Below are 57497 nucleotides of genomic sequence, written 5' to 3'. Positions count from 1 at the left end.
ACCCCAGAGGCCGGATGGATTGGATCTGCAGGGGAATGAAACCCTGGCTGCTGCCTTAGAGGCATTCCTGGGGGGAAGGGATGCCGGGTAGCATAAAGGGCAGCTTCCTGCAGCGGATCCCATGGCCAGCAGCTCGACAGAATCTCTGCGGCAACTGTACGAAGAATTGCCCTACCCCAATGTGGCGATTGAGGCCTCGGGCCGCAACGCCATTGACGGGTTGTACCGCCTAAGTTTGACCACCGCCCAATACGCCCGCACCCGCGCCATTGTGCCCAGCGAGGGTGCTCTGATTTTGAATGCCGGCTGCGGCTCTGGCTGGGAAACGTTGATCCTGGCGGAGGCCAATCCAGGGGCGCGGCTGGTGGTGTGCGACCTGTCAGCAGAATCGGTACGGGTGACGGAGCGACGCTTGCGCTACCACGGCTTCGGGGAGGTGGAGCTCCATGTTCTCAACCTATTGGACATCGAACAGTTGGGGTTGGAATTTGACTTCATCAGCCTTAACGATGTGCTCTATCTGCTGGACGATCCGGTGGCGGGGCTAAAAGCCCTCAAGCGGGTTCTCAAACCTGACGGGATCCTGCGGGCCAACCTACATCACGCCTACCAGCGGGAGGTCATCTTCCGCATGCAAGAGGCGTTTCGGCTGCTGGGGCTGTTTGATCTACCCACTCCTGAGGCCTGTCAGCGGGTACGGGAATTCATGGCCAGTTTGGCCTCGGACGAAATGCGGGCAGCCCTGCGCTGGAACCCTGAGATCTACAAAGACGACACCAACATCCGGGCCAACTACCTCTTGCCAGGAGACAAGGGCTTCCTGATCCCCGACCTGATGCGCATGCTCGAGGAAGCTGAGCTGGGCCTGGTTTGTCTGGTGGACTATGCCGACTGGGATCCGGCGCTTTTGTTCAAGGAGAGGGCCATGCCCCCCTGGTTGCAAGCTGAGCTGGACAAACTCTCGCCTGCCGACCAGAATCACTTTTATGAGCTGATCTACCCCAACCATCGCCTCATTGACTTTTGGGCAGAACACCCTGGCTCTTCCTTGGTCTTGCCCTGGAGCGACGCCGATTGGCTGGGGGGCAGAGTGCAGCTCAACCCCATCCTGGCCGACAACGTCGAATTTCGCCAAAGCTTCGCCAAAGCCTACGAGAAGAAGCTGGAGTTTGCCATGAATTGGCCGGGGGCTAGCTATGGACGCCTAACCATTCCAGCTCCTCAGATGGCCTGGCTGGGATCCCTGTTGCAGGGGCCAACCTCGGTGAAAGCCTTGTTCGCGTCAGCGGTGCGGAGCACTATTGAGCAGGCAGCTCAGGTCAACACGTTAGAGCCGGAAGCGGCCCAGGAGGAGGTGCTCACCTACCTGGCAGGGCTGGAGTCGTTTTTGTTTGTGATGTTGGATCCTGCACCCGTTCCAGGAGAAGGAGTTTTTCCAATCGCTTGAGATCCCCGAGCCTTTCTCCCAAGGGTAGAGGGAAGCCAATGGGCCGGTTCACGGCAACTTGGAACGACTATTGAGGGATTGAGGCTCTGCCGGGCTGCAAGAACGGTCTTGGGCAGATGTCAGATGGGAAGAGATCCCTCTCTAGCGATCCACCAGGCGCAGCTCGAAGGTGAGGATGTTGGCGGCCAAAATCTCCAAAGCCCCGCCCTCGATAAGGTCGCGAGTGAGGGCAGCTCCGGAGCCACTTTGTTGGATCAATTCGCGGCTGCGGCGCACCGTCTCTTGTCGCTGGGGATCATCCACAACCACCTGCCGCTGATTGGACAGGCTGAGGCGATAGAAGTTGGGCAAATCTCCCCGGGTGGCATCAATGGCCAGATTGGTCTCTTCGGGGGCCACACGGAAGGGGGCACGGGCGGTGAGCAGAGCCACCTGAATATCTTGATCCCGCCCATCGAGACCCTGCAGCTCGGAGATATCGATCTGGAAGTTGAGGGTATCGCGGTCGCGGGTGAGGCGATTGACCCGTACCTGGTTAAAGCCGACCGCAAACTCTCGTTCCGGCTCTCCAAACCGCTGGATGGTGGCCTGCAAGACCGACTCTTCGTTGAGGGGGGTAACCCGAATGAGGTAGTCCCAGTCCCGCACAAAGGTGTACTCGTTGGGCCCCACACGGACGTTGGGATCCACCAAGTTGGCGGTAGGGCCAGGGCTGCCGGCCCGGCTGAGAGCTACCATGTACCAGTAGTTGGGGCTGATGGGCAAACCCAGGGTCATGCGTACTTCCAGCACTGGCCGCGCCCAAGCGGCAACAGCCGTGAGGGCCGTTATGGCCATGGCTCCCAAGCAACTCCACAGCCAGCGCTGAGGAGGAAAATTAAGCCGCGGCGGGCAAGAGCAAGTGATGGCTGGGGTTCTCATTCAAGCCTTTTCAACTCTCCGGCAGGTGGCGGCAGCCTGAACTCCTTTCCTGCTCACTCTGGAACAGTCTAGCCAGGAATGGCGTGCCCTCAACAGGGGATCCCAAGGGTCGGCGGCGGAGCGCCAGCAGAAGTTTTCGTTAAGCAGTGATGATTCGGTGTGGAGGATGGCTATGCGCATTGCTCAGATTGCCCCTTTGCATGAGAGTGTGCCCCCCAAGCTCTACGGCGGCACCGAGCGAGTTGTGTCTTGGCTCACCGAAGAGCTGGTGCGGCGGGGGCATGAGGTGACGTTGTTTGCCAGCGGCGACTCCCAAACCCAGGCTCGCCTCATCCCCTTTCGGGAGCGGGCTTTGCGTTTGGATCCCACGGCCATCGACACAGTGGCTCCTCATGTTTTGATGGTCGAGAAAGCCTTTCAGATGGCCGACGAGTTTGACATTATCCACGGCCACATCGACTACTATCCCTATGCCCTGGCCCGTCGCCACCCGCAGGTTTCTTTTTTGGCCACCCTACACGGGCGACTGGACATTCCGGAGCTGCAGCCCCTCTACACCGAGTTTCAGGACATTCCGGTGGTCTCCATCTCCAACGCCCAGCGGCTGCCGCTGCCCCAGGCCCGCTGGGTGGGGACGGTCTACCACGGCTTGCCCCTGGATCTCCACCGTTTCTATCCAGAAAAGGGGGACTACCTGGCCTTTTTGGGCCGGGTCTCCCCGGAAAAAGGGCTGGACACGGCTATTGAAATTGCGGCGCGGGCAGGGATGCCGCTGAAGGCTGCTATCAAGATCGATGCGGTGGATCGCCAGTACTACGAGTTAGAAATTAAGCCTTTGGCCAGTCGCCACCCCAATGTGGAGATCATAGGGGAAATCACCGACCAAGAGAAAAGCGAGTTTTTGGGCAAGGCCTATGCGGTGCTGTTTCCCATCCGCTGGCCGGAGCCCTTTGGGCTGGTGATGATTGAAGCGATGGCCTGTGGCACGCCGGTAATTGCCACCCGTTTTGGCTCAGTACCCGAGGTAATGGCCGACAGGCGCTCCGGCTTTATTGTCGACTCGGTGGAGGAAGCAGTGGAGGCTGTGGAGAAGGTGGGATCCCTGAGCCGAGCCGGGGTGCGGCAGGTGTTTGAGGAGCGGTTCAGCGTGGAAAGAATGGTGTCGGACTACGAGGCTCTCTACCGCCAACTGGTGAACGGGCGGCAGGAGATGTCGCGAAGAAGGCAGCTTAATAAGGCTTAGATGGGCCAAGTAGCAGCTAGGGCTGCTGGGCTGCATCGGGGGGCCCCTGCTTCTTTGCCTTCTTTGAGTGGACCGATAGCAGTAAGCTGTTCGCGTAGGAGACCGGCTGGATAGGGATCGAGAAGACCGAGATGGCAGAAGACATCATCCAAATTCAAGATCAGTACTACATCCGGGCCAGCGCCTCTTGGGTGGAGGCACGCTCTCATGTTCTCAAGCATGACAACTGCTTTGCCATCTTTGACCGGCGAGGGAACATGCGCCCCCTCGGCATCCGGGATCATGGCCTCTTCCGGGACGACACCCGCTTTTTGTCCCGCTGGGTGTTGGACTTGCAGGGAAAGCAGTTCCTGCTGCTCAGCTCAGAGGTGCGGGAAGACAAAGATATTTTGGCGGTGGATCTGACCAACCCGGAGTTCACCACCTCAGAGGGGCAGTTTATCGGTCAAGATACTCTGCATGTTTTACGGACTACTTTTTTGTGGAACAACGTTGCCTACGAGCGCATTCGCATTCACAACTACGGCTCGGCCTCGTTTCGCGTGCCGATTACCCTGCGCTTTGAGGCAGACTTTGCCGATATTTTTGAGATCCGGGGCATCCGACGGGCCCAGCGGGGTCAAGTGCTGCCGGCCCAGGTGAACCCTGAGGGAGTGGTTCTCCGCTACCGCGGCTTAGATGGAGTGGAGCGGCAAACCCAGTTGCAATTTTTGCCGGCGCCGGAGCTAGTGTCGGAGAAGCTGGCGCAGTGGTGGGTGCCTTTGGCCCCGCAGGAGGAACGGGATTTGGAGCTGAGGGTGATCTGCGGCTATGGCGGGGAGGAGATTGCCCCTTTGACCTACCAGGAGGCTCTGCAGGCGGAGCGGGAGCAAAGGGCTTCCTTGCGGGCGCAAGCCCACCGGATCGACACCGGCAATGCTCAGTTTAACGATTGGCTCAACGCCTCACGGGATGATCTGCTGATGATGCTCACCCGCACTCCCTACGGGCTTTATCCCTATGCGGGGGTGCCTTGGTTTGCCACGGTCTTCGGGCGCGACGCCCTGATCACCGCCCTGGCCACTCTCTGGTGGTTTCCAGACTTGGCGCGGGGAGTGCTGCTGTATCTGGCGGCCCACCAGGCCCAGGAGGTGGATCCCAGCCGCGATGCCGAGCCTGGCAAGATCCTGCACGAGCAGCGGCGCAGCGAGATGGCCAAAACCCGCGAGATCCCCTTTGGCAATTATTTCGGCAGCATTGACTCCACCCCTCTGTTTGTGGTGTTGGCAGGACGCTATGTGCAGCGCAGCGGCGATCTAGAGCTGTTGCGGCAGCTCTGGCCAAACATCGAAGCAGCCCTGCACTGGATGGACACTTACGGGGATGCGGACGGGGACGGCTTTTTGGAGTATGCCGGCAAGGCGCGGCGGGGCCTGCGCAACCAGGGCTGGAAAGATTCTGAAGATGCCATCTTCTACCCGGACGGATCCCTGGCAGAACCCCCCTTGGCCCTGTGCGAGGTGCAGGGCTATGCCTACGAAGCTAAGCAGTTGGCAGCAGAGATGGCCGAGCTGCTGGGGCGGCAAGAGCAAGCAGCCCAGTTGCGACAACAAGCGGAAAAGCTGCAGCAGCAGTTTTGGGATCACTTCTGGTGCGAAGAGTTGGGGGGCTATGCCCTGGCTTTGGATGGCCAGAAGCAACCTTGCCGGGTGCGCAGCTCCAACATGGGCCACTGTCTGTTTTCGGGGATTGCCCATCCCGAGCATGCTGCCTGCATTGCCCGGCAACTGCTGGAGCCAGCTTTCTTCAGCGGCTGGGGGATCCGCACGGTGCCGGAGGGAGAGGGGCGCTACAACCCCATGTCCTACCACAATGGCTCCATCTGGCCCCACGACAATGCCTTGATTGCCGCAGGCTTATCTCGCTATGGCTTCAAGGGCGAAGCGGTGCGGGTCTTGACAGCGCTGTTCGATGCCAGCCAGTTTCTGGAGCTGAAGCGGCTGCCTGAGCTGTTTTGTGGCTTTCGGCGGCGACAGCGGGAGGGCCCCACCCTCTATCCAGTGGCCTGTCTGCCCCAGTCTTGGGCGGCGGCCAGTGTGTTTTTGCTGTTGCAGGCTTGTCTGGGGCTGGAGATCGACGGGCTGGCCCAACGGGTGCATTTGACCAAGCCCACTCTGCCCCTGTGGCTGCCCCACGTCATCCTTGAGAATGTGCAGGTGGGCCAGGGATCCCTGGACATCGGTCTCTATCTGCAGTCAGGAGGGGTGGGGATCACCGTCCTCAGGAGTGTGGGGGACGTGGAATTGACGGTGAAATAATTGCAAAATCCAAGACGTCCACAACACAACCTACAACTAAGTTTCACCTGCCAAATGTGGCGATAGGGACACAACTCAACAGTTCAGACAGCCTCTCCCTATCCCACATCACCCACATCATCAGAAGTTCTACTCTTGAATGTAGAGCTGATCCAAATTCCACAATGGCCCCAGAATGGGTCGGGGATCCACCCCTTGAATGCGGTTGCGCAGGGCTGAGAGAACCAGGGGGTTAAAAGTGCCAATTTGGGGCAGCTGTTCCTGGATGATGATTTGAAACCGGTCGTAGAGGGCCTTGCGCTTTTCAAAGTCTAGCTCCCGCACCCCTTCGATAAAGATGCGGTCGATCTCCCGTTCCCAATCGCTGACCTCAACCCCTTCTGCCGGGTTGCCGGGCAAATCTCCCAGATTAAAGAGGTGCAAACGGCCGTCGCTGCGCCAGATGTTGGAGCCGTTGTTGGGCTCGGTGCCGCCGCCACCAAAGCCCAGCAGCAGGGTTTCCCAGTCGCGGCTATCGGTGCGCTGCACCAGGGTGTTGAAGGCGATGGGGGTAAAATCAACGGTGATGCCGATCCGCTCCAGGTCGGCTTTGATCAACGCGCCGGTGGCCTCTCGCTGATTGTTGCCGGCGTTGGTGAGCAAGGTGAAACGGACGCGGTTGCCCTCGGAATCCCGCAGGTGGCCCTCCGCATCATAGGTGTATCCGGCATCGAGGAGCAGTTGCCGCGCTTTTTCAGGGTTGTAGTCGTAGGTGGGCAAGCCCTCTTCGGGGCTGAGGTAGAAAGGGCTGGCGGGGGAGAAGACCGAGTGCTGGATCTGGCCCAACCCTTGCAGGACGCTATCGACGTAAAACTGCCGGTTCATGGCGTGGGCCACCGCCCGGCGGAAGTTCAAATCGTTAAACCAGCGGCTTTTGACGGGATCCACAAAAGGCCGCCCGGTCTGGGGGTTACGGGCGCGGCTGAGGTTGAAGGCAAAGAAACTGTTGTTCAATGTCTGGCCGAGATTGTAGATGGTGAACTGATCCCGTTCTTCTTCCCGCTTCAAGAGCTGAAAATCTCTCCCCCGCACCGAAAACACGTCGGTCTCGCCGGAGCGAAACTGCAGCAGCGCGGTGTCCTCTGAGTCCACAATGCGCAGGATTACCCGTTCAATGCGCGGGATCCCTTCCCCCTTCCAGTAGTAGGGATTGGGCCGGTACACCAGCCGTTGGCCAGGGGTGTATTCCTGCAAGATATAGGGGCCGGCCCCCACCAATTGCTGCACCGGCGTGTCGATACCCCAGGTTTGCAAGAAAAGGGGGTTGCCCCGGCTGTCCAACTGCTCGACAGTGGGCTCGAGGATGTGCTTGGGCAAAATAGGGGATCCGGCCTGCAGCAGAAAGGGAGCGAAGGGCTCCGGCAAAACGAACTCAATCCGCCGCTCGTCCAGCGCCCGCACCTGAGGCAATGCTCCGGCTTCTCCAATTCGCTTCACATCCCGCGCAGAAGTCGGGATCCGCTCGTTGAAGATGATGCGGTTGAAGGTAAAGTCCACATCTGCTGCTGTCAGAGGCTCTCCATCCGACCAGCGCAGCCCCTCCCGCAAGGTAAAGACATACCGCAAGCCGTCCTCAGACACTTCCCAGCCTTCCGCCAGCTCCGGTTTGGGCAAGAGGGTATCCTCATCCAAGGTGACCAAGCCCGCCTCCAGGTAGGCGATGGCGTCGCGGCTGGAGCTTTCGGCGGCCAAATAGGTGTTGAAGGTTTTGGGATCCGAAGTCACTGTGGCGATCAAATGGGGCGGGCGGGCAGGGGCAGCACAGGCACCAAGCCAGAGCAGGAGGATCCCTAGTAGAGAGACAAAAAGGTTCCTCCTGAGTCGGTTTGCCGAGGTGTTGTTTTGGCCCGCCATTTCTTTTGCCAAGTCGTTGTTCCAAGCAAGTTTGGGACGGATCGCCCGCATCCCGCGCCCTGTGGCCCAAGCGCTCCGCGCTGCTGAGGCCCTCACCCCCAGCCCTTCTTCTAGAGGAGTAGCCCCCCTCCCGGCCCCTTTCCCAGAGGGAAAATTGGGGATCCAGGTAATGGGTGGTTTGACTGCGACTTGGGCAGATTCTGCGTTTTTGAGGGAGCGATTGCTTGCCAGTTTGGCAGCTCAGGCAGTGGGGTGACCAGGTTCTTTTCAGATTCTGATGGGAAGGTCAGAGGAAGCTTGTCCTCTCTGTTCCAGCAACAGGGCTACTGCGAAGGCAGCAATGGCCTCTCCCTGACCTATGGGGCCCAGTTTTTCGTTAGTAGTAGCCTTGACCCCCACTTGCTTGGGGGAGATCTGCATCGCCTCTGCCAGGCGGGCCTGCATGGCGGGGATGTGAGGTTTGAGCTTGGGCTGCTCCGCCACCACCACACTGTCTACATTGGCAACGCACCAGCCCTCTTGGCCCACCAGTTGCACCACTTGCTGTAGTAAAAGGATGCTATCTGCCCCTTTCCAACGCTCTTCTTCAGGGGGGAAGTAGTAGCCAATATCCCGCAGAGCGGCAGCCCCCAGGAGAGCATCCATGATGGCGTGGGTGAGGACATCGGCGTCGCTATGGCCCAATAGCCCCTTTTCGTAAGGGATCCGGATCCCGCCCAGGATCAGGGGGCGCCCCTCGACGAGGCGGTGGATGTCGTAGCCCTGGCCAATGCGCACTTTTCCGGCTCCCTTGGGAAAACCATCGAGACCCTTGTCGACCATCGCCCCCTCCGAGGAGCTAGGGGGATGGGAGTCGAGTAACCGACAAGCAGCTTTTGAGAACGCCTCTTTCTATTCTGCCGGCTCCAGAGGGGAATAGCAGATGGGACAAGACGAACCACTGTAGCAGTCGAAGCAGATGAGGTGAGACTTCCCGTAGGGATTGGCGCAGCGCTTGGCCCACTGATAATCGCTGTAGCTAAGATAAGATCTTTTCCGCAAACGTCACATCTGGCCATCCCGCTTTCTTCTCCTCAAGCTTCTGAATTAAAACACCACACTAGAGAGATGATCCTAATCGATCCCTGAGCCCCAGCTTGAGAGAAACTATCCCCCAGCCCTGTCCAGAAGGGGATCCTGCCGCCCACAGGGGATCCCGTCTTCGAGAGGCGTCCAGCCCGGCTGCCAAAGATCCCGGTTCTTCAGGGTGGCCGCGTTGACCCAGAGGCGCACCTGGGGATCGCAGACGGCTCTGAGCTCGGCAAACACCAGCCCTCCTTCCCCTTGTTGGCGAGCGGTGACCTGAAAATGTCGCCAACCCAGAACAGGCTGAACGGAAGTCCATTTGGAGCCGAGGAGGTGCGGGAAAGGCTGTTTCCGACGGGGTTTGTTGCGAGCCACGGGACGGAGGGTGCGAGCGGGTAAGGGATGAAAGGGACCCAGCTTTCCGGCCATTCCTGAGGACGGCAGCGGGGATCGAGGGGAGCGGCAAAGCCAGCCGAGATCCTGAGTTTCCCTCAGATCCGCCTGTGATCGGTATGTGTGATCGGTATGATCGAGGGGATCCCTTTCCACTCCAGCCTATCCAACCATGGAGCAGCACCGGCAACGGCTTCAGTTCTCTTTCTGGCAGGCAGTCTTGAAGGGGGGCCTTCTGTTTCTGATCCTGGCTGGCCTAATCTTGGGAACAGGCCTGCCCTTGGGAGCGGCAACCGGCCCCACTTTGTCCGGCAAACTTACGGGGCCAGAGTGGCGACAAGCAGACCCGGAGGCCAAGCAGGACTTTTGTCGCAAAGCCTTTCAAGCGTTTCGCGCCTCTCCTTCCCAAAGCTATATCATCAGCTCCAATGTGCAGGCTTTGACCCCAGAAGGTTTGTGTCGGCGCTTGGATCAGTTTTATCAGTATGCCGTCAACGACGAGATCCCCATCAACCAGGCGGCCAATATTGCCCCATTGCTGTTTTCAGACTTACCCCTGGAGCAGCCTTGATCCCTGTGGAGCGCTTGGTCTGCTGGGGACAAAGGCGGCGGGCGAGGATCTGGGCCCAGCTCTCAACAGTTTGGCCGGATCTAGACAGGCGTAGCCAGAGGTTCCGGGGGTGCAGGGAAAGGGAGCTGTTGGAGTTGGGGTTGATGGGGGCGGATCCCCATTGCTTGGCGCATCAAAGCAGGCTTGAGCAGCGGCAAAACCTCCAGTCCCCACAGGCCCAGGCGACGCAAGACCAGCAACGGCCAGCTTCGGTTGGAAAAGAGGCGATTGGCAGCATCGGTTGCAAAAAGAACCAGCGCATTTTCTGGGCGGCGACAGCGCTCGTAGGCTTGTAGCAAAGCCGGATCGCCGGGATCCCGGCCCGCCATTTTGGCTTCGATCAACAGGGCAGCCAAGGCCGCCACATCCCGCATGCCCAGATTCGCTCCCTGCCCCCCCAGCGGATGGGTGGTATGGGCAGCATCCCCCACCAAAGCCAGCCGGGATCCGATATAGGTTTGGGCATGGGCCCGCTGTGGCTCATAACAGGCTCTGGGAGAGGCCGCCAGCAACGCTCCCAACTGGGATCCAAAGCAGGGCCGGATGGCCTGCAAAAACTCAGCCTCAGACAAGCCCATCAGCCGATCTCGATCCGCTTGGCGCACTGTCCAGACGACACAACTGCGATGGGGATCGGGGGTGGGCAAAATGGCGAAGGGGCCGCTGGCCTGAAAGCGCTCGTAGGCCACCTGCTGGTGAGGATGCTCATGGGTGAGGGTGGAAACGATGCACACCTGCCCATAGCCCCAGCAGGATAACGGGATCCCAGCCTGTTCCCGCAGCCGCGAACGGGCCCCATCTGCAACCACCAGCAGAGCAGCCCGCAGGGTTTGCCGGGATCCCTCCTGGGCCAGCTCTACCCGAATGTGATCTGCTGCAGGGGAGAAACTTTGCACCTGGGCGGGGCTGAAAAGGGTTACCGAAGGGCACTCGCGAATGCGCTGCAACAGGGCCTTTTGGGTGATTTGATTTTCCACGACGTAGCCCAGCGCCGGCGCTTGGAGCGTTTCGCGGCACAACTGAGCCATCCAGGGGCTTTCCCCATCAGAGACCTGAATGCGGTGAATGGGAGAGACTCCCCAGGCCTCCATAAGGGGCCATACCCCAATCCGCTGCAGAATGCGGGCTGTCCCCAGAGCCAAAGCGCTGGCTCGGCCATCGGGCCCCACCCCCTGCGAGAGATCCCGCCCCTCGATCAGCCCGACGCGGATCCCGGCCTGGCCCAAAGCGGCTGCTAAGGTGGATCCCACCATCCCAGCTCCGGCAATCACCACTTCAAAATCCAGTCGCCTCGGCGGGACGGTGTCCTCGGCTGTTGTCGGGGCAACGGCGAGCGGGGCAGTGGAAGTGGGCAAAGGGCTCATGGACACTCACGGCAAGTGGGCTCAACCTCCATTCTAAGGTTCCTGCACCTGGCAGGCCGCTAAGGACAAGCGGCAAGTGGGGTCAAAGCGCCACGAGGGATCCCTTTTGATCTCAGCCCCTTTGTTTGCTGCTGCAGGGTGGAATCCCTGTGGGTAGCTGATACATTTACGCTGAACACTGCTGAACATCACTGTTCAACTATGCAGCGATAGCATTCTGCTTGTTTCCATTCGCGTTAGCGGGACGGAGTCCAAACAGAATGGCGGTATCCCGCAAAGCTTTGAGTAGAATACCCAAAGCGCAGTTTCCGTGTCGTCTTACTACCAATTTTCTGCTTTGCTTTGGCTACCATGTTGGCAGACTCGAAAGTAAACAGAAAGATCAACTGGTAGTAATCCATACTGAACATATTATACATTATTTTCAGTATAGTTGAGCTTATTATTGACTAGAGTCATGCTCTTGCCATCTCACTTTTATGCCCAGCTCCATCATTTCCCCGGAAAACCTGCTGGATCTCTGTGAACAGGGTGTGTACAAGGCGTTGGCCGCTGGAGCCGACCAGGCAGAAGTGTTTGCCAACTCAGGCCGGGAAACGGAAGTCACTTTTGAGAAAAATGACCTCAACCTGGCCCGCAGCAGCAGCGAGACCCTGTTCGGCATTCGGGTTTTCTGCGACGGCAGGCTGGGCTTTGCCACCTCCAACCGCCCAGAAGAGTTAGCTGAGACGGCTGCTGAGGCTGTGACCATGGCCAAGGCTTCGCCGGCGGATCCCCTCAACGGGCTGCCGGAGCCCCAACCTTTGCCCCAGGTGCCCTTTGCCCTCGACCCAGGCCTGCTGGAACTGGATGCCGCCGAGCTGACCCAGTTGGGATCCCAATTGCTGGAGTGGGTGCGCTCCAAAGACCCTCGCATCACCATCGACAGCGGCTCCCTCAGCGTGGAGGAAGAGACCCTGGCCATCGCCTCTTCCACCGGCATCCGGGCCAACTACCACAGTGTCGAGGCGGGGGGATCCCTCTTTGGCATGGCCATCGACGGGGACGAGGTGGGCAGCTTTGCCTACGACGGCGACAGTGTGCAGAAGCGGGCCGATCTGGTGCCGGCGCTGGAGCGGGCTTTTGATCGCTTTGTCCAGAAATGCGTGGGCGCGCTGGGGGCTACCGAAGGGGAGAGCTTTCGCGGCCCTATCATTCTCCCTCCAGATGTGGTGGAGGAGTTTCTAGGGGATCTCCTCTTTGTGCTGGGGGCGGATGCGGTGCGCAAAGGCAAAAGCCCTCTGGCGCAAAAAATGGGATCCCGGATCGCCAGCCCGTTACTGACACTGGTTTCCGAGGGGCTGGGCTTGCCCGGCTACCCCATTGAGCCCTTTGACCGCGAAGGGATCCCGCGCCAGATTACCCCCCTGATTCATGAAGGGATCCTCTGCAACTTCATGTACAACAGCTACGAGTCCCGCGCTGCTGGCGTTCCCTCCAACGGCCATGCCACAGGGGGAGCAGGCAGCCTGCCGGGAGTAGGGCCGGCTTGCCTGAGGGTGGCCCCAGGGACAACCCCCCTGTCCGAGCTCTACGCGATGGATCGGGGAGTTATCGTCACCCGCCTCTCCGGCAGCAGCAACCCCATTACCGGTGACTTTTCTGGGGTGGTGAAAGGGGGCTTCTTGGTCAAAGGCGGCGAGAAACGCCCCATCCTGGAGACCACCATTGCCGGCAATCTCTACGATTGTTTGCGCAATATCTCCGCCATTTCCCAGGAAGTAACGGTTTTCAACGGCACGGCTGCCTTTCCCGCCCTGCGCATTGAAGATGTATCCATCACTGCGGGCTAAGTAAAGCTAGGGGTGTCGAGATCCCGGCAACAGCGATTAACCTCATTCCCAAAAGCTGCGGAGTTGTTCCCATGGGCCAGGAGATCACCTGCCTCCGTTTTGGTACTGCAGACTTTGCTCAGTTTGCAGCTCGGCTCCAGCAAGAGACGAAGTTGCTCGAGCGCTGGTTGGCCGGTGCGCCGGGGCTGGATCCGGCTTGTCAGCCCTTTGCCCAGGGATCCCCGGTGGGCGGGTTTGAGCTGGAGGCGTGGCTGGTCACCCCTCAGGGGGATCCGGCCCCGATCAACTCAGCCTACCTGGAAGCGGTGAACGATCCACTGGTGGTGCCGGAACTGGCCCAGTTCAACGTGGAGATCAACAGCCGGCCCCAAGTTTTGGTCGGCTCGGCTCTGCGGCAGTTTCAGCAAGAGCTGGGCCAAACGTGGGATCGCTGCTGCCAGGTGGCCGAACACTTGCAGGTGGGGCTGATGATGATCGGCATTTTGCCTACGGTGCAGCAACGGCAATTGACCCTGAAGATGATCTCGCCCCGCAAGCGTTACCTGGCCCTCAACGAGCAGATCCTGAACTTGCACCGGCGTGAGCAATCCCAAGCGATCCCTTCCCTGGGGCTAGATATCGAAGGACCGACTGGGCGGTTGCGGGTTACCCACCCGGACATCATGCTGGAGGCGGCGACCACCTCCTTTCAAATCCATCTGCAGGTATCCCCCCAACAGGCGGCCCGTTACTTCAACGCTTCCCTGCTCGTGTCAGCCCCCTTGGTGGCGCTGGCGGCCAATTCCCCCTACCTGTTCGGGCACGATCTGTGGGCAGAAACCCGCATCCCTTTGTTTGAGCAGGCCCTAGATGGGCCACCCCCGCCCTCCCCCACCCACTGCCCCCGCGTCACCTTCGGGCAAGGCTATGTACAGGGATCCCTGATGGAGCTGTTTTGGGAAAATGTGCATCGCTACCCGGTGGTGCTGCCGCAAACGTTGGCCGCCTCTCCCTGGGAGCTGGCCCATCTGCGCCTCCACAACGGCACCATCTGGCGCTGGAACCGACCCCTGATCGGCTTGGATCCCGTTCCCCACTTGCGCATCGAACAGCGGGTGGCAGCGGCAGGCCCAACCCTACCCGACATGATCGCCAACGCGGCTTTCTACTTTGGTCTGGTGCAAGCCTTGGGATCCCAGCCCGTTTCCCCCGAGCAGGAGCTAAGCTTTGCCCAGTGCCGCGCCAATTTCTACACGGCTGCCCGCTTCGGCCTGGAGGCCCCCATCACTTGGCTCAAGGGTTGGCAGGGATCCCTGCGCCAATTGCTGCTGGAAGAGCTGATCCCCCAAGCAGAGGCGGGTTTGGTTCAACTGGATCTGGCCCCCTCCGATATTCAGGAGTACCTGGGCATTCTCCGCGCCCGGGTGGAGTCGGGGCAGAATGGGGCCACCTGGCAGCGCCGCTACGTGGCTCGGCATGGTAAAGATATGCAACAATTGACCTGTGCCTACTGGGAACGGCAGCGGCAAGGCCAACCGGTACACACCTGGGATCTCAGCTAGGGCTCTCCCCACAGCCAGTTGCACCAGCGGTGGGCCACCGCAGCGGCAGGGTGGACCCTTGCTCAAATTTCGAGCGGGCAGATTCTTGCTCAGAGGGTCTTTCGCGACCCGAGCTACCGCAGCGAAACGGTTCATTTGGACTCCCGCTCCCTCCCACTCTAGGGCCGGAAGCCAGAAGTTTGAATCAAGCCTCTTAGCCCAAACAGCATGCTCACCGTCCTCGATCATTTACCGGATCAACTGCTGGATCTAGAGGCCCATCAGCTTTACGACCGATTGGGTGGGCCAACCCTCATCCATCTGCCGGGGCGACGGGATCCCGCCCTGTTTGTGTCCGTCCTGCTGCACGGCAACGAAACCACCGGTTGGCAGGCGGTGCGGCAGCTCCTCCGCCACCACGCCCAGCGGGAATTGCCCCGTTCTCTTTCCCTTTTCATTGGCAACGTGCAGGCTGCCCGCCACCGGCAACGGCGGCTAGATGGCCAACCGGACTACAACCGCATTTGGGGCCCCGGCTCCACCCCCGAGCACGCCATGGCCCAGGCCGTCCTGCAGCAAATGCAGCAGCGGGGCGTTTTTGCCAGCGTCGATATCCACAACAACACGGGCACCAACCCCCACTACGCCTGTGTCAATCACCTGGATGCCCCTACCCTGCACCTGGCCACCTTGTTTGGGCGCACCGTCCTCTATTTCACCAAGCCAGAAGGGGTGCAGAGCATGGCCTTCGGGCGCTTCTGCCCGGCGGTGACCCTGGAGTGTGGCAAGCCGGATCAACCCCACGGCACCCAGCATGCCTACGAATTCTTGGAAGCCTGCCTTCACCTGTCGGCGATCCCGCAGCGCCCTGTCTTCCGCCAAGATATCGACCTGTTCCACAGCGTCGCCATTGTCAAAATCCCGGATCAGGTGAGCTTCAGCTTTGGGGAAGAGGATGGCAACCAAGAGGGATCCCCCTCCCACATCCGCTTCCCGCCGGATTTGGATCTCCTCAATTTTCGGGAGCTTCCCCCCCACACCCCCATTGGCTGGACGAACAACGGCTTCCACCTGGAGGTGCAAGACGAGCAGGGCCAAAATGTGGCGGATCGCTTTTTCTATGCCTGCAATGGAGAAATTCGCACCAGCGTGCCCATCATGCCGGGCATGCTCACCCTCAACAGCCGCATCATCCGCCAAGACTGCCTCTGCTACCTGATGGAGCGCTACCCCCTGGCCGGCTGAGCCGGGCTGCCAATTTCCGATCCCCAAACCAGAACGGGTAGTGCTCCGCACCGCTGCGCTAACAGTACCCGTCTACCGAGGGATGGTGGGTACGCTAACGTGGGACAGAGCGACCCCGCAAGCCCTATCCTGAAAACTGCCAACGGCACGCTGAGCCCACGGGATCCCTATGTTGCGCCTGCTGCGGATCGAGAACTTTGCCCTGATCGAGCAATTGGAGATCCCCTTTCGAGCGGGGCTAAACGTGCTCACCGGAGAAACCGGGGCCGGCAAATCCATCATCCTCGATGCGCTGGATGCAGCTCTAGGAGGTACAGCTCGGGCTCTGCGAACTGGCAGCGAACGAGGTCTGGTGGAAGCGATCTTCAGTCCTAATCCTGAACTGCAAGCCTGGCTAGAACAAGAGCACATCGACCCCCTAGAGGAGGGCCTGGTTTGTAGTCGCGAGCTGGTGTTGCGCAACGGCAAGCTCACCAGCCGCCTGCGGGTGAATGGGGTGCTGGTGAACAAAGCCCAGATGCTCAACCTGCGGGCCAAATTGGTAGAGATCACTGCCCAGGGGCAAACCGTTCAAATCCAATCTCCCCAAACCCAGCGCCGTTGGCTGGACGACTTTGGCGGCGAAGAGTTGTTGCGAACACGGGCAGAGGTGGCTGCCCTTTACCAAACCTGGAACCAACTGAAAACAGAGGTGGAATCCCGCCGGCAAAGCCAACAACTGCGCCTGCAACGGCTAGACCTGCTGGAGTTTCAAGCGCAAGAGCTGGCCGCCCTGCGCCTGGAGGATCCCGACGAAATGGCCAAGCTGGAGCGGGAACGGGAGCGCCTGGCCCACCGCGTGGAACTGCAACAGCAAAGCTACGAAGCTCACCAATTGCTCTATCAAAACGACAGCGGCTCACCGGCCATCGCCGATCTGTTGGGCCAGGTAGAACGGTTGCTCCAGACCATGACCCAGCGGGATCCCGACCTAGCCCCTCTGGCGGAAATGGTCAGCAGCGCTCTCATTCAGGTGGAGGAGGTGGGGCGGGAGCTGGTTCGCTACGGCGAGACGCTGGAGGCAGATCCCGGTCGGTTGAACAAAATTGAACGGCGCTTGGCGCAACTCAGACAAGCCTGCCGCAAATACGGCCCGACCTTGGCCGAGGTGATGGCCCATGCGGAGCGGGTGCAGACGGAGTTGGCCCAACTGCGAGGAGACAACACCGACCTAGAGGAATTGCAGGTGCGGCTGGACAAAGCTGCCCAAGACCTGGAGCGCCATTGCCAGGTGCTCTCTCAACTGCGGCAACAAGCGGCCTGTCAACTGGAAAAGGCCCTCATAGAAGAGCTCAGCCCGCTGGGGATGAGCGCAGTGCAATTCCGGGTGCAGATCCAACCCGGCCCCCCGACAGCAGAGGGGGTGGATCAGGTGAGCTTTTGGATTAGCCCCAACCCGGGTGAGCCTCTTCAACCTTTGGCCAGCATTGCCTCGGGCGGCGAGATGAGCCGTTTTCTGCTGGCCTTGAAAGCCGTATTCAGCCGCATCGATCCGGTGGCCACCATGGTTTTCGACGAGATCGATACCGGCGTGTCGGGCAAAGTGGCGCAAGCCATCGCCACCAAGCTGCACAGCATTGCCCGAGATCACCAGATCCTCTGCGTCACCCACCAACCCCTGATCGCTGCCCTGGCGGATCACCACCTGAGGGTTCACAAGGTGGTGCACCAAAAACGAACTTCTGTGCGGGTGGAGCTTTTGGGAGAACGAGAACGCCGCGAAGAACTGGCCCAACTTACTGCCGGCCACTCCGCCCAAGAAGCGATGACGTTTGTGGAGGCTCTTCTCAACCAAGCAGCTCAACTGCGCAAGCAGCAACTGGCCAGCCCCGCTTGACTCTCCTTCTGGGAAAGGGGAGGGGGGTGAGGGCCTCACCCGCCCAAGAACAGCTCCAGCACCTCAGGATTGCTCAGCAGGTTGGGGCCAGTATCCTCAAAGCGGTTTTCTCCCGTGGACAAGACATAGCCCCAGTCCGCCATCTTCAGGGCCTGCTTGGCATTCTGCTCCACCATGAGGATGCTGATGCCGAGACGGTTGATCTCTTGCAGGAGGGCGAAGGTCTGTTCTATGTACAGCGGTGACAGGCCGGCGGTCGGCTCATCCAGCAACAACAACTGCGGCTCCACCATCAACGCTCGCCCTATGGCCAGCATCTGCCGTTGTCCACCCGATAGGGATCCCGCCGCTTGGCGTCGTTTCTCTTTCAGGGGTGGAAACAGCTCATAAACCCGCTCCAGTTGGGCGGCAGGGTTGTCGCGTCGGATGAAGGCCCCCATCTCCAGGTTCTCTTGCACGGTGAGGGAAGGGAAGACATTGTTGGTCTGGGGCACAAAGCCGATTCCCCGTCGCACCAGTTGCTCGGCAGGCAAGTGGGTGATGTCGGATCCCTGAAACAGCACTCGGCCTGAGCGGATGGTGGCCAAGCCAAATAAGGATTTCAGCACCGTCGATTTGCCGGCTCCATTGGGGCCGATGATCACCACCATTTGCCCAGGGTTCACCTTCAGGTGGATCCCTTTGAGGATGTCCACCCCCCGGTAGCCGCTGTAGAGATCTTGGATGTCCAGCAAAGGGGTCATGAGAGGGATCCCTCCGAAGGCAGAGGGGAGGGTTGGGGTGGGTTTAGGGAGTCGGCCAGTGCCACAGATCCCAAATAGGCCTCCCGCACGGCTGGGTTTTGTTTGATCTCCTCCATGGATCCCTGGGTGAGAACCTTGCCGGCAGCCATGACCACCACATGGTCGCAGAGACGGGTCACCAGATCCAGGTCATGCTCGATGATGCAAAAGGTGCAGCCCCGCTCGCGGTTGAGATACTCGATAAAGCGCATCAAATCCGCCAGCAGGGTGCGGTTGACGCCGGCCCCCGGTTCATCCAGCAGGATCACCCGCGCATCGGTCATCAAGGTACGTCCCAGTTCCAGGAGTTTTTTTTGCCCGCCGGAAAGGGTGATGGCCAGTTGATCCCGCAGATGGATCAGGTTCAGCCGTTCCAGAACCTCTTCGGCCCGAGCTTGCAGGTTGCGTTCTTGTCGTTGCACCCGCCGCCAACCGAACCAAGTGGCGAACAGGTTTTCCCCTATCTGGTTGGGGGGAACCACCATCAAGTTCTCCAAGACGGTCATGCGGCCAAACTCCCGCGGGATCTGAAAGGTGCGCACCAGCCCTCGACGGAACAGATGGTGAGGGGGCAGGCCGGTGATGTCTTCCCCATCTAGCCAGATGCGCCCGCTGCTGGGCCGAATAAACCCGGCGATGATGTTAAAGAGCGTGGTCTTCCCTGCCCCATTCGGGCCGATCAAGCCCGTAATCCGACCGGTTTCGATGCGGAAGGAACAGTGATCCACCGCGCTAATGCCGCCAAACCGCTTGGAGATGTCGTCGATAACAATCACGCCGCTGCCTTGGGAAAACCCCGCCGACCGATGAGTTCAGTATTTCTCAAAATATAATGAGCCCAATGGCCGAGTTTGCCCATTATCCTTCCTGGATTCCTACAGGGGCAACTGCCTTTGGAGGCCGCAGCCAGCCCTACAGCAGCCAAGGAACGGGCGAGATCCTGAGTCTGGCCCGCCTGTTTCCCGGAGCCATCTTTTCTTGAGGGAGTGGGGAACGCTTTGAGGTGAGCCAACGTCTGACTGCTACGGTTCAACACTTGCTTGACTTTTGGGATCTGAGTTCTACTTTCTCTTCCCTCACAGGAGGTTGTTGGTTATGTCTCCCATGAACAAACTCACCCGACGGGCCTTTGCGGCGGCGGCTGCCCTGACGGCTGCTGCTCTTGCCACCACTCTGCTGCCCAGCACGGCTCAGCAGGCCACTCAGGGGCCGGTCAAAATCGGGGCCTTGATGTCTCTTACCGGGGATCTGCAGGCCTTCGGGGAAAACTGCCTCAAAGGGATCAAGCTGGCGATTGACCAAATCAACGCCGCCGGTGGCATTTTGGGATCCCCTGCCCAAGTGGTCGAAGCGGATGACCAGACGTCGGCTCAGCCGGCTATCGACGCAGCTCAGCGGTTGGTCAACGTGGAGAAGGTGGCCGGCATTATCGGCGCCTTGGGCAGTGGCATCACCATCCCGGTGGCCACGACGGTTTCTGTTCCCAATCGGATCCCGCAAATTTCCCCCGCTTCCACCGCCCCCACCATCACCACTCTGGAGGACAACGATTTTCTGTTTCGCACGGTTCCTTCCGACGCCTACCAAGGGGTGGCCTTGGCCCAGATCACCCGTGAAGAGAAGCTGGAGCGCCTGGCCATTATTTACATTAACAACGACTACGGCCAGGGCCTGGCCGACAGCTTTAAGACGGCTTTTGAAAAGCGGGGCGGCACCATCACCAAGTCGGTTCCCTACGAGCCCGGCAAGGCTTCCTACCGCAGTGAGCTGACCCAACTGAAGGAAGGGGATCCCCAGGCGTTGGTGCTGATTGGCTACCCCGAAAACGGTGTGGTCATTTTGCGGCAAGCTTTGGAAGAAGGACTGTTTGACCGCTTTGTCTTCACCGATGGCATGCGCTCTCCCGACGTGGCAGCCCAGGTGGGAGCCGAAAAGCTAGAGGGATCCATCGGCGTTTCGCCTCAGGCCCTCACCGATAGCAAGGCTTACCAAATCTTTGCCGAAGCCTACAAAGCCGCCTACGGGGAGCTGCCCCCCACCCCCTACATCGACACCGCCTACGATGCCGCTTTTGTCCTGGCTCTGGCCATTCAGAAAGCCGGCAGCACCGATGGCACTGCTGTTCGGGATGCTTTGCGGGAAGTGGCCAATCCCCCCGGCACCGAGATCCTGCCCGGAGAGTGGGCCAAGGCGGTGGAGCTGATCGGCAAAGGGGAAGACATCTTCTACACCGGCGCCTCTGGATCCATCAACTTCGATGAGAATGGGGAAGTTGCCGGAACCTTTGCCCACTGGACTTTCCAAGGGGGGAAGGTGGTGGATCTGAAGGTGTTTGAGCCGGAGAGCTGATTTTCCCCTGCGGCTCCTGAGTGGGGGTCGGTTTCTCCTTCTGAGCTCCATCAAGACAATCCAGACGAGCAAGACGGGCCTGCACAGAGTACCCTCTGCAGGCTTTTTTGTGGGCCTGGGCCGCGCGGCTGTACGTCCCCAGCAGGGATCCCTCCCCATCACGTAGCTTTTTTTGCGGCAACTCAGCGGAGGGCAAAGCAGGCTAAAGTGTCGGCAAACTCCTCCTCCCCGGAGTGGCAGCTCTGCTCGGCTTCGGGTTTGCTCCAGCCGTCCTGGCTCAGACTTCCCACACCCAGCAGATGGCGATCCTGAACGGCAACGCCACCACCCTGCAAAGCAACGTCCTGCAAAACACCGTCCTGATCCTGCCCAACGTTCCCCCACAACAGTACGCCGACAGTTGGGGCTGGAGGAGCAGCCGCTCTTTGCCTCCCACTCCTGCTCCCATCACCGTCGTCATCCTCAACTCCCAAGTCAACCTAGCTGCCGAGGAAGTCGAGCCGAGGTCTTGCGGCCAGCGCTGTAGGGGATCCCTGCGCCTGCCTTGAGCGGGGGAGGCTGCTTTTTGCACTCCAGACTGCCCAAGTCCGCAATCCGGTTCGCGGCCACGCTCGGATCTGGGTGGATGGGGATTGATATAATCCAGGGCAATTGTCCGCTGCTGGGCGGCAGAGGGTTTTAACGCAAGCTTGGCCCGGCTCTGCAATCTTGCTTTTTGGTGTGCGAGGGATCCCCATGAATCGTTCCAGGCAACTTCGCCCTTGGCTAACTTCAGCGCTCACCCGCGGGATGGTGCTCTGCACCGCTTTTGCGTTTGCTGAAGCGTCCCGTAGCGCTCTGCTGATGGGATCCCCGGCTTGGGCGCAATCGGTTCCTCAGCCCGGCACCCTTGACCTGCGCACCGGTGGCGACACCCCCGCCCAGCCCTCCCCCACCCCACCCCCCACTGCCGGCGAGCCAGAAGTGTTGGTAGCGGAGGTAGTGGTTGAGGGCACTGAAGATCCGGAGCTGATCAACCGGGTTTACAGCGTCATCCGCACCCGCGCCGGCGAGGTTTCCACCCGATCCCAGTTGCGGGAAGACATCAATGCCGTGTTTGCCACCGGATTGTTTGCCGATGTGCGGGCAGTGCCTTCCGATACGCCTTTGGGGGTGCGGGTCACCTTTGAGGTCAAGCCCAACCCCATTCTCAAAGCGGTGCGCACAGAAGGGGCGAAAGTTCTGGATCCGGAAGTGCTGCGGGCCGCCTTTGCCGACCAGGAAGGGCGGGTGCTCAACTTCGGCGAGCTGCAATCGGCGGTGGCCGAGATCGAGCAGTGGTACGCCGACAAGGGCTACGTGCTGGCCAAAGTGACGGATGTGCGCTCCTCTGAAGACGGCACCATCACCCTGGAAATCGCCGAGGGGGTGATCGAGGATATTCGCGTTCAGGGCAACACCAAAACCCGTGACTTCATCATCACCCGCGAGTTGAAGTCCAAGCCGGGGGATGTGTTTAACCGCAACCAAATCCAGGAAGACCTGCAGGCGGTTTTTAATCTCAACCTGTTTCAGGACGTGAATGTGGGGCTCAACCCCGGCCAGGATCCCGACAAGGTGGTGGTGGTGGTGAACGTGGAAGAACGTCGCACCGGTACCTTGGGCGGCACCATCGGCGTCAGCTCCGCCACAGGGGTCTTCGCCGGCCTCAACGTCTCCGAACAAAACTTGGGCGGCAACAACCAAAGTGCCAGCTTCAACGTGCAGGTGGGCACCAACGAAACCCTCTTCGATTTGAACTTCACCGACCCGCGGATTGCCACGCTGGACATTCCCACCTCCTACAACGTCAACATCTCCAACCAGCAGAGCTCCAGCTTTGTCTTTAATGAGGGATTCACCCTGCCCAATGGGGATCCCGTGCGCATCAACCGTCTTGGCGGCGGGGTGACTTTCTCTCGCCCGATTGGGGGCAATTGGCGGGCCAGCTTGGGCACCCGCATCCAATTTGTAGAAGCTCGCAACAGCAACGGGGAGCAGCAGCGCTTCGATGTGCTGGGCAACCCGATTACCTTCAGCGAGAGCGGCCAAGACAGCTACACCACCCTGCGCCTCGGCCTCATCAACGACGCCCGCGACAACCCCAACAGCCCCAGCCAGGGCTCGGTCTTTCGCATCTCCACAGAACAGTCGGTACGTCTGTTTCAAAATGGCTTGAATGCCAACCGCCTCGAGGCCGGCTACAGCCAGTTCATTCCCGTCAACCTGTTTGAAACCCGCAGCGAGCGACCGCAGGTATTGGCCTTTGATGTGCGAGCAGGCACGACCATCGGCGACTTGGCTCCCTACGATGCTTTCCCCATCGGTGGGGGCAGCTCGGTGCGGGGCTTTTTCGAGGGGGGTATCGGTTCCGGTCGCAGCTTTGCCACCGCAACCGCCGAATTGCGCTTTCCCATTTTCGACCCGGTGGGGGCAGTGGTCTTTGCCGACTACGGCACCGATTTGGGCAGTGGAGCTGCCGTGGCCGGCAATCCTGCCCTGGTGCGCAACAAGCCGGGCAGTGGTTTGGGGCTGGGGGTCGGCATTCGCATCCAATCTCCCTTGGGGCCGTTGCGCATCGACTACGCGGTTGGGCAAGGCGGAGCCGGCCAAGGCCAACTGCATTTCGGCATTGGCGAGAAGTTCTAACTTGGCCGTGGATTTCCCTGCCGGCTTGCTATCTTGGGAGCAGGTGCTCGTAATGGAAGCAACCCATGAAACAGCGACTCGGCCTACCTTTCCCCAAGGGATCCCTGGTGTTCTTGCTGTGTTTGAGCCTGGCCCTAGCCGGGTGTGGGCCACTGGCGCGTCTGGGCATCGGCACAACTCCCATCGCCACCGTAGAGCAAAATCCCTCCCGCTACACCGATGTGTATGTCCGCGGTCGCGTGGTCAACCAGATAGGAGTGTTCGGCCAGGGCGTGTATGAGATCCAAGACAACAGCGGTTCCCTTTGGGTCATCACCGACAAGGGGCTGCCGGCCATGAACAGCACAGTGACCGTGCGCGGTAAGGCCCAAGAGGGGATTGTGGTGGGAGGACGCAGCTTCGGGGTCTCGTTGGTGGAAGCCGAGCGCTTCTAGCCTGCCCCCAAAGCCAGCACCGAAACACGGCCTGCCAAGGTTTTGGCAATCTGCTTCAAGGCCCGGGCTGAAGCCGACTCAGGTTGGCCGATGACAATAGGCGTACCCATATCTCCCCCTTGGCGCAGGGCGATTTCCAGCGGGATCCGCCCCAGCAGCGGGACACCAAGCTCGCGGGCCGTGGTCTCTCCCCCTTCTGAGCCGAAAATATCGTACTGGCGATCCGGCAGGTCGGGCGGGATGAAGTAGCTCATGTTTTCCACAATGCCCAGGATGGGCACCCCCAACTGCCGAAACATGTTCAAGCCCTTGCGGCTGTCCAGCAGGGCCACCGATTGGGGCGTGGTGACGATCACAGCTCCTGCCAGCGGCACTGCCTGCACTAGGGTCAATTGGGCATCGCCGGTGCCGGGGGGCATATCCACAATCAAGTAGTCCAACTCTCCCCACTGCACCTGATAGAGAAATTGCCGGATCACCCCGTTTAACATTGGCCCCCGCCAGATCACCGGCTGATCCCGTCCCACCAAGAGGCCCATCGACACCATCTTGACGCCGTAATTTTCCAGGGGGAAGATATCCTCGCCGCCGTCCTCCCGTTTTTGCACAACCAGAGACCGATCCTGCAGGCCCAGCATCAGCGGCACATTGGGACCGTAAATATCGGCATCCAGCAGCCCCACCCGGGCCCCGCTTTGGGCCAGCGCCACCGCCACATTCACCGACACCGAGGTTTTGCCCACGCCCCCCTTGCCGCTGGAAATGGCGATGATGTTGCGCACACCGGGGATGGACTGGCGATTCGGCAGGGAAGGGGAACGGGGGGTTTCCGCCGTTACCGTAACATCAATGGCTTCGATGGGGGCCAGCTGGCGGATGGCAGCTTTGCACTCCTCCACAATGAATTCTCGCAAAGGGCAGGCCGGCGTGGTCAGCACCAGGGTAAAGGCCACTCGCCCAGGCTCGACGCGAATATCCCGGATCATGTTCAGTTCCACCAGGCTGCGGCGCAGCTCCGGATCTTGAACAGGGCGCAACGCTTCAAGGATGGCAGCAGCATCAAGGGTGGAGGTGGTCATGGAATCGGAAGGCTCAGCGGGTCAGTCCATATTTCACTCTAATCGGTTTTTCTCGGGTTCTTGCCGGCAGGGAAGGACAGCTCCAAAACGGGCTGCCACGCTAGTCCTGGGCAAGCAGGCTGGCCGAGGCTGATTCTGGTTGGAAGACAACGCTGTTGGCCGACGGGGGAGGGCAATTGTGCAAGCGCTGAGTGGGAGTTGGCTTGTGGTTGGGGCTGACGTTCTTGGCGCAGTTGATCCCTCTGCTGGAAAAGAGTGGATCCCGTCGCTTCTCAATCCGGGACGAGCGCGCCCACCGGGCCGTACCAACTCTCTCTTGTGGCTTGCCCTGGGATCCCTTCTGCCGTTACTTTTCTCGGTCACCCTACCTGCCTTGTGCGGTGAGTCCTCTGGGCCCCTGCCGCTGCCCCCACCACGCTGCGCGTCCAAAAGATGCTGCCTGGGCGTTCTGTCCACAACAAGAATAAACTGTGGTCTGTTCTCGTGCCGGTATCTCAGGAAATTCAAGGAATTGGTTGTGAAGCCAGGCAAAAGTATGGAAATCCGTCCTGCCACCGCCTTAGATGTGCCCGTTTTGTTTGACCTCATCTGCGCCTTGGCCGAGTACGAGAAGCTGAGCCACCTGGTAACGGGATCCGCCGATCTGTTGCACCACTACTTGTTCGGCCCAGAGGCTTTGGCCTCGGCATTGCTGGCAGAAGTGGAGGGGCGAGCGGTGGGCTTTGCTCTCTATTTCCGCAATTTTTCCACGTTCCTGACCCGACCAGGGATTTACCTTGAGGATCTGTTCGTGTTGCCGGAGTTTCGCGGCAGAGGCATTGGCAAAGCGCTCTTGGCGCGGGTGGCTCAGGAGGCGGTGGCCAAAGGATATGGGCGGCTGGAGTGGATGGTTTTGGATTGGAATCAGCCGGCGATAGAGTTCTATCGACGCATGGGTGCCCAGCAACATCCCGAATGGATTCTCAACCGCGTGGTGGGTGCTGATTTGGAGGCTCTGGCTCGGCTGGCTGAGGATCCCTGTCGATCTTGAGCAAGCTCCCCTCTGTTACAGACCCTAGCATTCGTGACATCCTCCCGGCGCTCGTCCTACGGACAGAGCGCGGGCTTCCCTTGGCGTCAGCGGGATGGAGTCTTTACCTCACGGTTGGGTATTCCTACCCCACGCCACTTGTCTAGGTCTACGACCCCCGACAGAACAACTGGACAGGTGGTTTCCCTTCCCCAGCATTCCTGGGTACTAAAAAGATAATAGTATAGCATGCAGGGATCCATGTATCCCGACGCTAACCCTGCGGGTAGAGCGCGGGGCTTGTTGCCCCTGCACCCCCGTTGGTTAAACATTAGGTTGCCCAGGAAAGGGATCCCAGCGGCACTCACGTTGTATTATTGGCTACTTCAGCCGGCAGGTCGAGCCTCTTTTGGGGAATCGGGCTAGATTGGATCCCACTGTTGATTTCTGCTGTCCACTTCTAGGGTTCTGGCGGCATGAGTTCTCCGGCCATCCAGTGGTATCCCGGCCATATTGCCAAGGCGATCGGCCAGTTGCGGGAAGAGTTGCAGCGGGTGGATGCAGTCATCGAGGTGTTGGATGCGCGGATCCCGTTGGCCAGTCGTCATCCTGAGCTGGGCCGGTGGCTGGGGGAAAAACCTCGCCTCCTGGCTCTGAACAGGGCGGACTGCATTGAGGCTGGGGATCTGAAAGCTTGGCAGGAGTATTTTTTACGGCAAGGGATCCCTGTCTATCCCACCAATGGCCGCTCAGGAGAAGGGGTGAATCGCCTCAAGCAGGCGGTCTTGCAACTGGGGCAATCGGTCAATATGCGGCGTCAACAGCGGGGAATGCGACCGCGGGCCGTTCGGGCGGTGGTGGTGGGCTTTCCCAATGTGGGCAAATCTGCTTTGCTGAATCGACTGTTGGGGCGGCGGGCAGCTGAGAGCGCAGCACGTCCTGGGGTGACGCGGCAACTGCGGTGGGTGCGGCTGGGGGGAGAGTTGGATCTGTTGGACTCGCCGGGCATCCTACCGCCCTCTCTGCCGGATCAACAGGCGGCCTCTCTATTGGCCATCTGCGATGACATCGGCGAAGCGGCCTACGATCCCGAACGGGTGGCGGCCTACTTTTTGGATCACGTGCTGAGGGTGCAGCCCCAAGCCGGATCTCTCTTGCAAAAGCGCTACGGTTGGCCGGATCCGATCCCTCCCGGTGGTGCCGCAGTGCAGGAGTTGGCCGAGCGGCGGTATCAAGGGGATCCCCAGCGGGCGGCACGGCAAGTTCTCAACGACTACCGCAAGGGCTTGCTGGGGCCGCTGGCCTTGGAACTTCCTCCCAATGCGTGAGCCCCTTAGAAGAAATCACGAAAGAAAGTCACGTTGTTGCTATGCCCACGGCAGGGAAACCGCTGCTGTGGGGCGTTGACTTTTCCCGAAACTGTCTACACTTGTCCCCAACCGGGATCCAGCCTCTGTTTCCAAGGCCGATACACCTTGAAGTAGACAACGGAACCCACTTGTCTGGCCAAGGCTTTGATGCAAGTGTCTCCACCCATACAGCGCTGGCAAACGGGATGGTTCACCTGCAGACGATTGAACCCCCGCCGCAGCGCACAGGCCGGTTGGCCCCGCAAAATCTCGGCCAGGGATCCCCCCAGCGTCACTTGCCCCAGCGGGATTTGCCCTTCATAGTCCTTGCAACAGGGCACCACCGTGCCGTCGTAGAGGATCCCCGCCTGACCGGAAGCGCCATTGCAGTATCCCCAGCGAGCTGGGATTACCCGGTCTGTCTCCACGTTGCCCCAACTGTCCAAGGGAAACGTTTCCAAAACCAAGCGGGGATGGATGCGGATCTGCTGCCAGCGGCCCGGTCGGTAAGTAGCAATCCGGGCTTCTACCCAATCGAGAGCCGGTGCATCCGGGATCCCTTGCAAAGCTCGTCTGGCCCAAGCCGAGAGCTGAGCGCGCATCTGCTGTGCAGAATCGATCACCGAAAGAGCCTTATGCGGCACCAAAAACGGGTGGGGGCTAGTATCCAGGAATTTGAGATGCACCTGCGTAGGGCTGGAGGAGCGCAAGTGCACCTGCAGAAATTGGGTAATCCCAGCAAAGTAGCGCTCCGGCGTGAGGCGGGGAGGTGCTCCGCGAATGCTGAAGGTAACTGGATCGGGAGTTTGCAGGGAAATGGTTAGCTTAGCAAAGGGGCTGCGGTTCAGCTTTTCAATGTGCTCCGGCCAGAGGGCAAAGGTGCTGCCGTTGCTGGTCAGGTGCAGGCGAAGGCCAAGCTCAGCGGCCCTGCGAATACCCTCGAAAAGGTATGGGTAGAGCAGCGGCTCCCCCATCAGGTGAAAAGCCATCACGCGGGCCAGCCCTGTTGCCGCTACTTCCTCCAAAATCTGCTCCAGCAGAGCGGGCTCCATGTGCCCCCGCCGCCGTTGCATGATCCCATCTGGACAAAACTCGCACTTAAAGTTGCAAACGTTGGTCACCTCTATGTGCAGGCGTTCCAGTTGGGGAATAACAGCAGACATTAACGGCAGACATAGAGAGGGCCGGAACAAGTCGAGGGCAAATAGCGGATCCCCCACAAGCGCTAGGTAGTGATACGCTGTTTATCAGGTTAGATCCGGAGCGGAGCCATCGCAATGCTGAAATGCACCACTCGCCACGTCCACATTTTTGCCGGTGAAGTTACTGCAGACAACAACTTCGTGCCCCGCGACGACCTGTTTACCCTCGATGTGGATCCGGACAACGAGCTGGTCTGGACTGATGCTGCCCTGCAAAAGGTCTATGCCCGTTTCGAAGAGTTGGTGGAAGAATACCGGGGGCGAGACTTGACCGAGTACAATATCCGCCGCATTGGGTCTGACCTGGAACATTTCATCCGCTCCCTGCTCAAGCAAGGGGAGATCGCCTATAACCTGCAGGGGCGTGCCCCCAACTTCAGCATGGGCTTTCCCCAGATCCCTGCTGAAGAAATTGTCGGCCAATACATCCCCAAGGGCTAGCTCTTTGCCGGTTCTGGACGGAGTTTTTGATTGTTCTGCATCTAAGGCTTTTACCCATCTGATTGTCGGAGCGTTTCCCCATGTCTGGAGAACCCACCCCCGAGGCCGCTGCTGCCGAGAAACCCGCTGAAGCTGCCAAGCCTGCTGCTGAGGATTCCCCCAAAGCCGCTGCGAAAAAAGTTGCTAAGGAAGAAAAGCCCTTCGAGCAACAGATCACGGAAGAGGTGATCCCGGCGGCCATTGCGGCTTTTCAAAAGCGCGGAGTCAGCGATCTGGAGCTGCGCCTGGAAGGCAAGACGCTGGTCGGCGCGTTTGCAGGAGGCAAGAAGCAATTTAGCGTGCTGTTTGCTGAGGGATCCTTGAATGGCCGCAAGTTCTTCCGCTGTACCACCGAAGGATCCCCGGCCAGCACCATCGAGTCTTTTATGATTGACGAGCGGCGCGTGGATGTCAACCTATTCGTGTTTTATTTGGTGCAGCGCCTTTACGCTCAACAGTGGTATTGAGTTCGCGTGACCTTGAAGGATCCCTGGCTACCCCTAGCCGGAGAGAGTAAGCCTGCTCGCAAGAGACGAGGGGAGGTGCAGCCGGCTGCAGTTACCGTAAAGCCAGGATCCATCCGGCCATGTTCTTTGGCATGCCCACGAGCCCAGAACGGGCACCTTGGCTGCCGCCTTCCCGGAAGATGAGCTGCGCACTTGGCTCGAAGAACGGTACCGCCCCAGCGGGATCAGCCGTTCATAGTCGCGTTTCAGGTTAGGGTGAGAGGCCTGGGCTACTGATCGCGCCAGCGGGACGGAGTCCTTGAAAAGCCTTCTGGCCCCGTGCATTCAACGTTTCTAGTTTGAATCGAAATGCCCATAATTGCCCAGAGGGCTGCTCCCGTAGATCAGGTTCCTGAGCAAATGGCGCCGCTTGAGCCTGAACCCAGTCTGCCCAGAGGTTATCTAAAGTGAGGATCCCTAATTGTGGGGATCCCTTGCCATTGGGAGGGATGTTCTGTCGAGGCCAAAAAGATTATCGTTTGTAAAGAAAGCTAAGGCGGTGCTACGGGAGGTCTCGAAATGTACATCGTGCAGATTGCGTCTGAATGCGCCCCGGTTATCAAGGCGGGGGGACTGGGGGATGTGGTGTACGGCCTCAGCCGCGAGCTGGAGGTGCGGGGCCACTGTGTCGAGCTGGTTTTGCCCAAGTACGACACGATGCGCTACGACCAGATCTGGGGTTTGCACGACGCCTATCGCGATCTCTGGGTGCCCTGGTACGGGGGAGCCATTCACTGCTCGGTGTACTGCGGCTGGGTGCATGGCCGCCTTTGCTTTTTTATTGAGCCCCACTCGGGCGATAACTTCTTCAATCGCGGGTGTTATTACGGCTGCCCGGATGACAACATGCGTTTTGCTTTTTTCAGCAAGGCGGCTCTAGAGTTTCTCCTACAAAGCAACAAGCGCCCCGACATCATCCATTGCCACGACTGGCAGACAGGGTTGGTACCGGTGCTGCTGTTTGAGATCTACAAGTACCACGGCATGGGAAACCAGCGGGTGTGCTACACCATTCACAACTTCAAACACCAAGGCTTTGGCGGCCCAGAGATTCTTTGGGCTACCGGCCTCAACCGCGAACCCTATTACTTCCACTACGACCGTTTGCGCGATAACTTCAACCCCTTTTCTCTCAACTTTATGAAGGGGGGAATTGTCTTTTCCAACTTCGTTACTACGGTTTCTCCCAATCACGCGCTGGAGGTGCAATTTGGCGACTACGGCTATGGACTTGGCCATACCCTCTACTTGCACCGGCACAAGTTTCGCGGCGTTTTGAATGGCATCGATTACGACATTTGGAACCCGGAGATCGACCGCTTTATCCCCGTGCGCTACACTGCTCAAACGCTGGAAAATAAAGCTAAAAACAAAAAAGCTCTGCGGGATCGGCTGCTACTGCAGGATGTTGACAAGCCTATCGTGGCCTATATCGGGCGATTGGACGAGCAAAAGGGCGTGCATTTGGTGCATCATGCCATCTACCGCTCCCTGTTCAAAAATGCCCAATTTGTTCTGCTGGGATCCGCTACGGAGCGAGGGATCGGCGCTTGGTTTGCCCACGAGAAAAGCTACCTCAACAACAACCCCGATGTTCACATTGAGTTGGGCTTTAACGAAGAACTTTCCCACCTTATCTATGCGGGGGCAGACATCATCGTAGTGCCCAGCCACTACGAACCCTGTGGACTCACTCAGATGATTGGCTTGAAGTATGGCACAGTTCCGGTGGTGAGAGGAGTGGGCGGCCTGGTGGATACCGTCTTCGACCGCGACTACGATCCCCACAAATTGCCCGAGCAACGCAACGGCTACGTCTTTTATCACACAGATCCAGCTGCTTTGGAGTCGGCTCTGGATCGGGCCATCGACCTTTGGTACACCGCTCCTGACCAGTTCCGTCAACTGCAGATTCAAGGCATGAGCTACGACTACTCCTGGAACTATCCCGGCAAGGAGTACCTGGAGATCTACGACTTCATTCGTCACCGCTGAGCCCAACAGCGATCCCCAGCGATCCCAGCTCTTGACCCCAAGGACGAAATGCTGGACGATAGGTAGCAATCTTGGGCTTAGCCTTCTCTACAGATTTGCTGCTGAGAAGGGTAAGTCTGCTCCGTTATCTTTCCCTGTCTGTAAGGATCCCCGGCTGCCATGGGTTATCTCGCCTTGGTACTCCACGCGCACCTGCCGTTTGTGCGCCACCCTGAGCAAGACTTTGTGCTGGAGGAAGAATGGCTCTACGAAGCCATCACGGAGACCTATGTGCCGCTGCTGCACATGTTCGAGGGGCTACAGCGAGATGGCATCGACTTTCGCTTCACCATGTCCCTGACGCCGCCCTTGGTGTCGATGCTGCGGGATCCCTTGCTGCAGGAGCGCTACGACCACTACCTAACCAAATTGGAAGAGCTGGCCCAGCTGGAGTACGACAAAAACGCCACCAACGGCCACATTCGCTACCTGGCGGAGCACTACATCAAGCAGTTTGCCATAGTGCGGGATCTCTGGGAGCGCTACGACCGGGATCTGGTGCGAGCTTTTAAGCAGTTTCAAGACAGCGGCAACCTGGAGATCATCACCTGTGGGGCTACCCACGGCTACCTGCCCTTGATGCAGATGTACCCGCAGGCAGTCTGGGCGCAGTTGATTGTAGCTTGTGAGCACTACAACGAGCACTTTGGCCAATGGCCGCGGGGGATCTGGCTGCCGGAATGCGCCTACTACCAAGGGCTGGAGCGGATGATTGCCGATGCCGGCCTGCGCTACATGATCACCGACGCCCATGGTCTTCTCTATGCCAAGCCACGGCCCCGCTACGGCATGTACGCCCCCATTTTTACCGAGACCGGCGTTGCCGTTTTCGGGCGGGATCACGAGTCTTCGCAGCAGGTGTGGTCGGCAGAGGTGGGCTATCCAGGGGATCCGGTTTACCGCGAGTTCTACAAAGACCTGGGGTATGAAGCCGACTACGAGTACATCAAGCCTTACATCATGCCCAACGGCCAACGAAAAAATACTGGCATCAAGTACCACCGCATCACCGGGCGCAACCTGGACCTGGGGCAAAAGCAGCTTTACGACCCCTATTGGGCGCGGGAGAAAGCGGCAGAGCATGCGGGCAACTTTATGTTCAACCGCCAGCGGCAAATCGAATATTTGTACAGCGTCATGGGCCGCCCGCCGCTGGTGGTGGCCCCCTACGATGCGGAGTTGTTCGGCCACTGGTGGTACGAGGGCCCTTGGTTTTTGGATTTTCTCATCCGCAAGAGCTACTTCGACCAAAACACCTACCGCATGACTCACCTGGCGGAGTACCTGCGGGAGAACCCCACCCAGCAGGTGTGCAAACCTGCCCAGTCCAGTTGGGGGGCGCGCGGCTTCCACGAGTACTGGCTCAACCCCACCAACGCCTGGATCTACCCCCACCTGCACAAGGCCACCGAGCGGATGATCGAGCTGAGCCGTCGCGAGCCTGCCGATGACCTAGAATGGCGGGCCTTGAACCAGGCGGCGCGAGAATTGCTACTGGCTCAATCGTCTGACTGGGCTTTTATCATGCGCACAGGGACGATGGTTCCCTATGCAGTGCGCCGCACCAAGTCCCATCTGCTGCGCTTCAACCACCTCTACGAGAAGATCAAAGAGGGTCAGTTTCGGCGAGAAAAAGCCACCCCTGAAGAGGAGCAGTGGCTGGCCAAGGTGGAATACATGGACAACATCTTCCCCAATATCAACTACCGGGTTTACCGACCCCTCTAAGCAGTGTTGATCCCAACTCTCCTCTCCCTTTGGGAGAAGGGCTGGGGGTGAGGGTCAGGAGTCGGCAGAGAGAGCTTGGGATCCCACCTTTCCTAGCCGGATGGCCAGGCCACCGATTCTAGAGCTTGGTGCCGCACTCGGCGCAAAACTTGTGCAGGGTGGGGTTTTTGGTGCCGCAATTGGGGCAGTAGATCAGCTCGGCGGCTTGTTCCAGTTGCCGCTTCTCCGGCAGCCCGATCATCTGATAGTTAGCTTTGCCGGCAGGCACCATCGGGTAGCAGTTTTCGTCCCGCTTGACCACAAAGTCGGCCACTACCGGCCCCTCGTGCTTGAGGATCTCCTGGATGGCATCTTCCAGTTGATCGGGGTGATCGACGCGGATCCCTTTTACCCCAAAAGCCTCGGCTAGCTTGACAAAATCCGGCATTCCGGGAGACATATCCGAGTGGGAGTAGCGCTCGCCGTGGAAGGCCTGCTGCCACTGCCGCACCATGCCCTGCCAGCCGTTGTTGATGATGGCCACTTTGGTGGCAATGCCGTACTGAGCCACTGTGCCCAGCTCTTGCATGTTCATCTGGAAGCTGGCATCGCCACTGATGCAGATGACTTCTTCGTGAGGCAGGGCTACCTTGACTCCCATCGCCGCCGGGAACCCGTAGCCCATAGTACCCAGCCCAGAACTGGAGATCCATTGGCGCGGCCCGTTGCGCAGAAACTGCGCCGCCCACATCTGATGCTGGCCAACATCGGTGGTGTAGTAGGCGTGGGGAGCATGACGACGAAAGGCATCGATCACCTGTTGGGGGGCAATCACGCCTTCGTAGCTGGGCACCTGCAGGGGATAGTCCCGCTTCCAGCGCTCGATCCGATCCAGCCAGGCCTGAGTTAGGCCTGGAGTAGAAGGCATTTTGCTCAGTTGAGCCAGCATCTCCACCAGAACAGTGCGCACATCCCCTACAATCGGCACATCGGGCGCACGGTTTTTGCCCACCTCGGCTGGGTCGATGTCGATGTGAATGACTTTGGCGTGCTTGGCAAATTCATCTAGCTTGCCGGTCACGCGATCGTCAAAGCGGGCCCCCACCGCAATGAGCAGGTCGCACTCGGTGACGGCGAAGTTGGCATAGGCCGTGCCGTGCATGCCCAGCATCCCCACCGACAGGGGATCGTTCTCATCGAAAGCCCCTTTGCCCATGAGGGTGGTGGTCACCGGGATCCGATAGGTGTGGGCCAGCTCGGCAATTTCGGCGTGGGCACCGGAGATGATCGCCCCACCTCCCACATACAGCAAGGGCCGCTTGGCCTGCAGGATCAGCTTGGCCGCCGCATGGATTTGCCGTGGGTTGCCACGCACGGTGGGCTTGTAGCCGGGGATGTTGATCTCGCTGACGGGTTGATAGTCAAACTCTTCCAGGCCCACATCTTTGGGGATGTCGATCAGCACCGGCCCGGGCCGCCCTGTCCCGGCAATGTGAAAAGCCTCTGCCACGATCCGAGACATTTGGCGCGGATCCCGTACGACGTAGGAGTGCTTGACAATCGGCAGGGTGATGCCAAAGATGTCTGTCTCCTGGAAGCCGTCGGTGCCGATCAAATGGCGAGGTACCTGCCCAGTGATGACCACCATGGGTACAGAGTCCATCATGGCGTTGGCGATGCCCGTCACCAGGTTGGTCGCCCCTGGGCCAGAGGTAGCAAAACACACCCCCACCTTGCCGGTGGCGCGAGCATATCCGTCGGCGGCGTGGGCAGCCGCTTGTTCGTGGCGTACCAGGTAATGTTTGAGCAGCCCCTGAGACTCGGCTTTGTACAGCTCGTCGTAGATGGGGAGGATGGCTCCCCCCGGATAGCCAAAGATGTGTTGCACCCCATGCCGGTGCAGGCTGTCCACCAACGCATATCCACCAGTCGCCACGGTGTCTCCTCCCCACTGAGATGACCGAACGTCAAACGCCCGCTCTCAGGAGCGCCAGCGCAGACAGGGTACTGGCCAGAAGTTGGCCAACTTTGTATTTAATTCTACAGTCTAGCAGTGGTTTGCTTTGGAATCGCTTAGACTTTCACGGTCGGCTAAAGTAACACTGGGGATCTCTAGGGATCCTCGCCGGAGTGTTGAGAGTGCCCTATCCATGACTGGAGAGCCAACCCCCATTGACCCCGGGCCGGAGCGGTCTCAGGGCAGCTTGCTGCTAGCTGTGCCCATCCTCGGATCCCCGCACAGTGCTGTGGGATCCCGACAGTGGCTGGTATGGGGAGCGCTGGGGATCTTTCTGGTGGGTCTGGGGTTGCGCCTGTGGCGGCTGGACGAGTTCCCGGCACCTGTGTTCGATGAGGTGTACTTCCCGGAGTTTGCCCAGAATTACTTGGATGGCAAGCCTTTTTACGATGTGCATCCCCCCTTGGGCAAGTACTTCATTGCCCTTAGCATTCAGGTGTTTGGCCGCAACGAGTGGGGATTCCGCTTCGCCACTGCTTTTTGCGGATCCCTGATCCCTCTGTTGCTGACCGGTTTAGCCTACCGCCTCACCTACCACGTGGGCTTTGCTCTGTTGAGCGGGGTTTTGCTGCTGACCGATGGGGTGTTTCTGGTGGAATCCCGCTTTGGCCTGATCAACGTGTATCTGGTAGCCTTTGGGCTGGCAGCGACCATTCTGTTGCTGAGAGGTCTAGAAGACCAAGGTTGGCGACGGGCTGCTCACTTTGCTTGCTCCGGGATCCTGTTGGGGGCGGCAGCTTCGGTGAAGTGGAATGGCCTCTGGTTTACCTTCATGTTTGCTCTGTTGGGGATCCTCGTCTGGGGGGTGGTCTGGCTGCGCCCGCAGTGGATCCCACGGTTGGGCATTTTGAGCCAGATTCGTCATCTGCGCTGGTGGCACTATGCGTTCTGCTTCGTCCTCGCTCCGCTGGCCTTTTATGCCATTCAGTGGATCCCGCACCTGCAGCTGAATCCCCAACAGGGACTAACTCTGGATTGGAGCTGGACGGGCATCCAGAATTATTTCCGATCCCTGGTACTCATCAACCAATCCATCTACGGCGGACACATGGCGGCCCACCTGGTGGTGGACGAAGAGACGCCTGTTCACCCCTACTGCTCCACCAGCTTGCGATCCCTGGTGGCTTGGTTCCCGGCTTTGCGTCCTTGGCTGACCACCCCCTTGGCCTCGGCAGGAGCTTGGTCCTGGCCGATCCTGGGCCGCCCCGTGGCCTACTACTTCAGCAGTCAGGGCAACCTCTGGCAAGCTGTTCATGGCTTGGGCAATCCTTGGCTGTGGTGGCTGGGCACGGGATCCATCTTGGTGCTCGTCTGGCGAGGGATCCGCCACTTTCACGGTCTCGAAGCCTTCATTTTGATCGGCTATGCGGCCAATTACCTGCCTTGGTTTAGGGTCAGCCGCTGCGTTTTTATCTACCACTACATGAGCGCCCTGGCGTTTAGCACCCTAGCCCTGGCTTGGTTGGTGCTGCTGGGCTGGCAGAGCTATCGCCGCTTTTGGCGCGGGGCGAGCATCACGGCGGTGGCCTTGGTTTTGGCGTCCTTTGTCTTCTTTTTCCCCGTTTGGCTTGGCCTGCCCCTCAGTCCAAGCGGATTCTACGCCCGCATGTGGTTTCGCTCTAGCCCGGTGCCGCTGTTCTGTTTCAGCCCCCAATCCTGCCAACAGCCCCCGCTGCACCTGCCGCCCATCCCCGGCTTGAACTGGATCTAAGGGAGGCATGGTAAGCTTTGTGAAGTTTGTTTCGTGAAATGCGGCGCTCCGTTACCGAAAGATGGAGCGAGGTTCGCGAAACCCTTGTGGTGGAGGTAGTGGAAACGTCATGGCCCGATCTTGCCCGAGTTCTGCCAACTCTCCCCGCCGTCCACTGGCTTATTCAGAGCAAGCTGTCCCGGTTGGGGTGATCGGGGTAGGCAACATGGGCCAGCACCACACCCGCGTTTTCAGCCTGATGAAGGATGTGCGGGTCGTGGGGGTAGCGGATATCAACGTGGAACGGGGATTGGATGTGGCCAGCCGCCACCGCGTTCATTTCTATGAGGACTACCGCGATCTGCTGCCCCATGTAGCTGCCGTGGCCATTGCCGTGCCGACGGTTCTGCACCACGAGGTGGGTATGGCCTGCCTGGAGGCCGGGGTACATGTGCTGATCGAAAAGCCCATCGCTGCCAGCATCAGCGAAGCAGAATCGCTGGTGAACCGAGCTGCCGATTGCAATTGTATTTTGCAGGTGGGGCACATCGAGCGCTTCAGCCCTGTTTTCCAAAAGCTGGGCCAAGTCTTGCAAAGTGAAGAACCTCTGGCTTTCGAGGCTCACCGTCTCAGCCCCTATTCCGACCGCGCCAGCGATGTGTCGGTGGTATTCGACTTGATGATCCACGACATCGATCTGTTGCTGGAGCTGATCCCATCTCCCGTGACCCAGATTACCGCCAGCGGCAACCGCATCTCCAAGCTGGGCTACCTGGACTACGTCACGGCTACTCTCACTTTTGCCAACGGTGCCATCGCCACCCTCACTGCCAGCAAGGTCACCCACCGCAAGGTGCGCAAAATTGCCGTCCACTGCAAGAATGCCTTGGTAGAAGCAGATTTTCTACACAATGAGATCTCGGTGTACCGCCAGGGATCCGTCGGCAGCACCAGCGACTACGGCCAAATGCCCTACCAGCGGGATTGTTTGATTGAGAAAGTCCACACCGACAATATCGACAAGCTGCATGCCGAACTGGAGCACTTCATCAACTGCGTGCGGGGAGGCAACCAACCTTCCGTAGGTGGGGAACAGGCCCTGAAAGCTTTGAGGCTGGCCTCGGAGGTAGAGCGGATTGCTTTGGATGGATGTGCCTGGAGCGAAGCCAAGCCCCGCCGTAGTCTCCTATCCTAGTCTTTAACGCAAGCCCCAGATGGGGGCAGAGCCCTGTTGTTGGCCCCCATAGCCATTCCAGCATCAGGCTGGGGAAGAAAAAGCGACATTCGCGCCCGCGGAGTGCAGCTCTATTGACAGCTCCCCATTCGGGTGGCAGCTTTTCGAGCGAGCAATGGGGCTCCCACCAGACTCAGGCAAGAGGTGGCATCCACAGCTGTGAAATCGGGCACGCAAGCCCCGGCAGCAACGGCGAGTCCAATTCGAGTCCAATTCATCTTTCCCAAGCAAGTTTTGATCAACACCAACTGCCTTTGCTGACGCCGGTAGACTTCCACTTGTTGCTGTTGCCAGTCCACCACTCAATACTCCTGTAGCCCAAGCCGACTGTAAAGCTTGAGCTTAGTTTGCTTATCTTGGCCAATATTGCGAGCTCCAGGGCTCAGCACTTCTACCGCCGATTCTGGGGCACTGTGGAGTTTGCCATCCGCCCCTAACGCTGTTCTCAGTCGAGAGCGGCTTACCCACACCACATCAGGAGCCACATCGTCATCTTCGGCAAAAATCACTCCCGGAGCAGTGTTGGCCAATCTCAGGCCCGTTTTCTCACTCTATTCGCCTTTCAAATTTCTTCTAAGATGCGAAACTGCACATGGTTAATGGCCAGCTCCCCAATTGAGGCTTGGTCGGTGTTGATCGTCTCGAAAGGGATCCCTTTGGCGATCTCGGCATGGGTCCAGGGCAAGCCCATGAAGTAGCGCTGCGAATAGGGGCGCTCCCCCCGATCGTCGGGGTTCGACTCCATCGGCACCCAACCCCAGCCGGGCAGATAAAACTCAATCCACACGTGGTTGTACTGGGGAAACAGCGGGATCCCTTTCAGTTCTGGATGGGGAGGACATTTGTAGCGCCCCACCGTGCGGCAAGGGATTCCATTGAGGCGGGCCAAAGCCAACAGCACCCCCACATATTCGCCACAAGAACCGGAGCCACGCCGCAAAACCTCATCCGGCGGATCGATGCGAGAGGTGACCCGGTAGGAGAGCTTGTCGTAAACATAGGCCCGGATATTGAGCATTTTGCGCAGCAAGTTGGTCTCGCTGCCGACGGCCCGCCGCGCTGCCTCTCGGACAATCGAGGTGTCCATGGCCAGGTAGTCATCGTCCACCAAGTAGCGATCCCGTAGGTCTGGGGGCACGACGGCATCTTCTACATCCAGCGGATCGATGCAGTACTTGATGCTGTAGAGATCCAACACCGCCCGCCAGCCAAACAAGCGCACCTCATGGGCCCCCAGGGATCCCAGCGAAAACACCGCCACCTGTTGGCCAGATTGCTCTTCCACTTCAAACGGCAGACCTACCCAGTGCAGGCTGCGCACCCGTTGGCGAAGGCTGTTGCAGGGCAAGGCAATTCGCCAGACCAAATCGGGCAGGAAGCGCGGCTCTTCTTGGGCAATTTCTTCCACATAGGTCAGCTCCACCCGATAGCCGTGGGAGAGGGTGTAGGTGGCGCGTTCCCCCAGACGCTGGGGCTGAAAAACTACCGGACAGGCAATGGGGGAATCCTCGGCCTCGGTTCCACTGCCGCCAGAGGGGTCGGGGGAGCTAGGGGGATCCAAAGGCCGCAGGCGTAGGGGGGCCACCCAGGTTTTATCGCGCAGGGCCACCGACAAGGGATCTGGAGCGTTGGGGTTGTCGTGGATATAGGCTTCTTCGTGGGCATAGGCCACCCAGAGTTGCCCCCGCCAATGGGCCAAGCCTGTTGGCCCAGGAGAAGGGGTGAGGATGCGGGCCAATTCTCGCCCGGTCTGGCGCTCCAGCACGTAGATCGTCTCTTCCACCCGATCGCTCACCCAGAGGTAGTCTCCCTGCACCGCAATCTGTTCTCGGCCAACCCCAGGGGCAGGCATCTCCTGCACGATGAGACCACGGCTGGGATCCAGTTGCAGGATTTTTTCCCGTCGGTAGCAGGTGGCATAGAGGTAGCGGTTTCCCGTGTGGGGATCGCTCCAGAGGGCGATCCCTTCGATAGGGTAGGGGCACCTACACACTGGAAAGGCTTCCAGGGATCCCGGTTGCTGCAGAGCGGACATGGGAATGCGCAAGATTTGCCCCTCTTGCTCCCGACTGAGCCAAATCCACGCTTGATCCCCTTCTGACTCTACCCACAAACCGTAAGCGCCTTGGAAAGAATGGACATGATGGGGATTGAGCAGCAGGGTGTTGTGCTCTTGAATTTCCACCAAATAGCCCCTCACCCGATCCAAGCCCAACAGGCGATCTCCCCAGGTGGCCAAACCTTCCAAAGCAACCAGCCCCAGAGGTTGCAGAGGGGCCACAGTTCCCTGTTGCCGCCCAGATGGAGGCCACCAAGCAGGCTGGGATCCTCTTGCCGTGGAACCTAGATTTTTCAGAGCACCCAGATCATTTGCCGGATGGATGGCAACCATGAAGGCTTCCTTGCCTATGGATGAAGTTGACATGCTGGCGCGATCTGCACCAAGGCGGTACGACTGTCCAATATTTACTGTCCAACATTATTATGATGCGCCTCTTTTCAACCCCACACCCAAGGCTTCTCGACCGATGTATCCCTGCTAGTCTTGCCAGGACTGGAGAATGTTACGATGATGGCGGCTTTTTGGCCAGCAAGATAGAGCAGCGGTGGGGAGTGGTAGGAGATGGAGTTGGCCTTGGCAATTGGCGGCCTGGTGGCAGGGATCCTGGCCGGGGTGCTGGGCATTGGCGGTGGCGTGATCCTGGTGCCCTTACAGGTCAGCTTGGGGATACCACCGGTTCAAGCTGCAGCCACCAGCAATCTTTCCATTGTTATGACCTCGATTGCGGGCAGCATCCAAAACTGGCGGATGGGCATGCTTGATTTGAAACGGGTGATCCTGCTGGGGATCCCAGCGTTGCTTACGGCTCAAGTAGGAGCAATTATCGCCAGTCGCCTTCCCAGCTATCTGCTGTTGGCAGCGTTTGGAGTGTTGCTGCTGGCCAACACTTACCTGGTGCAACTCAACAAAAAGGTGGTTATCCAGGCCCAAGAATTGGGGGCTGACGTCAGCGATGCCGAGCACCTCAGCGGGACGGAGTCCTCAGGGCAGATGTCTCCCTGGTTAGCCCGCGCCCTGACCGGCGGCACTGCCGGTTTGTTGGCCGGGCTGTTTGGCATCGGCGGTGGGGTGATCCTGGTGCCAATGCAGATCCTGCTGCTGAAAGAGACAATCAAAGTGGCGATTCAGACCAGTCTGGGGGCCATTGTGATCACAGCAGTTGCTGCCACTGCCAGCCATGCGGGCCTCAGCGATTGGATCTGGAATGGCCTGGGGTTCGGGGACGGCACCATCCACCAGAATGTGCTCTGGATCCCAGGTTTAATCTTGGGCACAGGGGGGTTAATCGGTGTACAGATTAGCACACGCACCCTGCCCAAATTGCCCGATGAAACCGTCAGTCTGTTGTTTCGGGGCTTCCTGGTCATTCTTTCTCTTTACATTTTTTGGCAAGCCTGGCAAGGTTATCGAGCTCTGTGAAGTGATCCTGGTCTGCCCCAGTGCTCGGGACAGCAGTCCTGGTTCCAAGCTACGGTCATTTGGATTTAAACTGGGACACTGAACTCAAACCCAAAATGTTGCATGCACTGATCCAGAAGGCTTTTCAAGGACTCCGTCCCGCTGGCGCGATCAGCAGCCCAGGCGTCTCACCCTAACCTGAAATGACTCTATCGGGTGTCGCTCCCAGCTTTCGGGCCTGATGACTCAGATGGATTCAACGGTTTGAAAGACTTGGCTACGCTGGACGCGCTTTCCCCTCAGAGGGCAGGGCTTTTGCTACTTGGGATAGATCCCCTTGTTTGCAGAGGTCATGCACAGGGTAGCTGCCGAAGAGCTTCAAGGTTTCAGCAATTGATTCCAGCGCCGCAACCACCTCGGCATCCAAATAGGGTTGGCCGATAGGGTTCTCCAAATCGACAAAAAAGACATACGTCCCTGCCGATTTTTTGGTGGGGCGCGACTCAATGCGAGACATATTCAGGCCTCGCTCCGCAAACACTTGCAGAGGTTTCAGCAGCGCTCCCGGCACGTTGTGGGGGAGGCTGAAGGCTAAGGAAGTATGGGATCCCCCCGGAGAAGCAGGATCGGCAGAGGTTTCACCCTGTTGACCGGAACGCGAGAGCGGCGCACGGCCAATAACCCAAAAGCGAGTGCAATTGTCGGGGTGATCGTTGATCGGGCAGGCCAAGACCGGCAGTTGGTAGAGGGTGGCAGCTCGTTCTGAGGCGATGACGGCGGCGCTGGGCTGCTCCTGCAGGCGATCCAATTCTTCGGTGGTCGAGCGGGTTGGGATCAAAGTGGCCTGGGGCAGATGGGATCTCAGCCAAGCCTGACATTGGGCCAAAGCTTGCGGGTGGGAGTAGACCTGCTCAATTTGCTCCAACCGCGAGGCACGTCCGATGAGGGCATGGCGAATGGGCAGGATCAGCGCCTGCCGGATCCCTAGCCCCTCCAGTTGCCAGAGGGCGTCTAAGGTCATCGAGACCCCCCCCTCCACCGAGTTTTCCACCGGCACCACCGCCCATTGTTGCTGGCCGGCAGCTACCGCCTCTAGACAGGCGCTGATCGTTGGATAAGGCACTAAGGGGTGGGATCCCTGGCTGTGCAGGTGAGGCTGCTCAGGGCAGGCCAGCAAAGCTGCCAACTCTGTGTAGGTTCCAGCAGGGCCAAGAAAGGCCACCGGCGAAGGGGAAACGTTCGCGCCAGCGGAGCGCAGCTCCATCAGAGCCATTCCTTCAATTGTCGCTAGGGGCCAGTTCTAACTCTATCGTCTCGGCGTCGCGCAGCAGCAAAGGACATTCAGGCTCCGGGCAACGGGGATTGGCCGCCACCTTGTCCATGGCCTTCACCACCTCCAACCGGATCAGCCTCTGCAACTCCTGATCCGCTTGAATGGCTTCTAAAGTTCGGAGAGAGCCGTGAAAACTGGTGGCGTATCGAGGCTGGAGGTTGTTCAAAGCCAGGGCGGCAGCATCGTTACAGAATTTCTCGCAGAAGCAGTAGCGCTGTTGACTCTCCATCAGCAGGATTTCATTGACCATCTCCAGAACAGCCCGTTCCATTTGATTTTCCAGGCTCTTCAGAGGCTTATGTTGCTCCGCCATCGCTACCTCCCAATGGGAACCGAATCCGCCGCCAAGTCACTGTTTTCAGTGATCAGGAGTGCCCTCGATTACCTTCGATGCTGCTCTACTCTCTGTTGACACGTCAAGTCAAGCCCTCTGCTGCCGACGCGAACAGCCTCTGGCCCGCTCCTATCCGTGCTTGAGGCAATCCAATCTGTCGTGTCAGGCATCATCAAAACCCAGAGAATTAACCAACACTCTCGGCAGACGGGCAGAAAGTCCACACAGCAACTCATAGGAAATAGTACCCAACTGATCGGCCCAATCCTGCACAGATAAACCCGCATTTGCCAGATTGGGGCCCAGCAGCTCCACCACATCCCCCACCTGGATATCCGGCCTCTCGGTTACATCCCACATACATTGATCCATCGTGATTGTGCCCACCTGTTGGATCAAGCCGCCGCGCACCCATCCTCGCAGCCAGCCGGAAAGCCGCCGTGGGATCCCATCCGCATAGCCGATGGCCAGAGTGGCAATGCGACTGGGGCGAGAGGTGATGTAGCGATGCCCATAGCTCACGCCAGTTTGAGCAGGCACAGTTTGGATGTGGGACAGCCGCGCCTTGAGCCGCAGAATTGGCTGCAGACCTGGCACCGGCAAGTGAGGGGCAGGGGACAGGCCATAGAGGACCAACCCCAAACGCACACGGGAGTAGTGGAGATGGGTTAAAGCACCGGCTGAGTTATCCAGATGCAGCGCCGGTAAGGGATCCCCGGCTTGGCGGATCTGTTCCACCACCTGGGCAAAGCGGGCGTGCTGCTGTTCCATGACTGGAGAATGGGGCTCGTCCGCCGTCGCCAAATGGGAAAACAAGCTACAGCCTTCCAGCTCCGGGATCCGACAAATCTGCCCCCACACGGCTGCAGCTTCCTTCCAGGGGATCCCCAAACGGGTCATACCCGTATCCACATTGACATGCACCGGGATGGGTCGCCCGGCCCAACGGGCTACCTGACACATCAGCGGGATTTGGTCTGTGCAGGTGAGGCTGACCTCCAACCGGGCTGCCATGGCCTGCTGTAGTTCTGCCCAGGTATTCAAAGCTCCCAACACCAGAATCGGAGCCTGCAGCCCCGTTTGCCGCAACTCGATCCCTTCGGCCAGGGTGGCCACACACAGCCCCTTGGCACCAGCCGCAACAGCCACGGGAGCCACCAACTGCGCCCCATGCCCGTAGGCATTGGCCTTCACCACCGCCCAGATCTCGACGTTTGAGCCTAGGCGCCTCTGCAACAGCCGCAGGTTTTCTCGCAGCTGGGCTGCGTCAATTTCCACCCAAGCCCGACTGGTCAACAGCTCCAGGTCGATGGCCCAATCCAGCTCCGCCAAGGAATTGGCCTTCTGGGATCCCTCTCTCCAAGTATTGCCCTGCACTCCCAGAGCAGCTGCTCTCAAAGTGCCCTGCGCCGCCGGCGCGACCGGTTCTCGATTCACCGTTCACCCCCCACACCCAAAACCCGTCCTGATTAGATTTAGGTTTAGCGCAAAGTCCACTCCGGCGCCATCCACAGCAACGGCACGTCTGGGATCCCAACAGCCTCGTTGCTCTCCAACAGCCGGCCCAGCCAAGCGGCTTGCCTTTGCGAGGACAGTCCTTGGCTTAACAGGCGTCGCAGGACTCGTTGGAAACCCTCTCCCTCACCCGCCGGTGACAAAGAGGGATCCCCGGTCATGCGCCGCAGATCCTCCACCGCCTCCGTGTACCCCCCCAAAGCATCCACCAAGCCCACCTCCACAGCTTGCGCCCCGGTGAAGATGCGTCCATCGGCCAATTGTCGCACCCGGTCTTCATCCAAGCTCTGCCGTCGCGCGATCATCTCTGCTTCCAGCACCTCATCTGCCTTTTCTGGCAAGTGCTGGCGTCCTTGGGCCACATCGCGAATGAACTGCTCAAGAGTGTCCTCCACCAAGTTTTGCAGAAGGCGCTGCTCTTGAGGAGTGGCACTGCGGAAAGGAGAGAGAAGGTCTTTGTACTCGCCGGTTTTGAAGGTCTGCGGCTCTATGCCGTAGCTCTCCAGCAACTTACCAAAGCTGAGGCCGCTGATGATAACCCCTATGCTGCCGGTCAGGGTGCCAGGGTTGGCATAGATTTTGTCGGCAGCGCTGGCCACGTAGTACCCCCCACTGGCAGCAATGTTTTCTAGGATAGCGATCACCGGCTTGTCCGCCTCGTGCAGAGCAGTTACGGCACGGTAGAGTTCCTGGCTGGATCCCACAGCTCCGCCGGGACTGTTGATGCGCAGCAATACAGCCTTGACAGAGGGATCCCGTGCTGCCTCCCGCAACTGTTCCACAGGAGAAGTGGGCAGGCCTACCAAAGTCGAACCCCCTGGGCCGCCTATCGTTCCTTCCAGGGTGACCACCTCGATGCGCTCCGCCCCCCGTGCAGCCTCTAGGCCAACCCCGCCTCGGGTAGGCTCTGGGGCAGGGCGCGTGCCCCCGACAATGGCCGCAATAAGGCAGACGACCAGCAAAGAAGCCGCCAAAATGCGGTTAAGCTGAGTTTCTTGTGTCACAGGCCCCTCAATTGCCACTGACTCCGTTCTACCACCCCGTGGGCTTCTCGCAACGTCTGACACCAAAAGGCTGAGAACCAAGCAAACTCCTCATCTCGGTTGAGCCATCCAAGCTATTGACAAGGATCCTCCACTTATTTACGATCAGGTTCCAGCGTTTTTTACCGCTGAGGCATCTTCTGCAGGTTGCTAGTGTAAGCTGGAGTAGAGGGTAGGATCCTTGAGCGCGATTCTGGCTCGAAGCCAAGTGATTGGGGCTTTAGCTCAGTTGGTAGAGCACTTCAATGGCATTGAAGGGGTCAGCGGTTCAAGTCCGCTAAGCTCCATCCCCAGAGGGCCGATAGCAGTCGTGGCTTCTATTACCATCTATTTCTACTGCTTGCGCTAGCGGGCCGGAGGCCTTAGCAGGAAGCAAGCGGTTGTTTGTTTCACCTTGACGGTGAGATAAGTGACTATGCGTTGCGAAACGGTTCAGCAACATCTCCCCAAGCCCAGACAGTCCTATCCAGCAAGGCTTCTGGGCTTCTTAAGTGTCCACAAAGGCTCGGCAAAATCTACCCCCAACTCCTCTCCTGTAAGGCGGCCTTCCCTCACCTCCGGCTTCTCTCCCCCTGGGAGAAGGGAGTTAGGGATCGACGCAGCAAGCCGTTTCATTGCTGTTTGAAATAATGAAAGTATTCTGCTTGGGAGCAAACCTTAGGCAGCAAGGGATCCTCCGCTGTTTTCACCCTTTCCACGGAGAGGATCCTGACCTATCTCAGGGGCTTCCACCAGGCGATTTCCCAACTCACGCTTGCTCCTCTCCCTGACGGCGGATTAAGAAGCGGATTTCCTGAAGGAGAACCTCAAAGCGTTGATCCGATTCAGCCTGCCGCTGCCTCAATTCTCTCAGCTCCTGCCGCAATTCCCGCACTTCCTGCCGCAATTCCAGGACAACCTCAGCGAGACGCCCTGAAAGGGTCTGCAAGGCAAGCTGAGCATCGGTAACCTGGGCAACTGTATTGGCCACCCTGGTCACAGCTTCGGCCAACTGGACAAACCGCGTCTCAATTTCCTCATTGGTCATGGCCGGGTGTGTCTTGCTTTGCTAATGATTAGCTCACTCTACCCTGCACGGTATGGAGTGTCACTCTCTGAGAATGGGCCGCAATTTTGAGGAAAAACCGGCTGGCCAACAGGGGTTATCAACCCAGGGATCCCCCATTCGCGCAAGTCAGCTGGCCAGCGCTATGAGGGTGGTGTAAATCCCTTGGAGGGACGCAGTGGCCTGGCTCCAGAGGATGTGGGTTAACGACCACCTATCCAGACCCATGGCCCCGCACAACAGCAGCAGATACAGGTTGGCAAACGTGAAGAGCGAGGCCGCCCGATCTCGGTCGCAGGGATCCTGCAGCAACTGCACCGCCTTCCAAACCAAGAGGGATCCCAGTAGCGCCGCCGCGCTCAGATAAAAGGATCCCAGCATCCCTAAGGGGTAAACCAGCAACAGGCTGACCGGAACCATCAGCAGCGCGTAGAGCAAAATCTGTGCGGCAGTGAGTCTTTCGCCCGCTACCACCGGCAGCATCGGCACCCCGGCACGGGCATAGTCTTCCCGCTTCAGAATGGCCAAAGCCCAGAAGTGGGGTGGAGTCCACAAAAAGATGATGGCGAACATCACCCACGCGGCCCAGCTGAGCTCGCCTGTGGTTGCTGCCCAGCCCACCAAAGGTGGGATCGCTCCTGCCGCTCCACCGATGACAATATTTTGCGTGCTGGAGCGCTTCAGCCAGTGGGTATAGACCCCCACATACACCAGGATCCCCGACATGGCCAAACCGGCAGCCAGCAGGTTGGTGAAAATAGCCAACAACCCAAAGGCAGCCAAAGCCAGGATCCCCGAAAAAATCAGAGCATCCCGCGCCCGGATTCGACCGGAAGGCAGGGGACGATGGCGGGTTCGCTCCATCATCCGATCGATATCGGTGTCATACACCATGTTGATGACGTTGGCTGCCGCCGCCGCCATTCCTCCCCCCAAAAGGGTGATGAAAAACCTGAACGGGTCGGTGTTGCCTGCCATCCACATGGCCCCAGCCGTCGTCATCAGCAAGAGGGCGATGATCTTGGGCTTCACCAACTGGCTGTAGCTGCGCAAAACCTGGACAAGCGCCTGGCGCTCGCACCCCAGAGCACATGGGCTCTGCTCAGAGGGGATCCCCCCCATCGGGTTCTGGTAGGAAGCCTGACGGTCGACTAAAACGCTATCTTGCATGAAATTCACTCACCGGTCATTTCTGCGGTCATGGCCATCCACTGGCCTTCTTCCCCCTGGGTTCGCATTCGCCAGGCCAGCACCGTAAAACCCAGCAGACAGGCCAGCAAAGCTGCCCCCATCATCTGATGGGCCACCGTTAGGGGTTCTACCTGCAGCCGGTAATGATAGGTCAAAACACCGATCCCCACCTGGGCCAACAGCAGGCCAACAGACCCATGGCCCAAGAACTTGAGAAGGCGGGGGATCCGCTTGCGCCGCAGCCCGGTGGCCACCGCTACCGCCAACACCCCAAGGGTGGCCGGAGCAACCCCCAGCAAGTGGCTGTTCATCACCCAGCACAGCTCGCCGGCAGCAAAGCATTGATGCAACGCCCATTGGGAGGCCACCAAGGCGCCCAGAAGGCTCTGGACATACACCAGCAGCACCGCCCCCAAGCCCAGCCAAGGCAAGTAGCCGACGGAAAATGGCCCTTCACCCAGTCGCAGCGGCAGGATGGAGTCCTTAGAACCGGCTCTTGTCCAGATCAGTAATCCCAGGGTGAGCAAAGTGGCAAAAAACAGCAGGCCCGTGCCCAAGTGGGCCGTCACAATATCAAAGCGCAGCAGCTCCGTGACCGTCAGCCCGCCCAGGATCCCTTGCGTCAAGACCAGAACAAAAGCCCAGCTCAAACCCCAGGGCAGCCAAGTGGGCAATGCCTGACGCTTCAGCCAAGCAAACCCCATCAGAACCAGCGTAGCCAAGCCTACCCCAGAAGCCACCATGCGGTGAAACCATTCCAAAAAGACTTGTAGGTTCATCTGCTGGCTGGGCACAATTGCCCCGTAGCAAAGGGGCCAATCTGGACAAGACAGCCCAGCATTCATGACGCGGGTGGCACTGCCTAACCCCATCAGCAGCCAAGTGGCCAATGCTAACCCCAGTAGGGCTTGTCCCATACGCAGGGAAAGCTTGTCTGAGAGCACAGGATTCCGCTGGGAAGAAGGTTGGGATTGATGAAAGATCGAAGAATCCATTGCAGTTGAAGGCATAGCAAGGACTGGGCTGACGGCTCGAGCATCTGCGCTGAAAAAGAGGCTGGGCTGAAAAAGCCTAGCCGGCTTGGTATCGGGCCATCTGGAAACAAAGACGCAGGTTACTCGCTGACTATTCCTCGAAGCCAATCCTAAATGCGGTTTTGTGGCTGGCGAAGGCTTTTTAAGAATTTCTTTCTCGGCGCACAGGTGTTCCGAATCCTAGGCACCTCTGGGAAGTCAAGCTAGCAGACCAATCCTTTTCCCCCTGGGAGAGGGGTCGCGGCAGCGGCGCGAAGCGTTTGGGCGGCAGCGGGAGTGTCTCAATCTCGTTTGGAATGACTACAATGCCTGAGCGCCAGAGGAAACCGATCAGCCAACTCCTCAACGACCAAAGAGGTTAGCTGCCAAAGTCCTTCCCACTGGCTCTGGTCGTGAAGATGAGGTAGCCGGGGGGTCATCAGCCCCAATAGGCTCAGGGGATAAGGGATCCTTATCATCGCCGCTGCAAGGGGCTATGGTGTTCAACCCAAGAAGATTGAAAAAAGGCTATCCCTGGGCAGAAGCTGGCCCGGAAATCGGTCTGCCAGGCCTGTAGCCACTAGCGAATGTACTGAGCCAAAGCCCGCGAAGAATATCCCACCCGCAACTTGCGCAGGGCATCCCGCTCGATCTGACGAATCCGTTCCCGCGTTAGGTTGAAGTGATCCCCCACCTCCCGCAGGGTTCTCGCCTGTTGCCCGTCTAACCCATAGCGCAACTCCAGCACTTGCCTCTCAATCGGCTTCAGGGTTTGCATGGCAGAACGCACATCCTGCTGCATGGATTGCACGAGGATCCCTTGAAAGGGCTGCTCTTGCCGCTCATCTTGCAGCAAATCTCCAAGGCGGCTTTCTCCTTCCTGGCCGACCGGCACATCCAGCGACAGGGGCAAAGCAGCAGCCTGTTGGATCATGCGCAGTTTCTTGACTTTAATGCCCAAGGCTTCTGCCAGCTCCGCTTCGGTGGGCCGCCTCCCCTGCAGCTTCATCAGCTCGCGGTTGGTGCGCTTGAGCAGGCGTACTTTGTCAACCATGTGTACCGGCAGGCGAATCGTCCGCGCTTGGTTGGCAATGCAGCGGGTAATGCCTTGGCGAATCCACCAATGAGCATAGGTGCTGAAGCGAAACCCCCGCTCCGCATTGAATTTTTCGGTGGCCCGGATCAACCCGATATTGCCCTCTTGGATCAGATCCAAAAACGGCACCCCCCGATTGAGGTATTTTTTGGCAACACTGACCACCAGGCGCAGGTTGGCGTTGACCAGCTTGCGCTGAGCCTGCTCCCCTTGTCGGATGCGGGAGCGAAGGGTGGATACGGAAATCTGCAGGGCCTCGGCCAGAGCCTCATCGCTGGGATCCTCCCCCCGCTGTTGCCGCCATTCCTGCCGGGCTTGGTCGATAAGGAGCTTTTGCTGAATTTTGCGCGACAACTCGATTTCCTCAGCGTGATCGATGCGGGGCACGCGACCGATGGTATTCAGGTAGTGATCGACAGCGTCCTCGTTCAACCGGGATCCGCCGGCCCCTGGCTCTGAGTCAACTTCTGCGAGGTCGTCTTGAGGGGCAGACTCGGAGTCGAACCAGAGATCGTCAAACTCCTGAGGCGAAGAGACAGAGTGTTCAGGATGAGGACGAGAAAAAACCACGGCCAGGTGAGGAGAGAACTTCATCTCCCAGTCTAAAAAGGTTTCTGCTGCTGCTGCGAGCGAAAATCGATCATGACCCTCTTTTTTGTCCGGAGATTTTTCCGCTTGGATGCGGGAACAGCAGGGATCCCGTCCGCCAAGTCTTTGCAGGCAAGGGGTCGCTCGCCAAAAAGCGGTAAGCGATTTTCGATCTAGACCTTGAGGTAAGCTTGTTTGTGAGCCGGTTAGCTCAACGGCTGCCGGGTGGGATCCCAGGAAAAGGGAACCTTGCCAGCTCAGGCTACCATGTGAGGATCCCTCAACTTCCTCAGTCTGGAAAAGAATATTTACGGCTTTCTGCTCCTATGGAGTCTAACGACCGGCACCATCCATCGGCCAACTTGATTGGGGAGCGGGTGCGCTGGGTACGGGAGAAGCTGCAACTCACCCAAGATCAACTGGCGGGCCGCTTGGCCAAGTACGGTGTGCAGTTGGACTACGTCAAGATTGGCCAGGTGGAAAAGGGAAAACGGCGCGTCATCGACAAGGAACTGGTGGCCTTTGCCAAGGCGTTGGGGGTATCGGTCACTTGGCTGCTGAGCGGAGATGAATCCCACCTGTAGCGGCCTGCGGGAAAGTACATCCGATACAGGGATCCCGAACAAAAGGACGTGAAGATACTTAAATACCTTGTACTCTCGGACGTGATCTCAGTCATTTTCCGTGTAAACACGGTAGGCTGGACTCATGAATAGATTGGCTTGAGGCCAAACCCCAGCTTTTCCTTGACCATCCGCGGGGGTGGGAAAAGCAGAGAGATACAGCGCCGCGCCGGAAGTACGGGTTTTTCCAAGAAGGATCTGGATCACAGGCTTCTTCACCTAAACTTGATATTGTTGACTTGGCGTTAAGCTCCCGCCGTTTATCTGTTTGTGTGAGGTTTGCCGATGCTCTCTTTCTTCTTCAATTCCAACAAGGCCAACAGCCGACAAACCGGAGGCCACCGTCTGCCTGCTGCGAGCAAAACCACAGGCACGCAACGGATCCCCAACTACAGCCGCCTGTCCGCTCCCCATGAAGTGCTCAAGCAGGAAAGGCAGATCAAGCGGGAGCAAGAGTTTACAGAAATGGAGCAAAACATCAATCGCATTCGCTACTTCTACCAAAAAGCAGATATGCCCCTGGAGATGCGACAAATTCTGACCTACCGTAAGCTGATGGAGCTGGACTACTTTACCCCGCAGGCGGCAAAAGAGCTGCTCAAGCAATGGCAGCAGCAGGAAAAGCAGGAGCAAGAACGCCGTCGGGCTTGAGAAAAGGACTACCTCCAGCAGAGTTTGGGCAGCCGAACCCTGGCAAGTGGGCTTGTTGAGCCAAGAGTTCCCGGTCTCCAGGTGGGGGAGCGTCTACGGGTAAAGGCCGCGATCCTGTAGGGCTTGGGCCACTCGGCCTACCCCCAGGGTGTAGGCAGCCAGTCGCAGCGACACTTGCCGCCGTTCTGCCTCCTGCACCACCCGTTCAAAGGCACGTACCATCAGACCTTCCATCTCTTGATTGACCCGCTCCTCATCCCAGAAGATGTAAGAGAGTCCCTGCACCCACTCCAGATAGCTCACCACTACCCCACCGGCATTGGTTAGGATATCCGGCAATACCTGGATCCCTCGCGATTCCAAAATCCGGTCGGCGGCGAGAGTGGTTGGCCCGTTGGCAGCTTCTGCCACGATCCGGGCTTGAATTTGGTGGGCATTGGCTTCGGTAATTTGGTTCTCTAGAGCAGCAGGGATCAACACATCCGCTTTTTGCACCAGCAGGTCGGCATTGCTAATGGGCTCAGCTTGCGGAAAGCCCGCCATGCGGCCTCCCTGTTCCTTCATGTGGGCTTTGAGGGCGGGGATATCCAGTCCTTTGGGGTTATAAAGGCCCCCAGAACTGCCGGAAACCGCCACAATTTTGGCTCCTGCCTGATGCAGCAAGCTGGCCGCTGCCCCGCCCACATTGCCAAAGCCTTGGATCAACACCGTTGCCCCTGCCAGGGATCCACCGCGTCGGGCCAAGGCTTCCCGTACCGTGATCATCACCCCCCGTCCGGTGGCCAGTTCTCGCCCTCGGGATCCCCCAATCGAGAGAGGTTTGCCCGTCACCACTCCCGGCACCGCATGCCCAACATTCATGGAATAGGTATCCATCACCCAGGCCATCTCGCGGGCGGAAGTTCCCATGTCTGGAGCGGGAATGTCCTCTGCAGGGCCGATATCCTTGATCAGCTCGCTGGTATAACGGCGGGTAATGCGCTCCAGCTCCGAGACCGAATAACGCCTCGGATCGATAGGGATCCCCCCTTTGGCCCCACCGTAGGGAATGCCCATAAGGGCACATTTCCAGGTCGTAAACTACCCGACACCAACCGCTAGGCGGTACGGAGCGGGCTTTTAGTAGCCCTGCAGTTAGCAAGCCAACCACGAGCCTCTGGGGTGGTTTACAGCACCCCCAATCGACCGTTACCAGTGCCTTAAACAACCGTTTCTGGTGCCCGCAGTATTATTATAGCATTCCTCCCGACACCGACCCTACGGGTACAGTGTGGGGCTCCTGCAATTTCTAGCTGAGGATCGCCACCCAGCCGGGATCCAGCTTCAGCTCGCCAGCTGCCCAATCCAGGTAGCTACAAGCCTGGGCAAAGGGACAGATGTGGGCGGGAGAGGGAGGGGCAGAAGAGGCCAGCGCAGGACTTGCAGCCATGGTGGAGAAGAAGAAAGGGCTGTTTCCACGCTATACCGCCGGGGACGGGAGAGGAACGTTTTGTAGTAAGCGTTACAAATAATTGAGGATCTGGATCAAGACGAAACAGAGGCCGGCACTGGCCAGGGGCACGGTCAGGTTATCCAACCCCCACCAAGAGAACACCTCCAGTCCCATAGCCATCCCTCCCACCAAAAGGCTCACTCCGAGCAAAGGGAGAGAGAAGCCAAAGTACCCCAGCAGCAGAGCTGCGATCACCAAGCTGCTCACCGCCCACATGGTCAGGGATCCCTCCCAGCTTTTTTGAATGGATCCCAGTTGGTAGGGGTGTTTGCCCCAAGTTTTGCCCACCAACCCTGCCAAGGCGTCGGCCCACGTCATCACCAATATGCCGATCACCGCGAAGACCTGTCGCTGGGGACGCCAAAACCAAAACAGCAGCAGGCCAATGCTGATGGCGTAGAAACAGGTGCCAAAGCTGCGGCGACCGACTCCATTCAAGCTGGGCAAGATGGCCACCCGGTAGGAGAGCAGCGCCAAGCCGGCAAACACCAGAGAGAATCCCACCCCTAGCCAGCGAGGCACTTGCAAAGCCCAAGCCAACAAAATGATATTGCCCACACCAATGTGAATGGCCTTGCGCACCCATTCCCCGTCCACCTGCCGGGAGCGCAGCCATTCCGCAAAAGCAAATACGGCGGCCAGCCAGAGAGCATAGCAAGCAAGCTGCTGGGCCAGGCCCATGAAACGGCCTCAGAGGGTTTTCAAGTAGCTGAGCAGATCTGCCATCTCCTGGGGATCCGGCTGGAACTGGGGCATGGGAGGCGTTTTGCCACCGGTCACCTGCTGAATAATAAACCGATCCGAGCGGCGGCTGCTCACCCCCCGCAGACTGGGCCCTACCCGGCCATCCGCTTCTTCTCCGTGGCAGGCTGCACAGTTGAGGGCAAACAAGGATGCACCATGGCTAACCTGCCCCTGTAAGCTGAGGACGGCTTCGGTATAGGGATCCAGACGAGCCTCAGCACTTAGCCAAGCCCAGGTCAATATCGCCAGCCCTAGGCCGAGGAGGGCAAGACCCAGCCGAGTTTTCTGAGCCCAGACACTTGTAAAGAATCGCTGCAAGGATTTGAGGAAGGGTTGTAAACGCTGTTGGGATGAAGGCTGAAGTCGCTTTTGCTCAAAGCCGACGCAACTGCCAGTTGATGACTGGCTGCTGCGGGATTGAGTGGTCTCTGAGAGGGAGGGAGACACAGACAACGCTGAGAGAAACCGTTTCAATCTTTTACATTTCAACCAACACGATAACTCAGGAGCCTTTCCCTGCCAATAATCTGTAAAGGTATTTACTTTTTCTTAATGGTTGGCTGGGCCACGTGAGACTTTGATCCCTCTGAGGGGGAACGGTTGGGAAAGAGCCGCCCCATCACCTCCGCTTGGGCCCAGGGATCCCGGTTGAGGCTGTGGATGGCATTGGCCCATGGAAAGTGCGCCTGCAGGCGGCGGTAGAGAGATAAATTACCATAAATGACGACCGCTGCCACCCGCTCCCGATGCTGTTGCAGCCAATCCAGCACATAGTTGGGCAAGGGATTCCCAAGGAAACCTTGGAAAATCAACCCTGGGGCGTTGTTTAGGGCAGCTTCCAGCCAAGGTAGGGGGGTAAGAGCATCGCTGAGCACAGGAAGCATGCCTAAGGCAGCCGGAACATGCAGGGCGGGAGATTGCAACTGCACATCGGCAGCACCCAAGGGGGGATCCTGCCAGATCCAGTTCAACCATCCGGGCTCTGCGGGCGGGCTGAGGGGCCGGCCTCCTTCCACGCCACCGCGGGCCATAGCCGCTTGACAGGGGGCGATATCCTTCTCGGCCAAGAGGGATCCCAGCTGTGCGGCTCTGTGCAGAGCAGAGGTCAGGTGGGAGCGCCTGTTGAACAACTTTCCCAACGCCGTTCGCGTCCGCGGAACGGAGTCCTTGTCCTTGGAGATGGGATCCCCCAGCAGCAAAGGCTTCAGTTGCTCGGCGGGAGAGCCACGGTTGAGGGCCGGATCCGTGGGATCCTTGGCTCCCATCCATCCGCCAAGGGCGCTGAAGTCGGTTTCTGCCAGGGCCGGCCACACCTGTTGGAGGAGAGCTGAGGCGGCGGGTAGGAGTCGCTGTTTGGCCCGCAGCACCCGCGTCACCGACTGGGCAAGCTGGTCTGTGCTGAGGGATCCCTGTTGCACCGCTTCCAAAACGGCTGCCAAGGATGCCATCGGATCGGGGGGGGCCAAAATTAGGTCGGCACCGGCCTGGAAAGCCCGCACGGCCAATGAGTTGGGCCCGTTAGCATTGGCCAGCTCTGCCAAGCAGCCTTGATCGAGGCTGTCCACAACAATAAGCCCGCCAAACCCCCATTCCTGGCGCAACAGTTGGGTTAGCCGCCCCGGCAGCAGGGTGACAGGCCAGCGCTCATCCCACTCCGGCAGCACCACGTGGGAAACCAAGATCGCCCCCACCTGCTCCACCAAACCTCGAAAAGGCAGCCAAGGTCCCTCTTGGAGCTGGGCTAGGGTCAGGGTTAATCGGGGGCACCAAGGGATATCTGCTGCCTTCGGCCTACGGCCCGCCAAGGCGGCTGGAACCCGCTCCGCTCCGGCCTGAACCGACTTGAATCCCCCTTTGCCCGGAAAGGAGCTGGCCGTGGTCAGGATCCCTTCTGGAACCGCTTGCTCACATCCGCGCACGAAAGCTCGCGCCAGTTGCAAAGCAGATAGGGGATCCTCCGCCAAAGCCAGCTCCCCCAGTGGCTCTGCCACCGGGTTGAGCAGCCAATTGATGCCGATGGCTGCCGCCTCCCGCGCCGTGATCCGCCCCCACTGCTCGGCCCAGCGCTCGGCTTCCGCCCCCAGGCGGCTCAACCCTAGAGGATGGGGGAAAGGGGTCGCCCCCTGCAGGGCCAGCCCCCGCCCGACCTCGGCTGCCACCAAAAGGGGCAGAGCCGCCCAAGACTGGGCCTCCTCGATCAGCAGCAGGGCCTCGGCCACGTGGCCATCCGTGAGCCAGATGCCCCCGATCCCCACCTCCTGGATAAGCCGTTTGAGGATCTCTCGGGGAGGAGACTGGGATCCCAGACGGGCCGAGACCGGCACCACCAACAGTTGCGCCACCTGCCGGGCTAGGGACAAGGGTCGGTCAAGTTCCTCGAGCGGAGATCCGGAAACACTCATAGGCACAGCCGAAAGTTCGTCAGCAAGGGGAACTGCTCCCTTTGCAGAAACGCAGATCGTGATAGCCACTCCTGCCGGTTGCGGCTCGCAGCGGGCTGTTGAGGGCTAACGAGAAAGCCGACAACGGTCACAGGTGCCACAGGGCAGGCCGGGCTGCTCCCCAGGGTAGCCAAAATAGGGCAAGATCGCCTGCCACCGACAGCCGCGGGCGTGGATGAGGGCTTCCATCCCTTGCCAGGGATCCTCTCGTCTTAAAGGCTGCCAACGGCGGTGCAACACCTGAAAGTGAAAGGGATCCGGCCAGTGCAGGCAGCCCATCTCCTGCAATAGACCCAGGGCCACCCGTACCTCTCCAGGCGGCAGGTCGGCGTAGGATCCCTGCTGAGGCAAGGTTTGCAGCAGGTGGCGTGCTCGGGCCTGAAGGCGCTCCTGCTGGGAATAGAAATAGGCCTGGCGCTGGCGATCGCTGGGATCCAGCAGGCCCGTCGGCTCCGAGACCAGCATCAGGGCCCGACAAGGGCCACCATCCCGACCACCTCGCCCCACCTCTTGCAAATAATCCATCAAGCTGGGCGGGGGATGAAAATGCAGCACCCAACGCACGTCCGGCTTGTTGATGCCCATGCCAAAGGCGTTGGTGCAGACCAGAAAGCGCAGTTCCCCCTGCAGCCAGGCCCGTTCCAGCCGACGGCGGGATCCCGCTTCCAGTCCCCCATGGTAGG

Annotated in this window: 48 protein-coding genes, 1 tRNA gene and 3 pseudogenes (2 of these 52 only partly in view); 26 read left to right on the top strand and 26 right to left on the bottom strand. The window is 59.2% G+C overall.

The window, feature by feature from the left end; translation table 11 throughout:
- Nucleotides 1-91, top strand: partial view of a glycosyl transferase gene (locus ACVWXF_RS01035; protein WP_457473398.1) — the 3' portion only. Its footprint begins 1022 nt before the window's first position; only the last 91 of its 1113 coding nucleotides appear in the window; its start codon lies off the left edge, out of view; the stop codon is at nt 89-91.
- 30 nt (nt 92-121) lie between these two features.
- Entirely contained in the window at nt 122-1447 is a 1326-nt protein-coding gene (locus ACVWXF_RS01030) for a class I SAM-dependent methyltransferase (RefSeq protein ID WP_457473397.1), read from the top strand.
- Nucleotides 1448-1588: 141 nt separating this feature from the next.
- Here ACVWXF_RS01030 and ACVWXF_RS01025 read toward each other — a convergent pair whose 3' ends face one another.
- On the bottom strand, nt 1589-2284 hold the full coding sequence (locus tag ACVWXF_RS01025; RefSeq protein ID WP_414330153.1) for a hypothetical protein: 696 nt from the start codon (nt 2282-2284) through the stop codon (nt 1589-1591).
- Between the two features lie 256 nt (nt 2285-2540).
- Between ACVWXF_RS01025 and ACVWXF_RS01020 the strand changes: the two genes are divergently transcribed.
- Together ACVWXF_RS01020 and ACVWXF_RS01015 are read left to right on the top strand one after the other, a co-directional pair.
- Nucleotides 2541-3611 carry a glycosyltransferase family 4 protein gene (locus ACVWXF_RS01020; RefSeq protein ID WP_457473396.1) on the top strand — a complete coding sequence of 357 codons (1071 nt, stop codon included), beginning with the start codon at nt 2541-2543 and terminating at the stop codon, nt 3609-3611.
- Between the two features lie 131 nt (nt 3612-3742).
- Complete coding sequence (locus tag ACVWXF_RS01015; protein WP_457473395.1) at nt 3743-5908, top strand: amylo-alpha-1,6-glucosidase; 2166 nt, start codon at nt 3743-3745, stop codon at nt 5906-5908.
- Between the two features lie 129 nt (nt 5909-6037).
- Here the strand turns inward: ACVWXF_RS01015 and ACVWXF_RS01010 are convergent, their stop codons facing one another.
- The 3 genes from ACVWXF_RS01010 to ACVWXF_RS01000 form a co-directional block, all read right to left on the bottom strand.
- Nucleotides 6038-7801, bottom strand: a complete 1764-nt coding sequence (locus ACVWXF_RS01010) for an ABC transporter substrate-binding protein (RefSeq protein WP_457473414.1) — start codon at nt 7799-7801, stop codon at nt 6038-6040.
- A gap of 267 nt (nt 7802-8068) precedes the next feature.
- A complete protein-coding gene (gene ispF, locus ACVWXF_RS01005) occupies nt 8069-8578 on the bottom strand; it encodes a 2-C-methyl-D-erythritol 2,4-cyclodiphosphate synthase (protein ID WP_414342922.1) in 510 nt (169 codons plus the stop codon).
- A 369-nt stretch (nt 8579-8947) separates the two neighbouring features.
- Complete coding sequence (locus ACVWXF_RS01000; protein ID WP_414329949.1) at nt 8948-9241, bottom strand: TIGR02450 family Trp-rich protein; 294 nt, start codon at nt 9239-9241, stop codon at nt 8948-8950.
- 238 nt (nt 9242-9479) lie between these two features.
- Here ACVWXF_RS01000 and ACVWXF_RS00995 point away from each other — a divergent pair, with 238 nt between their 5' ends.
- A complete protein-coding gene (locus tag ACVWXF_RS00995) occupies nt 9480-9830 on the top strand; it encodes a hypothetical protein (RefSeq protein WP_414329946.1) in 351 nt (116 codons plus the stop codon).
- 80 nt (nt 9831-9910) lie between these two features.
- On the opposite strand, the gene ACVWXF_RS00990 is transcribed toward ACVWXF_RS00995, so the two are convergent.
- On the bottom strand, nt 9911-11233 hold the full coding sequence (locus ACVWXF_RS00990) for a UbiH/UbiF/VisC/COQ6 family ubiquinone biosynthesis hydroxylase (RefSeq protein ID WP_457473394.1): 1323 nt from the start codon (nt 11231-11233) through the stop codon (nt 9911-9913).
- A gap of 479 nt (nt 11234-11712) precedes the next feature.
- Between ACVWXF_RS00990 and ACVWXF_RS00985 the strand changes: the two genes are divergently transcribed.
- The 4 genes from ACVWXF_RS00985 to recN all read left to right on the top strand — a co-directional run bounded on the left by ACVWXF_RS00985 (nt 11713) and on the right by recN (nt 17706).
- Nucleotides 11713-13065, top strand: a complete 1353-nt coding sequence (locus ACVWXF_RS00985; RefSeq protein WP_457473393.1) for a TldD/PmbA family protein — start codon at nt 11713-11715, stop codon at nt 13063-13065.
- Between the two features lie 71 nt (nt 13066-13136).
- Nucleotides 13137-14606 carry a glutamate-cysteine ligase family protein gene (locus ACVWXF_RS00980; RefSeq protein WP_457473392.1) on the top strand — a complete coding sequence of 490 codons (1470 nt, stop codon included), beginning with the start codon at nt 13137-13139 and terminating at the stop codon, nt 14604-14606.
- Between the two features lie 207 nt (nt 14607-14813).
- Complete coding sequence (locus tag ACVWXF_RS00975; protein ID WP_457465835.1) at nt 14814-15830, top strand: M14 family metallopeptidase; 1017 nt, start codon at nt 14814-14816, stop codon at nt 15828-15830.
- Nucleotides 15831-15999: 169 nt separating this feature from the next.
- Complete coding sequence (gene recN, locus ACVWXF_RS00970) at nt 16000-17706, top strand: DNA repair protein RecN (RefSeq protein WP_457473391.1); 1707 nt, start codon at nt 16000-16002, stop codon at nt 17704-17706.
- Nucleotides 17707-17741: 35 nt separating this feature from the next.
- Here the strand turns inward: recN and ACVWXF_RS00965 are convergent, their stop codons facing one another.
- Together ACVWXF_RS00965 and ACVWXF_RS00960 are read right to left on the bottom strand one after the other, a co-directional pair.
- The gene (locus ACVWXF_RS00965) at nt 17742-18449 is read right to left on the bottom strand and encodes an ABC transporter ATP-binding protein (protein ID WP_414347449.1); all 708 of its coding nucleotides are present in this window, start codon (nt 18447-18449) and stop codon (nt 17742-17744) included.
- Nucleotides 18446-19264 (bottom strand): ABC transporter ATP-binding protein, encoded by an 819-nt coding sequence (locus ACVWXF_RS00960; RefSeq protein ID WP_414382094.1) that lies wholly within the window; start codon nt 19262-19264, stop codon nt 18446-18448. Before ACVWXF_RS00960 ends, ACVWXF_RS00965 begins: the two co-directional genes overlap by 4 nt.
- Nucleotides 19265-19583: 319 nt before the next feature.
- Between ACVWXF_RS00960 and ACVWXF_RS00955 the strand changes: the two genes are divergently transcribed.
- The 4 genes from ACVWXF_RS00955 (at nt 19584) to ACVWXF_RS00940 (ending at nt 23938) form a co-directional block, all read left to right on the top strand.
- Nucleotides 19584-20837 carry an ABC transporter substrate-binding protein gene (locus tag ACVWXF_RS00955; protein ID WP_457473390.1) on the top strand — a complete coding sequence of 418 codons (1254 nt, stop codon included), beginning with the start codon at nt 19584-19586 and terminating at the stop codon, nt 20835-20837.
- Between the two features lie 299 nt (nt 20838-21136).
- On the top strand, nt 21137-21385 hold the full coding sequence (locus tag ACVWXF_RS00950) for a hypothetical protein (protein WP_457473389.1): 249 nt from the start codon (nt 21137-21139) through the stop codon (nt 21383-21385).
- A 187-nt stretch (nt 21386-21572) separates the two neighbouring features.
- Nucleotides 21573-23504: a BamA/TamA family outer membrane protein gene (locus ACVWXF_RS00945; RefSeq protein WP_457473388.1), complete on the top strand. Its 1932-nt coding sequence runs from the start codon at nt 21573-21575 to the stop codon at nt 23502-23504.
- 65 nt (nt 23505-23569) lie between these two features.
- Nucleotides 23570-23938 (top strand): hypothetical protein, encoded by a 369-nt coding sequence (locus ACVWXF_RS00940; protein WP_457402393.1) that lies wholly within the window; start codon nt 23570-23572, stop codon nt 23936-23938.
- Here ACVWXF_RS00940 and ACVWXF_RS00935 read toward each other — a convergent pair.
- Nucleotides 23935-25017, bottom strand: coding sequence for an Mrp/NBP35 family ATP-binding protein (locus ACVWXF_RS00935; RefSeq protein WP_457473387.1), 1083 nt, complete (start codon nt 25015-25017; stop codon nt 23935-23937). The genes ACVWXF_RS00940 and ACVWXF_RS00935 overlap by 4 nt on opposite strands.
- Before the next feature lie 191 nt (nt 25018-25208).
- Between ACVWXF_RS00935 and ACVWXF_RS00930 the strand changes: the two genes are divergently transcribed.
- The 3 genes from ACVWXF_RS00930 to ylqF all read left to right on the top strand — a co-directional run bounded on the left by ACVWXF_RS00930 (nt 25209) and on the right by ylqF (nt 27354).
- Complete coding sequence (locus ACVWXF_RS00930; RefSeq protein ID WP_457384139.1) at nt 25209-25484, top strand: DUF6464 family protein; 276 nt, start codon at nt 25209-25211, stop codon at nt 25482-25484.
- A gap of 68 nt (nt 25485-25552) precedes the next feature.
- The gene (locus ACVWXF_RS00925) at nt 25553-26047 is read left to right on the top strand and encodes an N-acetyltransferase family protein (protein ID WP_457473386.1); all 495 of its coding nucleotides are present in this window, start codon (nt 25553-25555) and stop codon (nt 26045-26047) included.
- 455 nt (nt 26048-26502) lie between these two features.
- Complete coding sequence (gene ylqF / locus ACVWXF_RS00920) at nt 26503-27354, top strand: ribosome biogenesis GTPase YlqF (protein WP_457473385.1); 852 nt, start codon at nt 26503-26505, stop codon at nt 27352-27354.
- 95 nt (nt 27355-27449) lie between these two features.
- Here the strand turns inward: ylqF and ACVWXF_RS00915 are convergent, their stop codons facing one another.
- Complete coding sequence (locus ACVWXF_RS00915) at nt 27450-28538, bottom strand: radical SAM/SPASM domain-containing protein (RefSeq protein ID WP_457473384.1); 1089 nt, start codon at nt 28536-28538, stop codon at nt 27450-27452.
- Nucleotides 28539-28652: 114 nt separating this feature from the next.
- Between ACVWXF_RS00915 and ACVWXF_RS00910 the strand changes: the two genes are divergently transcribed.
- From ACVWXF_RS00910 to ACVWXF_RS00895, 4 genes are all read left to right on the top strand, one after another.
- Nucleotides 28653-29018 (top strand): NAD(P)H-quinone oxidoreductase subunit M, encoded by a 366-nt coding sequence (locus ACVWXF_RS00910; RefSeq protein WP_011432289.1) that lies wholly within the window; start codon nt 28653-28655, stop codon nt 29016-29018.
- 80 nt (nt 29019-29098) lie between these two features.
- Nucleotides 29099-29524 (top strand): DUF2996 domain-containing protein, encoded by a 426-nt coding sequence (locus ACVWXF_RS00905; RefSeq protein ID WP_011432290.1) that lies wholly within the window; start codon nt 29099-29101, stop codon nt 29522-29524.
- Between the two features lie 558 nt (nt 29525-30082).
- The gene (gene glgA, locus ACVWXF_RS00900; protein ID WP_011432291.1) at nt 30083-31558 is read left to right on the top strand and encodes a glycogen synthase GlgA; all 1476 of its coding nucleotides are present in this window, start codon (nt 30083-30085) and stop codon (nt 31556-31558) included.
- 159 nt (nt 31559-31717) lie between these two features.
- Entirely contained in the window at nt 31718-33325 is a 1608-nt protein-coding gene (locus ACVWXF_RS00895; protein ID WP_457441416.1) for a glycoside hydrolase family 57 protein, read from the top strand.
- A 118-nt stretch (nt 33326-33443) separates the two neighbouring features.
- Here the strand turns inward: ACVWXF_RS00895 and ilvB are convergent.
- A pseudogene (ilvB, locus tag ACVWXF_RS00890) lies at nt 33444-35243 on the bottom strand (biosynthetic-type acetolactate synthase large subunit); the annotation flags it as partial.
- A 211-nt stretch (nt 35244-35454) separates the two neighbouring features.
- On the opposite strand from ilvB, the gene ACVWXF_RS00885 reads away from it, so the two are divergent.
- Together ACVWXF_RS00885 and ACVWXF_RS00880 are read left to right on the top strand one after the other, a co-directional pair.
- On the top strand, nt 35455-37032 hold the full coding sequence (locus ACVWXF_RS00885) for a phospholipid carrier-dependent glycosyltransferase (RefSeq protein WP_457473383.1): 1578 nt from the start codon (nt 35455-35457) through the stop codon (nt 37030-37032).
- A gap of 109 nt (nt 37033-37141) precedes the next feature.
- The gene (locus ACVWXF_RS00880) at nt 37142-38206 is read left to right on the top strand and encodes a Gfo/Idh/MocA family protein (protein ID WP_011432295.1); all 1065 of its coding nucleotides are present in this window, start codon (nt 37142-37144) and stop codon (nt 38204-38206) included.
- Between the two features lie 341 nt (nt 38207-38547).
- Here ACVWXF_RS00880 and ACVWXF_RS00875 read toward each other — a convergent pair whose 3' ends face one another.
- Nucleotides 38548-38775, bottom strand: coding sequence for a Uma2 family endonuclease (locus tag ACVWXF_RS00875; RefSeq protein WP_457402275.1), 228 nt, complete (start codon nt 38773-38775; stop codon nt 38548-38550).
- 32 nt (nt 38776-38807) lie between these two features.
- Entirely contained in the window at nt 38808-40526 is a 1719-nt protein-coding gene (locus ACVWXF_RS00870; protein WP_457473382.1) for a transglutaminase domain-containing protein, read from the bottom strand.
- Nucleotides 40527-40868: 342 nt separating this feature from the next.
- Between ACVWXF_RS00870 and ACVWXF_RS00865 the strand changes: the two genes are divergently transcribed.
- Complete coding sequence (locus ACVWXF_RS00865; protein WP_457473381.1) at nt 40869-41726, top strand: sulfite exporter TauE/SafE family protein; 858 nt, start codon at nt 40869-40871, stop codon at nt 41724-41726.
- Nucleotides 41727-41982: 256 nt separating this feature from the next.
- On the opposite strand, the gene pheA is transcribed toward ACVWXF_RS00865, so the two are convergent.
- From pheA to sppA, 4 genes are all read right to left on the bottom strand, one after another.
- On the bottom strand, nt 41983-42969 hold the full coding sequence (pheA, locus tag ACVWXF_RS00860) for a prephenate dehydratase (protein WP_414389260.1): 987 nt from the start codon (nt 42967-42969) through the stop codon (nt 41983-41985).
- 13 nt (nt 42970-42982) lie between these two features.
- Nucleotides 42983-43351, bottom strand: a complete 369-nt coding sequence (locus ACVWXF_RS00855) for a late competence development ComFB family protein (protein ID WP_414330167.1) — start codon at nt 43349-43351, stop codon at nt 42983-42985.
- Between the two features lie 183 nt (nt 43352-43534).
- Nucleotides 43535-44809 (bottom strand): alanine racemase, encoded by a 1275-nt coding sequence (gene alr, locus ACVWXF_RS00850; RefSeq protein WP_457473380.1) that lies wholly within the window; start codon nt 44807-44809, stop codon nt 43535-43537.
- Between the two features lie 44 nt (nt 44810-44853).
- Nucleotides 44854-45891, bottom strand: coding sequence for a signal peptide peptidase SppA (sppA, locus tag ACVWXF_RS00845; protein WP_457473379.1), 1038 nt, complete (start codon nt 45889-45891; stop codon nt 44854-44856).
- Between the two features lie 253 nt (nt 45892-46144).
- On the opposite strand from sppA, the gene ACVWXF_RS00840 reads away from it, so the two are divergent.
- Nucleotides 46145-46217: transfer RNA gene (locus tag ACVWXF_RS00840), tRNA-Ala, on the top strand.
- Between the two features lie 461 nt (nt 46218-46678).
- Here ACVWXF_RS00840 and ACVWXF_RS00835 read toward each other — a convergent pair.
- From ACVWXF_RS00835 to ACVWXF_RS00820, 4 genes are all read right to left on the bottom strand, one after another.
- On the bottom strand, nt 46679-46957 hold the full coding sequence (locus ACVWXF_RS00835; RefSeq protein WP_457473378.1) for a hypothetical protein: 279 nt from the start codon (nt 46955-46957) through the stop codon (nt 46679-46681).
- 147 nt (nt 46958-47104) lie between these two features.
- Entirely contained in the window at nt 47105-48097 is a 993-nt protein-coding gene (locus ACVWXF_RS00830) for a heme o synthase (protein ID WP_414388552.1), read from the bottom strand.
- A 53-nt stretch (nt 48098-48150) separates the two neighbouring features.
- A complete protein-coding gene (locus tag ACVWXF_RS00825) occupies nt 48151-49083 on the bottom strand; it encodes a COX15/CtaA family protein (protein WP_457395027.1) in 933 nt (310 codons plus the stop codon).
- Nucleotides 49084-49759: 676 nt separating this feature from the next.
- Entirely contained in the window at nt 49760-50869 is a 1110-nt protein-coding gene (locus ACVWXF_RS00820) for an RpoD/SigA family RNA polymerase sigma factor (protein ID WP_457473377.1), read from the bottom strand.
- Between the two features lie 320 nt (nt 50870-51189).
- On the opposite strand from ACVWXF_RS00820, the gene ACVWXF_RS00815 reads away from it, so the two are divergent.
- A complete protein-coding gene (locus ACVWXF_RS00815) occupies nt 51190-51447 on the top strand; it encodes a helix-turn-helix domain-containing protein (RefSeq protein WP_041436246.1) in 258 nt (85 codons plus the stop codon).
- 324 nt (nt 51448-51771) lie between these two features.
- Nucleotides 51772-52137 carry a hypothetical protein gene (locus ACVWXF_RS00810; RefSeq protein WP_414374207.1) on the top strand — a complete coding sequence of 122 codons (366 nt, stop codon included), beginning with the start codon at nt 51772-51774 and terminating at the stop codon, nt 52135-52137.
- Nucleotides 52138-52230: 93 nt separating this feature from the next.
- Here the strand turns inward: ACVWXF_RS00810 and ACVWXF_RS00805 are convergent.
- The 6 genes and pseudogenes from ACVWXF_RS00805 to ACVWXF_RS00780 all read right to left on the bottom strand — a co-directional run.
- Nucleotides 52231-53214: pseudogene (locus tag ACVWXF_RS00805) on the bottom strand (Glu/Leu/Phe/Val family dehydrogenase); the annotation flags it as partial.
- 210 nt (nt 53215-53424) lie between these two features.
- A pseudogene (locus ACVWXF_RS00800) lies at nt 53425-53566 on the bottom strand (glutamate dehydrogenase); the annotation flags it as partial.
- 72 nt (nt 53567-53638) lie between these two features.
- Nucleotides 53639-54310 (bottom strand): diacylglycerol/polyprenol kinase family protein, encoded by a 672-nt coding sequence (locus ACVWXF_RS00795; protein WP_414382045.1) that lies wholly within the window; start codon nt 54308-54310, stop codon nt 53639-53641.
- A gap of 9 nt (nt 54311-54319) precedes the next feature.
- The gene (locus ACVWXF_RS00790; RefSeq protein ID WP_049749615.1) at nt 54320-54649 is read right to left on the bottom strand and encodes a c-type cytochrome; all 330 of its coding nucleotides are present in this window, start codon (nt 54647-54649) and stop codon (nt 54320-54322) included.
- A 263-nt stretch (nt 54650-54912) separates the two neighbouring features.
- Complete coding sequence (locus tag ACVWXF_RS00785) at nt 54913-56733, bottom strand: glycoside hydrolase family 3 N-terminal domain-containing protein (RefSeq protein WP_457473376.1); 1821 nt, start codon at nt 56731-56733, stop codon at nt 54913-54915.
- 147 nt (nt 56734-56880) lie between these two features.
- On the bottom strand, nt 56881-57497 hold the end of the coding sequence (locus ACVWXF_RS00780) for a RecQ family ATP-dependent DNA helicase (protein ID WP_457473375.1). The gene runs 799 nt beyond the window's last position; only the last 617 of its 1416 coding nucleotides appear in the window; its start codon lies beyond the right edge, outside the window — the gene reads right to left on this strand; the stop codon is at nt 56881-56883.

This window comes from Thermostichus sp. MS-CIW-40 (assembly GCF_054058315.1).
Note: the sequence above shows the minus strand (reverse complement) of the source record. Positions and strands in the feature narration are given on the sequence as shown.

Excerpts from the sequence above, each read along its gene's own strand:
- ACVWXF_RS01030 (WP_457473397.1), top strand. The coding sequence starts at position 122 with ATGGCCAGCAGCTCGACAGAATCTCTGCGGCAACTGTACGAAGAATTG.
- ACVWXF_RS01025 (WP_414330153.1), bottom strand. The coding sequence starts at position 2,284 with ATGGCCATAACGGCCCTCACGGCTGTTGCCGCTTGGGCGCGGCCAGTG.
- ACVWXF_RS01020 (WP_457473396.1), top strand. The coding sequence starts at position 2,541 with ATGCGCATTGCTCAGATTGCCCCTTTGCATGAGAGTGTGCCCCCCAAG.
- ACVWXF_RS01015 (WP_457473395.1), top strand. The coding sequence starts at position 3,743 with ATGGCAGAAGACATCATCCAAATTCAAGATCAGTACTACATCCGGGCC.
- ACVWXF_RS01010 (WP_457473414.1), bottom strand. The coding sequence starts at position 7,801 with ATGGCGGGCCAAAACAACACCTCGGCAAACCGACTCAGGAGGAACCTT.
- ACVWXF_RS00990 (WP_457473394.1), bottom strand. The coding sequence starts at position 11,233 with ATGAGCCCTTTGCCCACTTCCACTGCCCCGCTCGCCGTTGCCCCGACA.
- ACVWXF_RS00985 (WP_457473393.1), top strand. The coding sequence starts at position 11,713 with ATGCCCAGCTCCATCATTTCCCCGGAAAACCTGCTGGATCTCTGTGAA.
- ACVWXF_RS00980 (WP_457473392.1), top strand. The coding sequence starts at position 13,137 with ATGGGCCAGGAGATCACCTGCCTCCGTTTTGGTACTGCAGACTTTGCT.
- ACVWXF_RS00975 (WP_457465835.1), top strand. The coding sequence starts at position 14,814 with ATGCTCACCGTCCTCGATCATTTACCGGATCAACTGCTGGATCTAGAG.
- recN (WP_457473391.1), top strand. The coding sequence starts at position 16,000 with ATGTTGCGCCTGCTGCGGATCGAGAACTTTGCCCTGATCGAGCAATTG.
- ACVWXF_RS00965 (WP_414347449.1), bottom strand. The coding sequence starts at position 18,449 with ATGACCCCTTTGCTGGACATCCAAGATCTCTACAGCGGCTACCGGGGG.
- ACVWXF_RS00955 (WP_457473390.1), top strand. The coding sequence starts at position 19,584 with ATGTCTCCCATGAACAAACTCACCCGACGGGCCTTTGCGGCGGCGGCT.
- ACVWXF_RS00950 (WP_457473389.1), top strand. The coding sequence starts at position 21,137 with ATGGCGATCCTGAACGGCAACGCCACCACCCTGCAAAGCAACGTCCTG.
- ACVWXF_RS00945 (WP_457473388.1), top strand. The coding sequence starts at position 21,573 with ATGAATCGTTCCAGGCAACTTCGCCCTTGGCTAACTTCAGCGCTCACC.
- ACVWXF_RS00940 (WP_457402393.1), top strand. The coding sequence starts at position 23,570 with ATGAAACAGCGACTCGGCCTACCTTTCCCCAAGGGATCCCTGGTGTTC.
- ACVWXF_RS00935 (WP_457473387.1), bottom strand. The coding sequence starts at position 25,017 with ATGACCACCTCCACCCTTGATGCTGCTGCCATCCTTGAAGCGTTGCGC.
- ACVWXF_RS00925 (WP_457473386.1), top strand. The coding sequence starts at position 25,553 with ATGGAAATCCGTCCTGCCACCGCCTTAGATGTGCCCGTTTTGTTTGAC.
- ylqF (WP_457473385.1), top strand. The coding sequence starts at position 26,503 with ATGAGTTCTCCGGCCATCCAGTGGTATCCCGGCCATATTGCCAAGGCG.
- ACVWXF_RS00915 (WP_457473384.1), bottom strand. The coding sequence starts at position 28,538 with ATGTCTGCTGTTATTCCCCAACTGGAACGCCTGCACATAGAGGTGACC.
- ACVWXF_RS00910 (WP_011432289.1), top strand. The coding sequence starts at position 28,653 with ATGCTGAAATGCACCACTCGCCACGTCCACATTTTTGCCGGTGAAGTT.
- ACVWXF_RS00905 (WP_011432290.1), top strand. The coding sequence starts at position 29,099 with ATGTCTGGAGAACCCACCCCCGAGGCCGCTGCTGCCGAGAAACCCGCT.
- glgA (WP_011432291.1), top strand. The coding sequence starts at position 30,083 with ATGTACATCGTGCAGATTGCGTCTGAATGCGCCCCGGTTATCAAGGCG.
- ACVWXF_RS00895 (WP_457441416.1), top strand. The coding sequence starts at position 31,718 with ATGGGTTATCTCGCCTTGGTACTCCACGCGCACCTGCCGTTTGTGCGC.
- ACVWXF_RS00885 (WP_457473383.1), top strand. The coding sequence starts at position 35,455 with ATGACTGGAGAGCCAACCCCCATTGACCCCGGGCCGGAGCGGTCTCAG.
- ACVWXF_RS00880 (WP_011432295.1), top strand. The coding sequence starts at position 37,142 with ATGGCCCGATCTTGCCCGAGTTCTGCCAACTCTCCCCGCCGTCCACTG.
- ACVWXF_RS00865 (WP_457473381.1), top strand. The coding sequence starts at position 40,869 with ATGGAGTTGGCCTTGGCAATTGGCGGCCTGGTGGCAGGGATCCTGGCC.
- pheA (WP_414389260.1), bottom strand. The coding sequence starts at position 42,969 with ATGGAGCTGCGCTCCGCTGGCGCGAACGTTTCCCCTTCGCCGGTGGCC.
- ACVWXF_RS00855 (WP_414330167.1), bottom strand. The coding sequence starts at position 43,351 with ATGGCGGAGCAACATAAGCCTCTGAAGAGCCTGGAAAATCAAATGGAA.
- ACVWXF_RS00835 (WP_457473378.1), bottom strand. The coding sequence starts at position 46,957 with ATGACCAATGAGGAAATTGAGACGCGGTTTGTCCAGTTGGCCGAAGCT.
- ACVWXF_RS00830 (WP_414388552.1), bottom strand. The coding sequence starts at position 48,097 with ATGGGGGGGATCCCCTCTGAGCAGAGCCCATGTGCTCTGGGGTGCGAG.
- ACVWXF_RS00825 (WP_457395027.1), bottom strand. The coding sequence starts at position 49,083 with ATGGGACAAGCCCTACTGGGGTTAGCATTGGCCACTTGGCTGCTGATG.
- ACVWXF_RS00820 (WP_457473377.1), bottom strand. The coding sequence starts at position 50,869 with ATGAAGTTCTCTCCTCACCTGGCCGTGGTTTTTTCTCGTCCTCATCCT.
- ACVWXF_RS00815 (WP_041436246.1), top strand. The coding sequence starts at position 51,190 with ATGGAGTCTAACGACCGGCACCATCCATCGGCCAACTTGATTGGGGAG.
- ACVWXF_RS00810 (WP_414374207.1), top strand. The coding sequence starts at position 51,772 with ATGCTCTCTTTCTTCTTCAATTCCAACAAGGCCAACAGCCGACAAACC.
- ACVWXF_RS00795 (WP_414382045.1), bottom strand. The coding sequence starts at position 54,310 with ATGGGCCTGGCCCAGCAGCTTGCTTGCTATGCTCTCTGGCTGGCCGCC.